Here is a 47,223-nt window from a genome sequence, read left to right as displayed (position 1 = left end):
TGCTGGCGAGGGTCGTCAATTGATTCGAAATATTTAAATAGTTGAATATCAGGCATGGGGGCTCCTTAAAAAGGAGTATAAGATCATACTTTTAAGTCAAGGTAAAGTTCGTGATCTTGCCCTGGTATTTTCCCTACTTTCAACTCAAGTGACAAGTATCAAGTGTTAAAAGCTCAGGATCTTAAATCAACTGTTCAGTCTTTATATGAGATTGAACCCGCAATATTTAAGGAACTAAATAAAACTCAAAAGAAAACTTTTGTAGGATTCCTTAATTTAATATTAGACGGTGGTGAACTTGAGAATCTCTTTAAGATTCTGGAGAGTGTTATTGATATAGACTCTGCTCAAAGAGAGCAATTTGCTAAACAATTAAATGTTACTAAATTAGGCAACATTATTGAGTCAATAGATTTAATTGTTGATAGAAAAAGATCTGTTGAAGATTTAAATAAACTTGTTTTTGATAATTCGTTATATGCTAAAGAAGTTCCTCATTTACAAAATAAAATGGAAAAGTGTTATTGGCTACTTGGAGAACACTTGAGATTAGTCACAGCAGCTGAACCAAAGTTTCAAGAAGCACTAGATAGATACTCTTATTTATTAAGAGGTGAGAAGCCTGAAGAAACTTCTAAAGAGCTAGTCGAAGGTGAGCATAAATTAAAAGAAATGGATTTATTCTTAACTACTAGAACTATTTATAATGACAAAATAGAAAATATAGTGGTTGAATTAAAGCACCCTACTAATGTAAAGCTTGGAAAAAAAGAAATAGACCAAGTTTTTAATTATTACCACCAAATTAAATCTACAGATGGGTTTAATACTAATCAAGAGAGCTGGAAATTCTATTTAATAGGAAATAGATATGATGGTAGTGAATTCATTGAAGAGCAAATAGATAATTTAAAACATTTTGGAGAAAAGTACCTAGCATATAGAGGTAAGTACGATGTTTATGTTGTTCTTTGGGAGGAGTTATTTACAGACTTTGAGATTAAGCACAACTTCCTTTTAGATAAGCTATCCATCCAACGTGATAACTTAATTGAAGATGAAGAATTATTATTAGCTGACGATTTTGCCAATGTAGAAAGAAGTTCTGACCAAGCTTCTGAGGTTACGCTAGATAAAATGACGTAATTAGAATACCAGTAGGCTCACCGATTAGGACTAAAGGGGTTCAGACATCAAAGGTCTAGATTTATAGTTTACTACTCATTGAGTGAATTACTATGTCTAGGCCGCTGCGAATAGAGCATGAAAATGCGTTTTATCATGTAATGAATCGTGGAAGAGAACCAAAGGGGTCAAATCTTGACTTCAGACATCAAAGGTCTAGATTTATAGTTTACTACTCATTGAGTAAATTACTATGTCTAGGCCGCTGCGAATAGAGTATGAAAATGCGTTTTATCATGTAATGAATCGTGGAAGAGGGCGCGAAAATATCTTTTTAAGTGATAACGACTTTAAGTATTTTTTACATTGCATTGAGCAAGCAAGCCTTCGCTTTAATATTGAAGTGCATTCATATTGTTTAATGACCAATCATTACCACTTGCTAATCAAAACCCCCGATGCAAATTTAGGCCGAGCCATGAAGCATATTAATGGCCTTTATACCCAATACTTTAATCGAACACATAACACAGATGGTGCGTTGTTTAGAGGGCGCTACAAAGCGGCGCTTGTGGATGCAGATAACTATTTATTACATGTTAGTCGATACATTCACCGTAACCCAATTGAAACGAACACACCGTTGGTAAAAGACCTTGTTAAATATAAGTGGTCTAGCTATTCAGCTTTTATTAAAAGAGGAGCGAGACCTAAATGGCTCGTCCGAGACTTTATATTTTCGCTGCAAGGCAAAAAGCGTAAATATGCTGCTTATAAACAGTTTGTTGAATTTGAAAACAATAAAGAAATAAGCGCTTTTTATAGTGCTAAAAAGTTATTGTCGGTTTTGGGTTGTGAGGACTTTATTGAAAACATAAAAGACTATATTGCCAAGTCAGATAGCGAAAGAAAGCTTGTAGCAAAAAAGCACTCAGCAGATGATGTAATTGCTTACTTAGTTCAACACTTTAATGTTGAAGTTGATGAGATTATAACGGTTAAAAAGGGGCGAAAAGAGAAAAACTTACCACGTTGGTTTGCTATTAAATTATGCCAAGACTTATCGGGGTTAAATTTGCAGGTATTAGCAGATATTTATAATGTTCAGCATTATTCTGCAATATCTAAAACGGTGGGTAGGTTGAATACATTAATGGTTGAAGATAAAAAGATTAAATTACAATATGAAAAACTTCGAAATGGTTTGATGTCTGAAGTCAAGATTTGACCCCTTTGGGTTAGAATATTCTGGTTATACGTATGGTAGACGCAGAGTGAACGTTGAATTGAATGCGTTAAATCATACGATTGGAATATATAAAACAGCGGCACTGATGAAAAAGTTGAATATAAAAGCCATCAGACCGAAGAAAAAACATTACTACCCTAATTCAGGTAATGAACATAAGTACGCACAGAACCTCTTAAAACGAGAGTTTAACCCTGATTCACATAACACGCATTGGGTCGGTGGTTTTACCTACATTAGGAACCGCCAAGAGTGGAGCTACTTGGCCTGTGTGTTAGATTTATCAACGAGGGAAGTTATAGGGTATGCCTTATCAACAAGCCCAAATGCTGAATTGGCTATAGCAGCATTAAATAATGCTATTAAGCGTCAACAGCCGGTTCTAATCAACTGATGTTTCATTCCGATCAAGGATGTCAGTATTCTGCGGCCTCGTTTAGAGCTCGGTTATCACAACTAACTATAACGCAAAGTATGAGTCGTCGAGGTAATTGTTGGGATAATGCAGTAATGGAGCGATTTTTTAGAAGTTTAAAAACAGAGCGACTGAATCGCCTGTCATTTATAAATCATCATTCAGTTATAAGTGAGGTGGACAATTATATTCAGTTTTACAATTACAAACGTAGGCATTCTACGCTTAATTATATGACGCCACATCAGAAATATAATGAATTAAAAAATGCCGCTTAGAATCTCTACAGAATTTGTTGACCATTACAGTCTTTGAGGCCCTTTGAATTCAGATGATTTTGGGTGGTAATAAGGTTGAATTTTTATAAAGTGCGGTTACACTTTATCTTGTGTGCGAAATTTAAACAATTTCAGAGCGCCTAATAAATAATAAACCGTGCTGACATTTCATATGGATATGAAGTTTGATTCCTTTGATTGCACACTATTAAGGGAATACAAACTATGGCAAATAAACCTGTCGTTTTGCTCATCCATGGCATGGGAACTCATACAGACGATTCAGTCAAAGAAGAATTCAAAGTTGGATTAAAACAATGTATGGAATTCTTTGGGCAAAGTAACTTTGACGTTAATGATGCATTTACGCTAAAAACTTTTAATTATTCTGAATATTGGGATAACAAGCGAAATGAATTTGCATCTCATCTCAAAGGGGATATTAAAGATTCGCTCTCATTAACACCTAGCCTGATCCAAAAAATACTTGATATAACGGCTGAATTTGATGGTGATGATTTCTTGTATACACATGTACTAGATGTTCTCTTTTATTTAACGGGAGCTTTACGTGGTCATCAATTAATCAAGCTTCACAAAGCAATTGGAGATGAAATTGAAGCGTCTATCAATGACCTCAATGGGCAACGTTTTATAATTGTTGCCCATTCATTGGGTACTGCTTTTATTCATGATTGCTTGACGCAACTCTATACGCATCGGCTAGACCCAATCAATTTTGGGTTAGATCAATTGTGGTCAGTAGCGACCGTTTCTAGACTCACTCAGATGGTTACACGGATGGATGATCCTATGTCATCTATTGTTACTGACCATAGCTCAAGTGAACCGGGAGTCTGTAAGGAGTTCTATCCTGTATATAATGATTTTGACCCGTTTTGCTGGTTCAAACGCTACACTCGAATACCGAATGAAGGTCTACTAATAAACACGAAGCACGTTAGAGATCTTCATAAAGTATACCAAGACAACAATTCCATGAGAGTTAACCCTCACGACTTACGTGAGTACTTTGCGGATCCTGAAGTAGGGGGAAGGTTTTTATCGACCAATGGAGTGGTAAGCATTGATCTAAATGATTTCAGAGCCGCTCAAGCTGAATATCGAAAAACTACAGCTACTGGATTAATCACTGACTCGTACAAATCGATTAAATCGAAGTTGGAAGAGTTGGATGATATCTCTGGAGGTGTGAGTGGCATGAAGAAAAAAGTCGAGATCCTCACTGAAGTCTACAAAGTAGTAGATGAAATGCGAGACGAGTTCAAAATATAAAAAGGATAGAACGTGATGAAAACTTACCTAACCGGGATAATTATTGCGCTTTCTTTTTCCTGCGCATGTTTTGCTCAGCAGTCTGAGCCAAATAATATCGACTTAGCCACTACATACATAGAAAATCAATGCGATTTTGAGAAGCTTCTTTCCAAAGGACTAGTCCTGAACAAATGGTTTGTCGAATACGACAAATATGTGACTGAAAAAGCGCTTGTAGCATGCAGAGCAATTTTTGATGATAAGTCAATTTCGCCAGTGGTAACTGACTACTGGTCTGCTAATGACCTTAGTGAGATTTTAGAAAATAACTTAAGCGAGTTAGATAGGGCATTTTCATTGGGTGATGTACGTGAGTTTGATGTTTTAAAAGCCAGCTTTAATGATTGGCAATCTGAGACAACTCTTCCAATTCGTCGCGGGGTCCCTATGCCTGCCAGTTTTGATTCTAGGCCGCGTGACTTTGATACTGTGTATTTCTTAACAACCCCTACAGGTCTTCCAAGGCAAGCTAGTGAGCGATTTGAGCTGAAAACAGAACAGAACACGTACTGCACTAATCGTTTTTCTGATGCAAAAGACTGCGTGCAAGTTTTCGATGCATTCAATAAAATCAATAGAAAGCTTTCTGTATTCCAACGGCTAAATGCTGCCCAAGAGCATAATGCATATGTCGCTATTCAAGAGGCTAAATGGGACAAATTCTCCGATAACTCTCGTTTCCAAACTTATATAGATGTTGCATTTACGTCTTGGGTTTATCGTGACCATTTTTCTAGATCTGATGATTTGATAACGCCTCCACCATTACAGTTATATGCCTTGAGACCTTCGCTAGTATATGAGCATCTGTCTGACGCTCCCAATGGTGACAGAGATGAGGTAGCGATAGCATTAGAGTGGTTAGGTTTCAATGCTTGGGATTTAAAAATTCCATTCGGTGTTTCTGTGACTAGTGTCTATTCTGATAGAGCCGAAGGAAAGTCAGTTGGGCATGGTTTAACATTTCACGTGAACAACTCATTTAGCTTTGGTTTTGCAAATCGTGGGAGTGGAGGTAACAGTTTCTACGTCAACTTTGAGTTGATGGATTGGTTTGGTGAAAATCAAGATATGCTCAAAAGATACAGAGGGATTAGGTGATTTCACATAGTCCAATTAAATAAAGGACGAGACAGTAAAGTTATCAATTTGTTTGCAACGAGAATTTCATAGGATGGATATTCTTGGAACTGCTTCGTCTTTTGAAGGGGAATGTAAATTTGATAATGTGATACCAAAGGAGGAAGCTCAGGAAGCCCAATATTTGATAACAATATGAAAATGATTGCGCTTCATCATTACGGTTTCAAACGAACAGAAAGGGTTAAAAATAATCGTGCTGTTGCAATATTTAAGATTCTTGAGCACATCGAGCTATATACTGAATTAAATTTAGAAATGGCTGAGCATCAGTAACTGTGAACATCTCTTGTTGTAGTGAAAAAGTTGGAGCCTGTTGTAAGTTTAAAAATTTCTTAATTTATAAGTTGCTAATACACTCACAATTTTAATTGTATTTACTGGTTAGGCATGAGAATTTAGGTTTATAACAATTCACAATTTTAATTGTTGAAATCGGTTTCGTAACATATTGAATTTTAAGAGCCGCCATTCACAAACTTAATTGTAGGTAACCATTTATTGATCAAAGTCATTATAGTTTGGGAATGAAATTATAGATTGGGAATCCAATCTCTATTCCCAAACCATAATTATTAAAAAGGGTGAGCTATCGTGGCTCACCCTTTTTTATTTCTAGTCCAATGTTTAGTTATTTTTCAACTTTTGCAACTGGTTCAAGTGACGTCATTTTTAGATAAGTCATACTTTCAATATCTAACTTGTCAAAAGGGTATTGGCCTCGAATATTGTCATTAAAAAACTTCCCCATTGATGTTGAGTAATACAATTCATCCCATACTAAAATTGGGATATTGTAATAACGGTAAACGCTTCCTGATTCAAATTTCAGATCAAGGACTTTATTGATTGTTGAGTAGCCTATGTGTGAAAAAGCATCAGATTTTACTGGATGTTGTTCAAATAACGGAAAGGGGGTTTGGTTTTGTATAGAAAACTCAATTTTTTCACTAATTTTACTCGCAACAGGATTACTTCTAAGGTATGAATCTATTAAACCATGATGTGAGTCGTCAAAGTATGATTTAGCAGAAAAATTAGGTGGTAGACTTCCAAATAATATTCTTACTATATCAATGACACTGTCATCATCTAAAGTGAGATATGAAACTAGAGCTTTATACTCATCTTTGGGTAATGAACTTGTTGGGGGAGCGATTGCAGAAAGGCTGATCATTGGATAATCTGCAGTAGAATAACCGTCACTGTAAATGTAGTTATCAATTATTTCTTCGAATAAAACATTAGTATAAAAATTACCTTGGGAGTGACCCAGTAAAATAATTCTATTGCATGAATTCATATGAAAATTTAGTTTTTGGTAAGCATTGTTATAATCAGTTTCGTTTATGATACTGTAATTTGCATCAATTACAGACTCTAAGATAACTTCTTGTAAAATAATTAAATCTTTTTTATTTAAGACAGAAACAGTACCATTGAGTATGGCGGTAATGATTCTATATTTCGGTGAAAATATAGATAGGTCGCTATATTTTTGTTGAGCAACTTCATAAATTTGCTCATATATAACCTCATTATTATTATAGTTACCATCTGCTTTAGCTCCTCGGTAGTACTTACCTAACCAAACAGCATGAAAATTATCGATCCAAGCAAGATTTGATTCAAATTCATCATAACTTGTGAGCATTCCATTTACATGGAAAAAGCGTATATAATCAACTTGCTTACTACAGTGTCTATCAAGAGTTTGTAAGTTAGCAAATGCAGAGTATGAAAAAATTAAGGCCATAATTAAAATGTATATTTTCATTTTTTAGCCCCTATTAATGCTTCACAATGTTGATCAGCCATCCAGTGGTAGCTAGGTTCAAAACGTAGAATATCTGCTATTTTATTTTGACTTTTCCGGTTCGTATAAGCTCGATCAATTGTATTGAAATACAATGATTTAGGATTACGAAAATCAGAGAATTCATTTTGTAATTGCCTTGTGCAGTAATTGATATTCATAATATCTAAAATGATTTGCCTACCTATATCAGCATCTAAATTTGGTATACGACCTTGTTCAATATCAATAACGAGCTGCAATGTTGAAGCTGCGCCTAAACTAAAGGTGATGAGCTGCGGAGAATCAAACTTTTCATACACATAGCGCTCATAATCGTCGCGGATACCGTTGTCATTTTGATCAACACCGTCCAACGTTTTATAGTCGTCAGGGTGTTCCGGTGGTAAATCTGGGGTTTGGTAAAATAAATCTTTAATTTTTTGCCAACTACTGTGAGGGGCGGGTTCGTTACTCTCATTCCAGTAGCGGGCAAGGTAGTAGTCGACTCCGTGTTTTACAAGGCTGCCACCTTGATACACTTTGTTTGCTTGCCATTTTTCTATCACAGTATTTTGCAGCCAAATCCAACCATCCCAATGGGGTTGGTTTTCTATCGGTTCAATGCCTTTAACCCAAAAAGCGGCAATAAATAAGCTGTTGTTGTGAGTCACAACATCGCCGGCTACATAAATTGAGCTGGCATTCCATTGTGGTTGGTTTGGTTGAATAGAAGTTAAATCTACATTTTTAGATTCTGGGTTAAGCTGAAAAATATTTGTCGCGTAAGCATGCGAACAAAAAAGTAACCAAGCAATAATGATGAGTTTAGTCATTGCAAAATCCTTTTGATGAAGTTCCATTACTTTTTTAATTAAGTTCACTTATTAGGTAAATGCAAGTCTAAAGGGTTAAGTATTTTAAAATAATTACTGAATTTGTAGGTTGGGAATAGTTTAACGAACCCCAGTGGATTTTGATTTCACTTATAGATCTAGCTTTAGAGCGAGAAAATGAATGTCACCACGGAGAACACATAGGTGCATCGCGCCATGGCCTCTCGTTTAAAGCTGTACTTTTTACTTCTGGTAAAGTCATTACCTTCATGGGTTTAGGTATTTAGAGTTTGTCGCGAACAGAACCCTTCTTGAAAAGAATTACTCATCTATTGCTTATTTCAGGACGAGATAACGGGATAATAGTGTTAAATGTATGACTGTAGTTTTGTCATGGCACAACACAACACCTTCCGTATTTTTACATGCGAATGGGTAATAATGTACTAATCATTCAGTAAACAGCGACCAACTAATTAGCTGAAATAACCATATATAAGTAATGATTAATAAAGGTGCCGTTGAGGTAAATGGTTATTCGAAGGACTGGTTGATTAAATTTGTTATTTCAATCTGTTATCAAATTCAATTTAGTGCAATAATCGTTTGGATTTTAATGGCGATAACAAAAATAATAAATATCGCGCTGTGGACTAAGGGATTGTAGAGTATGTACAGGATGTTGTTACTTTTTTTCTTTTCAACCAGTCTTTTTGCCAGTGATGTAAAAAACAGTATCGATCGCGTTTATCAAGGGTATACCACCACGCCTGAATCTATGGCTTTATTAGCTTCCCTTGAAGCTGGTATGCCATACAGTGATAACTTAGACGATGCTAGGGTTATGGCGTTTAAGTGCCTTTTTCTTGATACCGATACGCTAGATAAGCGCCAAGCATTTAAAGTGTTTTTAGCTGAGGCTAAGCAGGTTATAAGCTCTTCAGGGGATGCAGTGCTTTCGCAAGATCTTAGTGTCTGTGAGGCCTTCCACCTTTATAGCCAAGGTTTATATGAACGCGCAAAAATGATTTTGCAGCCAATCGCTGAAGTTGCTTTAAATCCCGAGCTTGATGATAAATCACAAACCTCTGCTATTGGTTTTGCTAATTTTGTCTTGAACCGCGTTTATTTAGCGAAAGGCCAATATAAGTTGGCTTTCGATACTGCACAAAAATCTTACCAAGCTTACGAACTGGCTGAAAACTATTACGAACGAGCTTTAACTCTTAGAGAAATAGCAGCTATACATTTAGCTCTTTTTAACTATGATTTAGCGATTGAACAGTTACTTCGTGCAAAGTCTGAGTTAGCAACATTTAATGTGCAAGAACATTATAAAGTGACTGACGAAATTGCTTACGTGTATGAACTAAAGGGTGAAGTTAGCAAAGCTCTTGAGCTATATTTATCGATCTTTGCTGCGGTGCGTCAATATGAAAATGATGATGGTTTTGGGTACTTGGTAATAAAAGTTGCCCAGCTTTATACTCAGTTGAATGAGTTTGAAAAAGCACAGCAATATTTTAGTCAAGTACAAACGCTTGATATTACGAGTGATTGGATAAAGCAATTGCATACAATGGCACTTGCTCAGTGGTTTTTAGCAACAGATCAGATATCCAATGCAGTACGTGAAAATAATGTGCTAGCTCAATTAGACCAACAAAATTGGCCTGCAAGTTTTACAGAGCGATATTTGCAGTTTTATGCTGCTTTAGCTATGCGACAAGGTGATTACCAAACACAAGCAGCTGTACAAAAGCAGTTGCTAACAATTGCAAATACCCAAGTGAATAATGTGGCTGATAGGGCGTTACTTTCTGAACGGTTAATGTTTAATTTAAATCAGCAAAACCGAGAAATAGCTCGGCTCGAAGAAGTTGCTGATATTAAAGAAAAGTTACTGGCTGTAGCTGTAGATAAGGCGTTTTGGCAGCGACTGACTTTAGCCTTTGCTTGTGTGATGCTTTTAATGTTGGCTGTGTATGCCTATAAGCAAGTTCAACATAAGCAACATTATAAAGTATTGGCATTAAAAGATGAGTTAACCGGTGTTGCCAATCGCCGGGCTATTTTAGACATGAAGAAAAGGGCAATTAGTAAGAGCAAAAGTACAGGCACTGCTAACTCACTTATATCGATTGATATTGATCACTTTAAAGCGGTTAATGATCAGTACGGACACGATATTGGTGACGAACTGATAAAGTCAGTGGTTAATACACTTTCACAAGGAGTACGCTCGTCAGATAACGTTGGTCGGGTTGGCGGAGAAGAGTTTTTAATTGTACTTGAGCAACAATCACTGCAACATGCTTTAGAAGTCGCAGAAAGAATTAGAAGCTCTATTGAGCAACAAACTCATACAGCAAAAAACATTAAGGCTACGGTGAGTATGGGAGTTGTGGAAGTTGCACCAGATGAAACGCCTGAACAAGCTGCAAAACGTGCTGATATTAATTTATATGCAGCAAAAAGAAGTGGTAGAAATACTATTACTGCCTAAGGCTTTATTTAGGGCAATAACCGTATTAATTTTTAACGTTAGGCAACATCCAATCAGCTAAACCCTAAGGACGCCCATATTTCAAAACAGCATGGTCATTGAGCTTTTCCCCTCGATGTAGCGCAGTGACTCTTACCCTTTCTGTGCAAATTAAAACACTCACAAACGACACAACTACCATACTGCAAATCACTCCAGCACCTAAAACCTAGGTCCTTTATTCAGCTTACGCTGCTGTCCCAAGTAAAGCATCAATGTAGGAGAGTTCTTCGCTAAAAATACCACTAAAAAATGCACTTTGTTCTAGTATTACGCTTTCATTAGGCTGGGTTTTGTAGTCTTGTTGGCATCTGGCAAGTTCGCTCGATAACCATTGGCATTCATTACTTGCTATGCTGATTGCTGTTTTGAAAAAAGATGACCATTTTATTTTTTGTAAATTAAAGCGGTAAAGTGTGACGGCGATATGGCTATATATTTGCTGCTCAGCAGAGGGCGTGTTATCACTATTTATTGTGTAACCATTTAGCAGCTTGCTCTTGATAAGCGCTTGTTGCAGTGCGACTTGTTGTGGTTTACTTAGAAAATTCGTGGTCATAATGTGATGGGGGCCTCTATAAGCTAGTTACAATTAAATTGAGCAATAGGTTAAGCAAAACGTTTTATGGTTCATGCAGTACCGAAAAAACATGCTAATAGTGATAACAAAATAGGGCTGACTGGTTACTGAATTAACAAAATACAATTGTAATTGAACAGGTAAACTTGGCTTGTTGTTAAGTTGCTGGTTTAGCTTTGCTAATTTTTTAAGTTAAATACTTATAGCGATCGACTGTCGTGATAAGGCCGTATCATATGGTCACTACTTACATAGTTATAAAGGGGGTTTCATTGGATTCACTGACACAAGTTGTACTTGGTAGCGCAGTTGCTTATTCAGTCTTAGGCAATAAGCTTGGCCGAAAATCGCTATTGGTCGGCGCGGGGTTTGGCACGTTACCTGATTTAGATGTGCTAATTAATTTTGGTGGCGATGTCGAAAACTTTGTCTATCACCGCAGTTTTAGTCATTCTTTGCTTATACAGCTGCTAGTGAGCCCTTTGTTTGCGTGGCTTTTACTTAAAATGAATTGGGCTAAGGGTGTATCGCTGAGGCGTTGGTCGGTTGCCATGTTTTTAATTTTGAGTACCCATTCATTGCTCGATAGTTTTACCGTCTATGGTACACAGTTGCTGTGGCCACTGACGACTTACCCCTTTGGTATATCGAGCATATTTATTATTGATCCTGCGTATACTTTGCCATTGTTGCTCTCTTGTATAGTGCTTTTATTTGTAAGCATGCGCCCTTATGCACAGCGTATTATTACTAGTGCATTAATTATCAGTTCGCTATATTTAACGTGGGGTTTAGCGGCTAAATGGCACATTAATGATAAGGTTTATAAGGCGTTGAATACGCAAAATATCACATTTACAGACTTTGAAAGTACGCCAACTCCTTTTAATACTTTGCTGTGGCGGGCGGTAGTCGTTACTGAGCAGGGCCATTATGAGGTTTATACGTCGGTGTTTGATGATGTTGAAAACGTTGATATGCAATTTTACCCAACCGAAAATGCGCTGCTAACACAGCTTAAAGATGCCAAACAGATCAAGCTACTGCAAGCATTTACTAAAGGCCTTTATGGTGTTTATCAACAAGATGAGCAAGTAATTATGAGTGATTTAAGAATGGGTCTTGAAGGTTATTATGTATTTTCATTTGTGGTTGCACAGCAAAAAGATCAGCAGTTGATCCCTGGCCCTTATCAACAACTCAGCAATCGATTTCCACTAGAGAAGCTTGGACTCATTTTTGCCCGCATTACTAACCCAAATGTTAATTTAGAAACTACCGAAAAATAGCCTACATCTCCCTGAAATAGAGGGTTGCTTAGGCCTTAAATTTTTAAAGGCAAGATGAGGAAAACCGTTTTAGCAAAGCGCCATTCAGCAATACACGATAACTAAGTAAGAGCACTCTGTTCTACTTGAGCAATAAAAAGTTACCAAGGCGAAGCTCACTTCATTGATATAAATAAAGCTGGGTTGTTAACCGACCCAGCTGCGTTATATTTCACTCTGCAGGTATTACTGCTAACTAATTATGTGGCTATTAGCCAACTATCGCCGGGTACCAATTTGCTAACACTACACCAAATAAGCCTACTAAAAATACAAAGGATATCAACACCATTAAGCCTGCTGTGACGGTTGTTATCACTTTATTCGTTGTTCTACCTGCGTACCTTACTAGCTCAGCTATGAGCAGCGGCATCACATAAGAACATATGCTAATAGTTAATACCGTTGGGCCTGTGAACGTTGCGGTATCAATTCCAAGTGAGCCGAATGTTAAAAACCAAGCAAAAATCATCAGCCTAAAAAATAACACACCATTTGCTGCAAGGTATAAACGGATCGCCCATATTTGATGAGTATTGATATTACGCCCTCTGGCGGCTTGTACTGCTAATATACTCGATAAAATGACCACGCAACCAGCAAATATAGTAAGGCTATGCATTAATGTGTTACCCACTGTTCCTCTAACAATAATGAGATACATGCCAGCCATTGAGATAGTACATGCTAACAAAACGAATACGCGTCCGTTGTAGCGGTGGAATTTGTTATACTTCGTTCTTAATGCGGGTATTAGCTGTAAACTACCGCCAATTATCATCACTATGGCCAGTAACACATGCGTCGCATACAGTATATTACCGGTGGGGTCACTCGCAGCATATGCTGTATTGTTAAGACGACTCCACCCTGACAAACCTGTGGTGACACTGGTCAGGCCATATCCCAATATAAGGTAAGTTACAAAGCAGCCTTGTGCCATGAGCAAGCAAATAAACCACAATTTTTTACTGTTATCGAGGAGCTTTTTGGGGGTTATTTTCATTTTTTGCATCAACATATATTTTTCCATCAAACCTTTCAATAACCCAAATATAAAGACTTACATGGCAAATGCTTATCAAATTCGAAACTTGAGCAACGATATATTGATAATTTTTGCGCTTTAGCTAATTAGTTATAGACACATTCTCTAACAAAGTCTTTTTGCTAATATGAGCGTTACTTTGTACTATGTGATTTAGACAACGTTGTTGGTTTAAACGTCACTTTAAGAGCACGCTATTATGCAAAATTATTCCCCTTATTATCTTCTTCTTTTTGTTTGTTTGGGGTTAATGTTTTTAAATGCGTTGAAAAAAGATAAGCAGCTGGTTCATTATTTATTTGTGATATTTTGTGGCTCGCTTTGTATGGTGGCAGCACAAAAGCTCAGTGCGCAAAGTGTTGGCGCGTATCAATATCTAATTGGGTTGTTTACTTGCGCAACATGTAATGTTTCATGGCTGATTGCAAGAACGTTATTTCGTGAGCACTCGCCAATTTCCCGCAGGCATGTGGCTTTTGCAGTAACCATTGCTGGCTTGATCATGTTTAATCAAACATGGCATTACTTAGTGAGCCTTGATCCTCAGCCTTTACCTACTAGCGATATAATGTGGCGCTTAAAGCAAGGGGTGAATGAGGTCACCATATTGCTTTCATCAAGTATCCTTGCGCTGTCTTTTTGGGAAGCGATAAGGGGCTACAGCGGTAAAACACAATCACAACAACTGCAATCAATACTCTTTGCTAGTGCATTCTTTTTAGCTGTGTTTAATGCCAGCATTCTGCCAAAGTTCATATTTAGTGCGGCTGAAATTGAGCTTTACAATCCCATAATTATTACTTCATCTGCGCTTTTAATTGTATTAGCGATGCAAGCAGTCATGGCCCTTCAAGCAAGAGTGAAAAATGACCAAGCGCTAAAGCAAGAAGATGATATTGGCACTATTAACAATGACACGAGTCATCTAAATGAAAGCGGCAATCAAGATGTAGAGCCTGAATTGATAGTTGGCATTACAAAGCTTATCAATGAGCAGCAGCTTTACTTACAAGCCAGCCTCAAAATTTCAGATTTTGCACAAGCGCTAATGGTGCCTGAGTACAAAGTTAGCCGAGCCATTCGCTATCACTATAAAGTAGCTAACTTTAATTTATTTATTAACCAATACCGCGTTAAGTATGCAAAAAAGTTATTGATATGCGATCAGGCCAAAGAGTGGAGTATTTTAAGCATAGCACTTGAGAGTGGCTTTTCTTCTCTTGCGACTTTTAACCGGGTGTTTAAAAGTATTGTGGGTGACATTCCTAATGAATATCGAAAACAAAACGGTGACTACTATAATGAAGGTATACGGGAGCTTGTTGATTAGCGAGTTATAGGTTTGTTTTTATAGTTAATCAAGAATATTAGATAGCTATAGTGAATGAGTAATTTAGTCAAGCTTAGAGTATTATCTGCATTGTATTAACAATAACCGAGAACAGTGTGAACTACTTAGCTCATCTTTATTTGGCGCAGCCTACAGCAGATTCACACTTTGGCAACTTGCTTGGTGATTTTGGCGGTAATAGGCATGTAGAGCAATTGCCAATCACGGTAAAAAATGCACTAGAGAACCACTATTTAGTCGACAAATTTACAGATGCTCACCCTCTAGTAAAGGAAGCTAAACAATATTTTTCGTCTCAGCGTAAGCGCTTTGCGGCTGTAGCTATTGATGTAGTGTTCGATCATTTTTTAATTCAGCATTGGCAACGATTTAACGACCAACCTCTAAGTGACTTTAAGCAAGCCAGCTATCAGCTTTTGAATAACCGTATTGCAGTTATGCCGCCAAGAATGCAAAGTGTTGTAAAACATATGACGCAGAATGATTGGTTTAAAGAATACGAAACCGTCGAAGGGGTCGGGGTTGCACTTGATAATATTGCCAAGCGCATTCGCTTTACTAATTCTTTTTCTGACGCTGCTGCGGATATAGCCCTTCATTACACTGAATTAGATGCCATATTCTTAGCGTTTTTCCCGGAATTGATTAAGTATGTAAATCAACGAGATATTGAAGGAGCTCACGATGCTAGTGTGGAAACTTTTAAATGTAGGTCAGGCTTTAGCTTAAAATGATGCGATATTGATAATTAGCTTTTGATGGAATAAATTCTGACCCAAAAAGGCCGCATCATAATAAAAACGGCTTGATTGATGGCTAATATCTGACTTAATCATCAGGCCCTTTCAGGGTGAAAACTAAATGCTTGCGCATATCTTTTAAAATAACGCCTTTTTTAAGCATTGCACCACTTAAACGTTTCTGCCACTTCAATAAATCAGGCTCTGCTGCTGTTAACGCCTGCTGATTCTCAAACTGAAAACACATTAGTAAAGAGCCCGGAAATAAGTGATATTCCACGTCAAACCAGCATTGCAGCATGCCAGAGAGTTCATTACGGCCTTGCTCTTCAATTGCATCAGCAACTTTAAGTACCAGTGCTTGTTGTTTTATTTGCACCGCAGAGAGTTTTTTCATCGTTTTAATCCAATTAGAGGCTAAAAATGTAGCCATAAAAACCGATTATAACCGAGCTTGTAGATGGGTAACAACTTTGGCAGTGACTTAAATTAAATATCAGATTAAATTGCATTTTAAATGTTTCTTGGTCACTTTACTTACTCTGCTGGTGGGATGAAATTGAGAGACCAGATCGTATGAAGCAGCATCCTGCTTTCATACTTGAGTTGTTCTACTAAACAATCACATTACTTATTAAAAAATCCCCCGCATACATTTACATGCTGGGGGATTTTGTGTTGTTAATTTAATTTGTGGCTAGGCGTCTTTTTTAAAAACGCGCTCTTACGCCAAGGCTAACTGAGCGGCCAGGAAGTGGTGCTTCGTCTTTTAAGTAAGATGAGTGCACGCGCGCTTCTTGATCGGTTAGATTGTCGGCTTTTAAATACAATGTCATGTCAACGTTACCTAAATCAAGGTAGTAGTTAGCAGCGGCTGATAGCATGGTATAGCCGTCGGTGGTGGTTTCGTTTGCAGCAATTTTATCTTGCTTACTGTTGCGAGTGACTTCTACTTCAGTGTGCCAATTACCGTATTCATAATGTATTGAAGAACCAACACGTAATGGTGGGATCCTTGGAACGTTACCGCCTTTATCTAGTTTAGCGCGGGTATAATCCGAAAACACATCCAGACGCCATTGTTCGTTTAAGTGCCAGTCAACTTGTGCTTCAAAACCATACAGCTGTGCATCTTGCTGGGCAAAGAGTACAACAGGTAAACCATCGGTTTCTTCCTCTGATCCTGCGCCGCTACTTTGTAGTTGTTGGTAATCTTGCGCCGTAATAAACTCACCATCACTGAGAACAAGGTTACTAACGTCTTCGTATATGTAATCATTCACTTGGTTTTGGAACAGGCTTAAGCTTGCATTCCAGTTGTCAGTATTATAACGATAGGTTGCATCTATATTATTAGACACTTCTTTATTCATGCTTTGGCCGTTTTGCACCACCGAATAATTACCGTTATCGTTAGTAAGATTAAAACCACCACCTACTTCGTAAGTGCCAGAGCCAATGTGTGGGCCGTATGCAAAAATTTCAGATGAAGAGGGGGCGCGTTCTGAATATGCATAATTAAATGCTAATGAGTGCTTGTCGTTAATGCTCCAAACTACTCCTGCAGAGCCTGAAACCGCCGTGTAATCTTCATCTGCAAATGAGATACTATTATCGGTTGATAGCTCATCAAAAAATTGGTTATTCACTTTATGGGTTAGTTGCTCCACGCGTGTACCAAGCTGCCACAATAAAGCACCTGTTTGTTTTTCTTCCATTAAAAATGCGGCTAAACTATCGGTTTTTGTTGGTGGTGTGAATGCTTCTTCGCCAATCGCTTCAAAATCACTTTTGTTATAATGTAAGCCCATTATGCCGTGCCAACCATAAACCGCGCTGTGCTCTGCCCATAGTCTAGACTCGATACTTTCATTTTTAAAAGTAGTGCCTATTTCAGTCCCTTCAATTTCTGAGTGTAGGTAATCAGTATATGCATTTTGCCAATGCACCGATTTTATAAAACCGTCAAGATTATTCCAATCAACAACACCTTGATAGCGGTCTTGTTTTAACTTAATAAATACACCATCTTCACCCGGTAAACCATATTCTGAGTCCATTGAGCCATAGGCAAAAGCAACCCGAGTATCGTCAGTGATCCAGCCAGCTCCTAAGTTATAACCGTGTGCATCGATTGCTGAGTTTGAGAGTTTAGTACTGCCACCATGTTCATTAATATCAGCGGGAACAGGTATTTTATAGTCACCGGTATTACGGTTGTAAGCATCAATATGAACAGCAAAGTCGCCCGTTCCGGCATTTAAATCAGTAGATGTTGTTTTTGAATCTGCTACGTTATCGTACTGAGCAAATACTTCTCCAGTAATACCTTGTTGTCTTTCAATGGGAAGGCGGTTATCAACCACATTAACAACGCCGCCAATTGCACCACTACCATAAAGCAAAGTAGCAGGGCCGCGTAATACTTCAATTTGTGTGGCCGTAGAGGTTTCGGTTGATACTTGGTGATCGGGGCCAACGCGTGATGCATCAGATGCGCCTAATCCGTTTTGTACAACTTTGATTCGAGGTCCATCTAATCCTCGGATAATTGGACTACTGGCAACGGGTCCAAAATAAGAGCTGTGTACACCCGGCACATTTTTTAAGGTTTCGCCAAGGGTTGCTGCTTGGTGCTGATCAAGCTCTTCGCCACTCAAAATAGATACAGGTGTACTTGATTCAAGTACGGTACGTTTAAGTGGTGAAGCTGTAATAACAATTTTTTCTAAATCGCTTTCATCTTTTTGTATTTGTTTCTCTGCTGCCATTGCGTGTGTACTGATAGCAGTTAATACCGCCAAAACTAATGGTGAATACTTAATTTTCATTGTTTAATCTCTAAAATTTGCACTAAAACTGGCTGCTTACCCAATGGTAAACAGTCTTTATAAAACGGTTTTTTAGCAGTGAACTTTAAAGAGTATTCGGTGGATCACGGTTACCTGAAAACGCAACGGTTGCGCTAAATTGCGGGGAGTGTAAAGCTAAAACAGCGCCGTAGCGGTTACTTTCAGGTTCAAATATGCTGGTGGTAGGGGATATTAAATCGTCAAAATCAAACGAACTTATGCAGAGTTGGCACTCTGTGCTGTTTTGTACTGCGTGAACAGTTGAGTGCCACTGTGAAAAAACACTGATCAGCAGTAAAAGCACCATTAAATATTTTAATAGTGTTTTATTGTGTCTGAATGAGTGTAAATTCATGTGTTTCATTAGGTGATAGTATAACGTTGTTTTTTTTGCAATGTCGAGAGCTGAATAAGTAAAATAATCTGTTTAATTATAAGTTTTTACTTTGTTATTTATAATCAGTGGTTTATGTTTTATTTTGATAAATAAAACCTCTAGATCAGACATCAATCAGGGAATAGGCTTTGCTTAGTTAGTTTGCCATTTTTTTATCAGTTCAACGCTTTTTACCCAAAAACGATAATTTATAGGCTGTCGTTATGAGTGACAAAGTCAACAGTGACATAGACTGAGCTGCTATGTTTGATGATTTGATTGCTTGTTAAAGTAAGCTTGATTTTTAGGTAATTGTAAAGCGCGAGGTTTGATAGTGTGAAAGGGTTAAATATGAGTTTTTTTGCATCTTATAGGGCTTTATTAAATGGTGTTAAAAAGCCCTAAATTCACATGATTAATAATTACTTATCAACTTTTAGCGACCATCTTCAAATGATGCAATTGCAGAAACTTTGCTCCAGCTGCCATTTGTATAAAGGATTGTTGCTTCCGCTTTATAAGGTTTAAAAGACCTTATTTCAAATGAGCAAGAAGTACCTGAGGTGCCACAAGATTGGGCTGCATTGGACCAAATTACACTATCGATAGCAGACCCATTGCCGATAACACGAAATACTGCTGTTGCCTTATTTTGACCATAGATGAGTGCCATACATCTATTTGGTGTGTATTGATCATATGCTTGAGTGTCTACATAGCATTCCATTGAACTTGCACTTGCTTGAACAGAAAATACGCTAGCGGCTAGTAAAGTTGCTATTGTTAATACCTTTTTCATTTTTTCGTCCTTATGTTTGTTTGTTTTTCAGATACAACAATATATCAATTAATACACAAAATAAACGCCTCATTAACATTTTTATTCATTAATAATAATTCAATCAAGTATTGCAGCCATGGTTATTAAATTCGCGTTTTGATAAGGTTCTTCATTTTTGCCAATAATAGGTTTATCAAGATTGAAATTAGCTAATCCCAAGCGATATGTTTACGGAAAATTACTTTGCTTTTTGATAAGTGCTAGCCGGTAATATACACAGTAGAATAACTAAATAACAAACTATAAAGGCAAGGCTTAGCTGGTTACTCGCTAGGACGTGTTTATACTATTTAGAAAATTATTTACTCTAACAGCCCATTACACTTACTTTTATCAGTTTGAGCTTTGGTTAAGATGTTTACAGGGATCACAAGGCGAGTTGAGGTGTTAATATCGAGTTTATTGTCAGTAAATTTAACATGGTTAGCGTTGAAAATACCCGCTGGAGATAGATTTATTCCCGAAGAACAGGTTAATTAGGTGCAATAAACATATTTATTTAGCATCGTCACTTCATCGATCGCCAAGCAAATGTTGATGCTGCAATGACGATAGCAATTGCAATACCTAAGTAAAGCGTTTCTATAGTTCCGCCAAATTCCACAGCATGTTCTAAAAATAAAATCACTAATACAACTGAGGTAACTTGTACTAAAGTTATTTTTAAATCATGAAAATCTTCTATGTTAAATGCAGCTAAGAACTGGCTCTCATTAGGTTTTGTGGTCGAGATAAATAGACGATATAAACTAATAGCAATTACTTGTAGCGTGATGCCAATTAGCAGTAAGTCAAGAATTTTTAAAAGTTCCACTATTAATTCTTTGCCATCCTTTGCTGAATCAGGGAGGCTCATAATAGTGCTTTTTACTATATGAATAACGATGTTGATACATGAAACGTAAACAAGTAATGATGATATGGCTGCGGTGATGACGGCGATTATAACTAAAAACCGACTGTTTTGAAAAATACGTTCCATGCTACTCAACTTTTGATGATTGTATTATCTATACGAAGGATAGTTTAAATCAGTTTGTTTTTATAGGTATTTTCGCCTTTATAGGGAACAAACGAACATGGGGTGATATCATTGATTTGTTTAATTCAATGTGTAAAAGTGCTGCGGCTAAATGAAATAAGTAATTAGTTTAGAGTATTACCACTTGTAACAGGCGTGACATAGTCCACCCACTTCAGACTTCCCTCTTTAGAGGAGGAAGCCTGAAGTCATATCTTCTTATAAATTGGTTTATAAAGCCACTAAGCTTTGCTCTAACATTGCTTGAATTTGTTTGACTATTTTAGCTTCTGTTTCTGGTTCAAACTGCGCTATGCGCGGTGTATGGATATGCCCAGTAGGAATATCTGAATTGAGTTGATCACGCAGGCGAATACTGCGGTACGAAATTTCGTTAGACAGGTAACCGCCACCGCCGCCTTTTACTGCAATCGCACCTTTTAGTTCAGCTAAAATTTTAGGCTCAAAGGCTTTTTCCAGTGTAACAACTTTGTGATTGTCATTTATCGGAAAGGGCCCTTTGGCTTGCTGCATTTGCGTAATGGGCAAACTAAACTGCACAAATTCGCTGCCAGGCAATGGACGATCGTTTAGGTTTGGAATAAGTGGCGCTTTTGCTGTGCCGCCATAGACAATATTTGCGTTGTCGGGGGCGGTTACGCTGCGCCGCTTACCTGGAAAGCGTTCAAAGTCAAAGTCTTTACTACCCATGCTAACGGTAACTATCATATCTACGTTGTTCAGTGCGTAATAGGGGGCGAGTAATTCTTCAATAATACCTTGATCAAAGTCTTCATAGCGAACAGGCACCATTACAGTATTTATTTCAGCGCTGATGCCTTGATAAGTAATTACTTGGCCGTCGAGTAATAATGCGGCCACACCGGATGGATTACTTTGATTGATGTTACTATCCAACAAAAATGGGTCAAAGCCTGTTAGTAAAATCTTTTTGGTGGTGTTTTTAGAGTAGGCAAGGTCGGTGCGACCGCGACTGCCATTTTCTAGCATTGTTAACAATGTGCTTTGCTCGGCAGTTGTTAATGCAAATTCAGGTTTTGTTGTACGGATTATTTTACTTGAAAGTAGGCGAGCCCAGTAAAGTGCTCTGTCATCGTAGCTTTTAGTGACGGTAATGTGTTGTTTGGCGTTGAGCCAGAGTTGGGTTGAGTAATCATGTAGTAAGTCAGTTGCCTGTTTAAAGTTTCTTAGGCTTTTCCAGCTTTGTTCAAATAGCGCTATATCCTCAGAAAAGATATCTAAAACTTGTGGCATAGCGGTTGTGGCTTGCTTAATACGTAGCTCTTCAACTGTTGGGTTAGCACTAAAAACAGAGCCGGAAGAGAAGATTAAGCTCGCGGCTAAAAGTCGTTTGATCATGGTTTTCCTATATAAGCTGTTTTAATAGTTTGAATGCAAAGGCTACTATCTGATTTAGAGCGAGTAAGCGCAAATAAATACGTTGATTAGGGCTTTAACTCTCATCTTTAACTTTTAATCAGCCTCTAGAGCCTATTTTCATAAACTGCTATCCTTCACTTATTAAGTTGTAATTGAGTAAACAGCATGATTAATGATAACGATGTAATTGACACCCTCGCAGAGCTAGAGGCTTTTTTGTTATTGATTGATAACGGTGGATTGGGCTTAAAAAATGTAGCCGGTGTGGCACTGGCGACCAATAATACCAATGGTCGCCCGTTTGTAGCAGTACTTGATGATAACCACAAGTTGTTGTTAGGTCGCTGGGTAACACAAGATGTGTTTGAAAACGGTAAAGAGCTTGTTCGTAGTGGGCCTAAAAAGTTACATTAATCTTGCAAAGGCAATTGAAAATCAGCCGTAACCTTTTGTGGTAAAAGTTATTAATAGACTTACTCTTTAATGACAACAACACAATTTCGGCCTTGTTTTTTTGCTTTATAAAGAGCTTGATCGGCCAATGATATACTTTCTTTTATATTGTTAGCCGTTTGCGATACCTGATTGATACCAATACTGACAGTAAAGCGAACTTCTTGGTTATTTTCTGTTTTCACAATACACTTTTCAGCGGTACTGCGAATACGTTGTGCGATAATCTTGGCATTGTCAGCATCACAGTTCAGTAATAATATAAATTCTTCGCCACCAAATCGACATGCAATATCATCTACTTTTTGTTGCTTTGTTAAAATATTTGCAAACTCGATAATAACGCGATCGCCAATATCGTGGCCGTAAGTGTCATTTATGCCTTTAAAAAAGTCGAGATCGGCAATAACTATCGACAGCTCTTTTTTTGCAGTTTTGCTTTTTGCTAGCAATTGCGAACAGGCTTTGTCAAAGTAGCGGCGGTTATATAGTTTGGTTAAAGGGTCGGTATCTGCGAGGCGCTTTAATTCAGATTGTGCTGATTTTATTTTTTCTAATGTTCTGATCCGGTATGACAAAATAAATGCCATCATTAGCGCTTCAAGTACAATACCTATACCCACGCCATGACTATTAATTTGATTTGATTCGGTTATGCCTTTGTAATAAAGCACCGCCAACATATTAAAAATAATAAACATTGCATGACCCAAAAAGAAGTACTTAGCGAGGGGGTCTCGCTTTCGCCATAAAGATATCGATACTCCTAAAGTCACAGTCATCATTAGTGCAGCTAAACTGCTCGCAGGTTTTAATGCGCTAACCAAGTCGAATAGACTATAAAAAAATTCGGCTACTAATATAGTTAAAATAATACACAGTGCAATATGCTCTTTGGGGTAGCGCTTTTTGGTTTCAAATATAAGCATCATAAATAGGATTAAAAAACTAGGCATGCTATACAAAGTCGAGTTAAATTGCAGAAGGTCGGCACTAAAAATCCCAAAAAAGTTAGCGCCTAAACCATAGGAAAGTGATACCCAAATGATGCCGGAAATTAAATAAAAGGCATAAACAATGTTTTCAATTTTTCTTGCCGATAAATATAAGAAAAAGTTATAAAGCATTAATGCCAGCATCATTCCCACAAGCAAAGCAATGTAGCTACTACTGCCAACTAATGCGCGTTTTGAGTACTCCTCATCGAAAAGAGCGAGGGCATACCACTGGTGAGAAAAAGTGACGCTTCTAACAAAAATTGTCTTATTTTCACCTGCTGCAAGATGAAATGAAAATATGGCACTACCGCCAAATATATTGGGATGTGGTCCTGGCTTATCTAATTGAATGTTGATTTGTTTTAATAGCTCTCCATTTTTTGTCTCATAAAAATCAACGTCTTGTAGGTGATACGCATCTGAGTTATGCAAAAATAGCCGCAGTTGTTGTGGAGACTCATTGTTAATGATTATTTTAGACCAGGTTATTTTTGCGTTTGGCCCTAAGGTTACTTCACTTTTACTTGGGATGAATTGTTGCTGTTGTATTTGTTCGAAAGGCATTTCTAGACTTGTATCAATAAAGTAACCCATAGGAAATTGAGTTAAATTAACATTAGCGGTCTTGATATTAACATTAGGTGATTGAAGGCTCTCAGTCTTTGCGTATACACCGCATGAGATAAAAATAAGCAAAAAAAGGTATAAAACACGGTTTACCATACATAAAGTCCCTCTTATGAAAGACTTATTTTTAACTTTAATTGTTTGTTTGTCGAGCAATAAAATAAGCAGCTAGTATATATTTAAAGGGAAGGCTTTAGGCTCTTCAAATACATTGATTATTATTCGCTGGGTTTTAATCTTATTTTAATGTTCCAGTTAAGTCTTTTTTAGATATTTTCAATAACATGGCCTTATTAACTTTATAAAGGGCATAAATAAAAGTGAAAATGATTAAAACAGCAGTTTTTGTAAAATGTGCATGTGTCATTGGTTTGTCTACATTAGCAGTTACTAGTGCGGTTGTGAGCGCAAAGAATGTTAGTGATAGTATTGTGGCCGAGCAACGTGAAGCACTTGATAAAAACACTCAGGGTAAAGGTTTTGGGCCACAATCACCTCGCGATATAGACCAAAATTATGGTACTAACTTACGTAGCTTTGGGATGGCGCCAAGCCGTAGTGAGCTTAATTTATGCAACATTCATTTTCATAAAAATGCGGAGCATAAAGGCGGGGAGTTTACCACTTATGCTGGCAATGGAGATGGCAAAGGTCATCATACAGGTTACCTTTCTGAGCGCAAATTATCAGCTGCTCAATTACAGCCTGTAAAAAGTAAAATTTGTGCGGCAAAAGGTGAGTCGTTAAAGGTGGGTGATACTCTAGAAGTACACTTTGTTTATTCATCAGCACAAGTTACACCTGGCCCGACATTGGGGGCTTGTTTAGCTCAAAGCACAATGAATCCAGCTCTTAGAGTTGAAGGACAAGTAATCGTGCTAGCCAATGACAAAGATGCTATTAATTTTGCACAGCTTGCAAATGTTGAGCAAGTTAATGGTTATTACCAAGCACCTAATATTCCTACTAATACCGGCATCCCTATTGAGTATTTAGGTTCAACAACGGGCCCTGCATATAATGAAAAAGCATCGCCATTACAAGTTAGTTGGAGTGTTAGACCACACGTTGCCGTAGTCGATATCAACAGTGTTGGTAAGTGGTGTGATGAGAATGTATTTAACGAAGATCATGCCCATGGGGTGCGTAATTTAGTGCAAAACCCTAAGTTGTTATCACCTATTTCTCAGTGATTTAATCCTGTATTTAAAGTGCGAGTAGTCAACTCGCACTATTTTAGATTCATCCTATAACCATTTCCGCGCAACGTTTGAATAGTTAAATTAGGCTCTGTTTCTATTTTTTTTCTTAATCGGCTGACATACACGTCAATAATATTAGTATTGGGTTCGCTGTAAGTTTGCCATACACGACTAAGTATCCGCTCACGAGACAGCACCTTGTCTTGATTTTCTACAAAGTACAGCAGTAACTCAAATTCAATTTTTGTCAGTGCTAATTCTTCACCATTTAGTAATGCAATACGTTGCTGAATGAGTAATGCTAATGAGCCAATATTAAGCGTTGTTTGGTCTTGCTGTTGCGGTGCCGTCATACGGCGTTTTAATGCTAATACACGGGCTAATAGTTCGTCAAAATCAAAAGGTTTGCATAGATAATCATCCGCTCCCATTTCCAATCCTTTGACGCGTTCAGGGACTTCGTCTAAGGCAGTTAGCATTAGCACCATAGGTGGGTTGGGAAGGGCTTTGACCGCTTCCAATATTGATAAACTATCTTGTGAACCAAATAATCTATCGAGTATCACTATTTGCGGTGAGTTTTTTTTAATAAACGGCAGGACTTCATGTAATTCATTGATGCTTGTACATTCATAGCCTTCACTGCGTAATCCCCGTGATAGAAAGTTTAACAGTGGTAGTTCGTCATCTGCGAGAAGAATATTCATCATTTGTGTCCTACCGGTAAAGAGATTGAAAATATAGATCCTTGCCCTTGGGTTGAGGTAACGCTAATACTGCCGTCATGAGCTTCGATAATGGCTTTTGCAATTGGCAACCCAAGCCCAAGCCCTTCACTGTGTTTACTAAAGCGCACAAAGCGCTCAAAAATATTATCGACTTCAGCTGCAGAGATCCCTTCGCCATAATCTTTTATAGCAATAGTGATCAATAAATCTGTTCTATGTAGGCTAATATCAATAGGTTGATCTGACTTTGAATATTTGATCGCGTTATCGCATAAAATAGCCAGTACTTGCTGGATCCGTCGTATATCTATGGTGACCAGTTGCTCATTTAGTTCTGTGCTGGCTTCGAAGGTTATAGCACGACTTGGATTGAGCTTTTGCCATTTAGCAACTTCTGATGCGATCAACGGCATGATTTTGGTCGGTATAACTTCGAGATTTATTTGATTCATCTCTGCCCGTGTTAATAGTAATAAATCATCAACTAAGCGGCTTAGGCTTACAGCTTGCTCAAGTATTGATGTGAGGGTTTGATTAAAGTCATCAACCGATACCGATTGCATTCTTAGTGTAACTTGCGCTTCACCTCTGATAATCGTCAGTGGTGTGCGCAGTTCATGTGATACATCAGCGATAAACTGGCGGCGCCGAGAGTCAGTTTTTGTGAGCAGCAGGTTGGCTTCAGTGAGCTCACTGGTGCGCTGTTTTACTTCAAGTTCTAATTGTTTTCTTGATTTTATTGCGTTTTTTTCGTGTTCTTGCAGGCGCAGTGCAAGCTGGTTTATCGATGTTGCAAGCTCTTCAAACTCATCATCTAGTTTTACTGAGATTGGCTTTTGATAGTGTCCTAACGCAATCGAGTTAGTTGCATTAGCGATTAATATCAGTGGTTGATAAAGTTGATTAAACAGCCAATAGCAGCCATATAATATTAGCGGAATTGAGAGGGCACCTAGGCCAATCGCAAACCATAAAATAGTGGTATTAAGCATCTCAATTTTTGCATTGATCGCCGCCACAACACGTGCCTGACGCGCTACTGCCGAGTTGATTGCCTCTCTAAATTGATCGTCTATGGTTACTTCAAGTAATCGTTTTAGCTGTGCTTGCTGATTTAAAGGCGCTTTGTTATCACTGCTTACTACGGCTCTAAATTCAACAGTTATTTCATCAATGAGCCTTACAAGTTCATCGGTGTCTTCAACGCTGCCTTTAGTGAAGGATAGGCCTAATGCATTGCGTTGCTCAATCTCCAGTTTTTTGATTTGGTTAATTGATTGCTGGATCAGGTTTTGTTTTTTTCGTACATAGGCTTGGTTGGCATTTTGACCAAAAATGATTTCATCGGTTAGCTGTTTAAAAAGTCGGTAAGAGATACTCGATAGCTTTTCATGCTCAACTAATAATGACTGAGCAATATTACTTTGTAGCAGGTTTTCGCGAGTTAAATGAGCGGAAATTGCGGTGCTCAGTAGTGCCAAAAATAAAATAAAAGCAGTTGTCAGGCCAAAATAAAAAAGTTTGCGCTTATACATAGTGGTTTACTGATTTGGGACGTTTGATAAGGGTACATGGAAGGTTTTTGCTACGCAATAGACTCGTAACTAAGTACCGAGTCTAAAGCTTACGTAGATGACGATAGCTGCTAAATAAAGCTAAATAAAAGCAGGTAAATAGAGGCTGTTACCTGCTTTTATTATATCGAAAATGAATCGCTATTTTTTTAGTTCTGCGGTTTCGTCTTGCGTTTGAAAGTCTTTAAACAGGTCACCCTGCGGATCATCGGTATCAAAGACTGCATTGTTTTCTTCATATTCATCATCAATTTCATCGACCACCAACATTTGCTCGTGGGCAGTCGTTTCTTCTATTCGTGGATCCATGGTCGCAGCCAGAGGCGAGTTGGTAACGTCTGATGTGCCTACAACGTAATCACTCGACTCCGGTTGTTCTACTTTTTGTTTCGAATTAATGTAAGTGAGTAATAAGTACATTATCACCGTTAATAATGCGATGGAGGCATAAAGGGCTTGGTGACCAAAATAGGTCATAACTTGTGCATTGGCAGTTGAACCAAGTGCTGCACCGGCTCCAAAAACAACTAATAACGCAGATGACACGCCAACGCGCTCTTCATCTTCAACGCGTGAATTAGCTAAGGCTGAGGATAATGGATATAAAGTAAAGGCGAACAACCCAAACATAAAAGTGAGTGCAAAGGCGAGTGTTTGCGTAATAGGTAGCAAAAATAAAGCCAAGCTAACTACACCAATCGCAACCGCATTGGTGCGGATCAACACGCTACGACGTATTTTATCCGACAATATCCCCATTGGCCATTGCGCGATCAGACCTGCAAAAATAGTGGCAGACATAAAAATGGCAATTTCTGACGAATTAAACCCAGATGACTTGGCAAATGTTGGTGCAAGGCCGTAAAAGCTGCCATTTATAATACCCGCAAAGTGAACAGCTGTAAGTGATTGCGGTACTTTTTTAAAGTAGTCAAACAGACTGACTTGAATTGGTTTTAATGGCTTGGGGTGAATCCTACGAGTGATTGAAATAGGAATAATGCCAATTGCCAGCGCCATGCACACTAAAAATAGTGGTGCATAGCCAAGCTCTGGGAATTCGGCTAATGCAAATTGACCTAAAATCATACCCAGATAAGAGGTGATCATATAAAACGAAAACACTCGCCCGCGAGACTCTGGTGCAGCTTGTTCGTTGAGCCAGCTTTCGAGCACCATGTAATTACACATCATACCAAGGCCTACAAATAGCCGCAGGGCTAACCATAAATAAATATTATCGCTAACGCCATGTGCTGCAACGCACGCTAAAACAGCGGCGGTACTGGCTGCAAAGGTTCTAATATGGCCGACCGATTTAATAAGGTGATAACCAAGCTTTGAGCCAAGCAACAAACCCATGTAATAACACGAGGTCATTAACCCAATCCAAAAGGTCGAGATGCCATTTTTCCCTAAATAGAGGGCTAAATAGGTGGTGAGTAAACCGGTGCCAATAATTAAAAATAGATTAGCAAAATATAGTGACGGAAATGATTTCATTTAAATGCAAATAATAAGCTTTGACCAATAGATACTAGAATAACTAGGGATGTTTTCCAAGTAGTTTAAAGTCTTCATTGGTATGCTTTAGCAATGCATTTATTAACTTTATATCGTAATAACTCCACAAATAGACAAAATCATTATTAGCCATTACCATTGTTATAAATTTACTTACGCACGCTAATTTATGTCTTTACCTTCCTGTCCTAAATGCCAATCTGACTTTGTATACCAAGATCAAACCTTGTTGATCTGCCCTGAGTGCGCTTATGAGTGGGATCCAGATGCGATACTGTTAAATGATGTGATTAGCGTAAAAGATGCCAATGGCACGCTTTTGTGCGAAGGCGATAAAGTGACTGTAGTAAAAGATTTAAAAATCAAAGGTAGCTCACAAGTGATAAAAATTGGCAGTAAAGCGGTTATACGCTGGATAAAAGATGCTAAAGATCATCAGCTCGATTGTAAGGTCGATGGCGTAGGCGAAATGATAGTGACTGCTAAATTTGTTAAAAAAGCCTGAACAGGTTTTGCACTGAGTGATTTACGAAAAAACGTGGTTTGTATAAAGTCCTTACTAAATTAGGGGAAGCAAGGACTATCGCCTTAGTTGCTTGCAACAATCATAATTACATACGCATGTTTATAACTGTTCTGCAGTACCCTCATTTGGATGTGTTGTAAATAAATTCACTTGTGCACTTGGTTGGCTGACGCTGTTTTTTTGTAAGGCAATATAGAGATCTGAATGCACGTAGATGCCGTCTTTACCGGATGTCATACCAGCAATTTCAAACCATGATAGTAATTGCCGCTTTCTGCCAGCTAGTTCTAATCGAATACCACGTTTTTTAAATATCACGTCTAAATCGGCGAGCATGGCCATGACACTTAAATCTAAATGGGTGAAGCAGGGGACTGCGTCGATAATAACGCATTGCGTGTCGTCTTTTTGCCGCGCATATTGTTCTAGCAAACGCCGTTTAAAGTAACCGGCATTAAAGTAAGTTAAAGGAGAATTAAAACGATAAATAAAGACTCCTTGTACTGACTTTGCTTTATCTGTGGCATCGAGGCTCCTAACAACGCCCTTAATATCAACACCTAATATATTGTCGGTAGGGCGCATTACGGTGCGAATAAACTGGAATAACCCCAATAGTACAGCGAGAGTGATGCCTGGTATTACGCCAATAAATAACACTGCGAATAAGGTGGCTAGCGCAAGGTAAAATGCTTGTTTGTCTTTACGCTTTAATAGCCAAATGGCTTTTAAGTCTAATAAATGGATTGAAGCAATAATAAGCACAACACCTAATGCTGCACTGGGAATAAATTCTAGGGGAGCGGTTAAAAATAGGGCGATAACAGCAATAATTCCCGCTGCGATAATCGACACTAATTGCGTTTTACCACCGGAATCATCGTTAACAGCTGTACGAGAGTCTGCACCACTGACAGCAAAACCTTGTGATAAAGCAGATCCAATGTTCGCAATACCTAACGCTCTAAACTCTTTGTCAGCATCTATGTCGTAACCATTTTTAGCTGCAAAACTGCGAGCGGTTAGCATCATACTGACAAAGCTAACTATTGCTAAGTTAAGTGCAGGCACGACAAGTTCACGAATAATACCAATATCATAAATAGGGGTGTTAAACACTGGAAGGCCACCGGTTACAGTGCCAATTGTGTTGATATCAAACTGCTTTAAATTAAAAACCCACACTAATAGGGCACCAAATGCGATAGCAAACATAGATGCTGGCCAAGTCGGTTTTAGTCGCTTCATGGCAAAAAAAACACCGAGGGTAAACAGGGCCATTAATAGAGTAGGGATGTGGGTTTGTGATAAATAAGTAGGCACACCTCCTAATCGTTCAAGTAAATATCTGTCATCGAAGGTAAAACCGAATACTTTAGAAAATTGGCTGACAATAATCGTAATTGCAACACCGTTTAATAAGCCCATTAAAATAGGCTTAGATAAGAAGTCTGCTAATACCCCTAATTTAAATCGGCTAGCAATAAAGCACCAAAAGCCGGTCATCGCGGTCATAGTTACAACGAGTTGCCAGTGTTTAACACTGTCTCCAGCTGCAAGTGGTGTCACCACCGCAGCAATAACCGCACATGTTGCAGCATCGGGTCCGACAATCAATTGTTTGGAAGTACCAAACAAGGCATATAAAATCATGGGTAATATGCATGAATATAGCCCAACAGCGGCGTTAACCCCGGTAAGTTGTGCATACGCGATAGCAACAGGTAGAGCAACGGCGGCAACGGATAATGCAGCCCTCACATCATCAGCAAACCACTTTCGTTCATAATGAAGTAAAGTGTTTAAACCCGGCATAAAATCATACAAACGCGACAGCACTAAAGTTTCCTTATTTAATCGTAAGCACACTTGGATAGTAAATTTAATATATTAACAAGTATAGCTCAGGGGTGAGGATTTTTTTAATAAATAGCAGATACTTAGGCTTAGGACTGCTTTTGATTGAGTGTTAAGTCTGATGAAAAAGTTTAAGGTTGAGCGATATTAGCTGGTTGGTGTTATCACATTGCTAATATCATACTAGATGGTGAATAAGATAAAACCAGCGCAATGGCTTTATCTTAGAGTGTGTAAATGCCTATTGGAAACTTTTAACGTGCAGAGTATTGGTGAGCCTTTAATACTTCAAGAGAGACTACTTGTAACGATTTTTCATGGGTGGCCTCAAGTATAACCGGCGGAGCTACGTTTTCAGCAACCGCATGGTGCCAGCGCACGGCACATAAACACCATTTATCACCAGCCTTTAGGCCTGCAAAATCGTACATTGGATTAGGCGTTATCAAGTCATTGCCTTGTGCTTTTGAAAACTGTAAGAATTCTTCAGTCATGATGGCACATACACTGTGGTTACCAAAATCAGATGCAGGGACATAGCAAAACCCTTCTCGAGTGTAGCCTGTATTCCCGCAGCACAAATGCAAGCGCGTACCTAATACATTTAATTGATTGCTCATAAAACTACCTTGTTATAATTTGTATTGTTTTACATTCAGTCTGCTTCAGACTATGTGAAAACGTGGTGGATGAAAAGCTTATATTGATAGATAGCATGGAGATCACAAATAACATAGCCATTAAAAATATTAAACGTCAGTTCATCAAACTAATGGCGAGGCCAAAATCAGTTCAATATTCATTTATAGTTGCTTGCTGTGTAATTATTGTGCAATTGTGTTTTAGTTGGCTTGCAATTTTTACGTTTACTGTACTAGTGAAAATTTATTATGGTAACTTGCAGCTATTATACGTTTGTCTTATATCCAGAATCTATATATATGTGAATATGGTATTTGAATAGCTTCTGATTTCAAATAAACACTTAATTGTAATTGGCAGTATAATTACAGTTTTTATAAGCTCTCGATGTATCAATACCATGGAGCTTTACATTGTTACACGTGAGGAAAAATGAGTAATCTAAGTCTGAAAAACAAGCTGTTGCTATTAGCTATTTTGCCGCTCACGCTGCTTTTAATTAGTTTAATGGCCAGCTCATATTATTTAGAGTATCAAAATCAGCAGCAAAATTTTGTATCGTTTAAAACAAAATTAATTGCTGACAAAGAAAGTTTATTAGCAACTGAGGTTGAGATAGGCCGCCAAATAATTAATTACGAACTAGCCAAGGGGACTAAAGAAGATGCAAAAAATGCATTGCGAGATCTCACTTTTGGCAAAGATGGTTACTTTTTTATCTATGATACAAAAGGCGTTAGTATTTTCCATGCTCTATTGGGTGATGCAATTGAAGGGCAAAATAAAATAGCCATGACCGATCCCAATGGTAAAAAAATAATTGTTGGATTACTTGAGCAAGCAAGACAAGGTGGCGGTGCTTTTTATTATGATTTTCAAAAGCCTAATACAACGGGGTTAGTTGAAAAAATGGGTTATGCAGCGATGGTTCCTGGTACAGATTGGATGCTAGGAACGGGCGCTTATATGGATGATATTGAAGCTGAGCTAACAAAGTACCAAGCAACAATACAAGCTCATATGAATGAAAAAGTAACGACCCTGTTATTAATTGCATTATTTTGGGTGATGTTGACGGTGTTTTTTGCCTTAATTGCGGCAAACAATATGGTAAAGCCTATCCAAAATATGGTGCAAAACTTAGATGATATAGCAAAAGGCGAAGGTGATCTGACTAAGCGCTTAGAAGTGCATAGTAATGATGAAATTGGTCAATTGGGTAATTCATTTAATGTGTTTGTTAGTAAACTACATAGCATTATCACCAATGTGGCAGATGTAACTCGTGATGTAAAAGATTCATCAAATGATATCAATACACAAACACAGTTAATTGAAAATCAGTTAGTAAACCATAATCATGAAACTGAGCTGGTAGCAACGGCGATCACCGAAATGTCAGCAACATCTCAGGAAGTCGCGCAAAATACCACACAAGTGGCGGTATCAACTCAGTCAGCCACGCAAGATGTTGCCAATGCTCAAAAATGTGTAGATGTTTCTTTAGAAGAAGTTTCAAATTTAATGAGTGAGATTAATCAAGCTGCTGAACAGGTTAATTCATTAAGTGAACAATCTAAAAAAATTAACAGTGTATTAAGTGTTATCGGTGGCATTGCTGAGCAAACTAACTTATTGGCCCTTAATGCGGCTATTGAAGCTGCAAGGGCTGGCGAGCAAGGCCGTGGTTTTGCGGTTGTCGCTGATGAAGTGAGAAGTTTAGCCAGTCGTACACAAGAGAGCACGTTAGAGATTAATGAAATGCTTAATGAGTTACATACGCTAGTCACAGCAGCGGTAAAAGCAATGTTGGCAAGCCAGCAAAGCTGTAATCGCTCAGTTGAGTCATCTCGCGCAATTTCTGAAAGTTTAGGAGCGGTAACCAGCTCGGTTACCACAATTAACGATATGAGCACGCAAATAGCTACAGCTGCCACAGAGCAAAGTAGTGTAACTGAGGAAATTAACCGTAACGTTTTTGCGATTCAAGAAATCGTTAATGAGCTAACACGTTCAATTAAAACAACCTCATCAGTTAGTCATCACTTAGCTGGTCGAGGGGAGAGTTTAGGCAATTTAGTAGGTCAGTTTAAGATCTAATATAAACAAAAAGTGGCGATATTATTGTTGATCAGTAATAAATAAAGATCAGGCTTTAAATAGCCCGATCTTTGACTTTAAATATAAATTAGTCAGTTTAAACTGAACACAAAACCGCTAGATTAGCTGCTGAGTTTGCCCGTTGACGACTCTAAGTGTGCACGCACAAACCATTGAAACTGTTCTAAATCGGCAAGTTGGCTAATTAGCATATCCTCAGATACCGGATCGAGCTCTGATAGCTTGCCAATCGCACTTCGGTGATCGCCATTAATCCCATTATATACTTTATCAAGCGCAACTAAGTGATCTTTTACCAAGCCCTTACCAATTGAGTAATCTTGCCATGAACGACGATCAACTATCGATTTTGGAGTACCAACTGGAACTCCGCCCAACGTAGCGATTCGCTCGGCGATGGTGTCGGTCATTGCTCTGATCACTTCAACCTGAGGGTCGAGCATTTCATGCACGCCAATAAAATTTGGGCCAACTACATTCCAATGAATATGTTTTAGAGTCAATTGTAAATCGATCAGTGCGACCATGCGGTTATCAAGTGTAGCAATGGTATTTTTTGCAGATTCTTCATTCATACCTGGGGCAGTAAATTCAGCGATTTTGTTTGTTTCGTTATTGTTACTCATTATTCCTCCTGATTTATAAGGAATGTTCACAGCGTCTAATAAAGTCTATGAACATGCGTTAGTTTATATAAAGCAATGGTTGTGCCGATAAAAATTGTTTTTTAAGTTGCTGATATTTAATGTTTTGTATTTTTTTCAAAGGAGGGGGATGAAAGCTTTCTTTGATATGCCATGAAAAATATGCACTTTTTTGTAAAATCTGCAAAACAAAAGGTGCTGTTACGTGTTAGCGAATTGCTTACTATTAATAATAACTGAGATGCAGGAGTGTATTGTCATTGTTGATTAATCATCACTTACATATACTCAACTCATCTTGTTATTAAAGGAGAAGTGCATGTTGAGATTTTTTTCTATCGAGCAGGGGGTGATCAAAGAGTTAGAGCCTTCATCCGATACCTCTCTTGAAGTATCAATCAGAAATGCACACTGGATTGACACAATCAACCCAACGGAAGATGAGCGAAATACGCTCGCAAAAACGCTCAATATAACTTTTCCTGAGTCAGGGGATGTGCAAGAGATTGAAGCTTCATCGCGATGTTTTATCGACAATGAAGGCTTGCATGTGCATGCATTGTTTATGTCGCCCAATGAAGGACGTTTTAATACGGTAACAGTTGCCTGTTTACTACAGGATAACTGTTTGCTGACCATTCGCGATGACGAGCTGGCTGACTTTCGATTGTTACGCTTAAGAGCACGTAAAGGTCAAGTAATGTGTGATACGCCAAAACAGTTATTGGTTACATTATTCGATCAAAAAGTCGAAAACCATGCTGATATGCTCGAGGATATGCATCATCAGTTAGAGAAGCTCAGTGCATATGTACTAGAAGAAGATGACTCTGATCTAGAAGAAGCGGTTAGTCGTATCGCGCGTTTAGAGGATGCGAATGGGAAAGTGCGTTTGTGTTTAATGGATACGCGGCGCAATATTTCGTTTTTAATACGTCGTTTAGGTGTACAAAATGAGGATCGTGAATCACTACGAGAAATTGTACTTGATATAGATACGCTAATGTCTCACTGTACCTTTTTGTTTGATAAGGTGAACTTTTTGATGGATTCAACACAAGGTTTTATTAACATTGAACAAAATCAAATTATCAAAACCTTCTCTATTGCTTCGGTGGTTTTTTTACCACCTACCGTAGTAGCCAGTGTATATGGGATGAACTTTAATATAATGCCTGAGCTGCAATGGGAATGGGGTTACCCATTTGCAATTGGCATTATGTTGCTATCGGGCTTTGCCCCTTATTTATTTTTTAAACACAAAGGCTGGCTGTAGTGTGTGCCAATGACTACTTGGCATACACTATTATACGAGTTTATATTCATTTTATACGGATAGCGGTCTTATTATCACCTTGCATTAAGATAATAAAGCGGCCGCTAGGCGCACAAAGTCGGACGAGGTAAGTATACCCACGAGTTTATTTTTTTCAGTGGTCACAGGCATGCAACCATGGCGGTTATCAACAAAAAACCGAGCAACATCTTGCAGTGGTTGGGTTGCTAGTACAGTGGCAAAATCGGTTGCCATAATAGTGTGTATTTTCGTTTGTTTTTCCTTTCGTTCAAGTGCGCTAGGACTGTAATTAGCCATAATATTCATCACTTGGGCAATCATGATTTTTTGTGTCAACATACCCACTAGTTCGCCATTGTTATCAATTACCGGAATATGGCGGATATTTTTTTCCTTCATTAGATTATGTGCGTCGTGTAGGGTGTTTTCTGCACTTACGGCAAATGGATCTGATGTCATTAAATCTGCAACTGTTTGGCTCATTTTGGCTCCCGTGAAATCACTAACTAGAACTTTGGTTAAAAGGTTTACTAAAATAGCTACTGGAGATAGATGGATTATCCAGAGCTCATATTATTAATCATTCTAGCCTTATTTTTTCTTATTGCACTTTATCAAGATTAAGGCTTTGGTTTTTTGTATAGGAATAGTTTTTAGCTTGGTCATCAGCTGGTTTAGATTTATAGCCACTGGAGATATATTTACTCTCCGAAGCTCAGATTATTTATCTTTATGCGAAAAATTATCCCTTAGTGTACCAACCCAGTTTGAAAATTTATGTATCGCCGAGTTGCCTTTGCCCAGTAGCTCATGCATTTCTGCTTCAAAATGGGTTTGTTCTTTACTACTTGGCTCTGGTAATGGCGGTAAAATATGAGCAAAGTAGGTTTTATCAAGCAGGCGGTGTAATAACCGCTCGCCAATAAAGGGCTTGCCGCTGTTGAGCGCTCTAGCTCCTTTAATTAGGTTACGAATATCATATTGGGTTGGGCTAATGTCGGGCACTTGTTTAGGGATATTAAGTAACTTATATACCCCAATACGTGCTGTACGAATAGAGGCTTCCATCGTGAATATAATATCGTTGTGGGTTTCAACAAATTGACCAATCAAACCTAAGTTTGTACAACCTTCAGGAACTGAGGTGGGTCTGTCACCAGCTGCACGAGTCATAAATTGAGCTGTGATATAAGGCATTAGCGCTGTACGTATCTTGGTATTGGCAATGATTTCATCAAGCTGCTGTTCAATGCCCAAATGGTAGCAAAGCTCCGTAATTATTTCTTCACCGCTACATTGTGGCATTGTTTTAACGATACGATTACCTTGTTTGTCCATTAATAAACCATAGACCCAAAGTACTAACGTATCATCGGGTTGATCTGGAAAATGAGGTTGGCGGTTACACGTTACACTCAATAGCCAGTTAGAGTCTGTAAAAGTAATAATGCCGCCAGTTACCGTGCGACCAGAGTAAGGATCGTTTACTGATAATGTCTTTAGCTTATCTATAAGTGGGGATGGCTTGCAAGTCAGTGTGGCTGACTCCCACATAGACTTATCAATATCGCCATAAAATTTTTCGGGTTTACCAAAAACAGCTGATTTCTTCGCGAGGTTTTTCCATAAATTCCACCCGCTATTTTCGCCGGGATCATGTTTTTCACAGTTCAGTTCGGGTACATTTTGCATGTCGCCATAAGCTGTATGCTCTGTCATTGAACCCGTTAGTGCATAAACTAAATCGTCTGAAGCAACGTTAATATGCTGTGCTTCACCTTTTACAGTGGCATGGATCCCCGTTACGGTTTTTTTATTACCAGTAAATGTTATATCCAGATCGTTTACACGGCTTGCAAATTGAAAATTTACGCCTTTGTCTCGTAATAAATTAGCAAGCGGTTTAATAAAGGTATCGTATTGATTATATTTAGGAAAAAGTAAAACAGACATGTCGGCAAAGCCATCAATAGAATCAAGAAAGCGATGCAAATACAGTTTAGTTTCTAACAAGCTATGACAATTTTTAAAGGCAAACATAGTACGAAATAAAAACCAAAAATTGCTTTGTAAAAAACCTTTGCTGAAATAGTCTTCAATGCTGAGATCGTCAAGCTCTTCTTTGCGCTTGAGCATTAAACGGATCAGCTCCCATTGCTGGGCTTTATTCAGGCCAAAGTCACTTGCATCGAGTATCTCACCGCATTTATTTATTAAACGGGCTTGTGAGTAATTAGCGTCGTTATCATTAATTAAACGGTACTCATCAAGCACAGAATAGCCTTCGGGCAGTTCAACAGCGGGAACGTCTTGAAACAGATCCCACAAGGTGTCGTAATTCCAGTTCATTTCACGGCCACCACGAATAATATAGCCGTCATCAGGGTTACCCGCGCCATCCATTGAACCGCCTTCAATATCCATTTCTTCCAAAATGGTAATATTTTCAGCGCTCATATGGCCATCACGAATAAGATAAAATGCCGCTGCTAGGCCACCAATACCTCCACCAATGATCCAAGCATTACGTTTTTCTATACCGGGTGTAGGCAGCGTTTTATGACGTGCATAAGGAGCAATAAAATCATGAGGGGGCAAGGTATTAAGTGGTTTATTGCTCCAAAAATCAGCCGTTGCGTCAGCTTCATGTTGGAAATTACTTGCTGCGGTTGCAGAAATATTAAACTTCGCTATTGCTTTATTCGTCATTAGCCATCCCTTTTCATGAATATAGATAAGTGTCAGTACTGTTTGCAAGTCTCTCCATAATTGCACGAGGCAAGCATAGTCATGTTGCAGTAGATCAAAGTTTTAGTTCGCGAGGGGTTTATAAGTTAGCTGCTGGAAATTGATTTGTTATCCGAAATTGAGGTTAACAATGGCAACTTAACCAAGTTGCCATTGTTAAGGCGTTTATTTGTTTTATTACTCACAGCATACTAAAAAGTACCGAGGCGACTAACAATACAGCCATAAAAATATTGAATGCTCGTAGGCGCTTGCGATCTTTTAGCCATACTTGTAGCCTTTGTCCGACTAACGTCCATGAGCAGACACAGGGTAAATTAACTATACCGAAAATAAGGCCTACAAGTACCACTGCGCCAATTCCTTTGGATGGGGCATAAACACTTACTGCACTTAATGCCATAGTCCAGGCTTTCGGGTTAACCCATTGAAATAAAGATGCTTGTACAAAAGAAAAAGGTCTAGTATCGCTATTTTTAGCACCGATAGGAGTTTTATTACTGACAATTTTATAAGCAAGATAAAGCAAATAAGCAATGCAAAGCACTTTTAATAGCTGGTAACTCCATGGCACAAAGTCAAATAATTGCATGACACCTAAACCAACCAATACGAGCATGATCACAAAGCCAATTGTTACGCCGAGTAAATGTGGCAATGAACGTTTAAAACCAAAGTTAGCGCCTGAGTTCATTAACATCAGGTTGTTAGGACCTGGGGTGATGGAAGATACAAGTGCAAATAATGCTAATGCTGATACCAATTCAATATTCATTTATAGTTGCTCAGTTGATAATTATTGTGCAATTATATTTTGTATGGCTCGCAATTTTTGCGCTTATTAATCTATTAAAAATTTACTTTAGCAACTTAATATGAAAAAAGATCGAATTAACGGCAGGATATTGCAAGAGTTAAAGCGCAGTGGTCGAATTGCCAACGCTGAACTTGCTGATTTGGTTGGTTTATCCCCATCAGCATGCTTGCGCCGTGTACAAGAGTTAGAAAAAGCAGGTGTGATCAAAGGCTACCGAGCAGTTATTAATAATCAAGCGTTTGGACTTGGTTTTGTCGCGTATGTGGGGGTGGGTTTAAATGAACACTCTACGAAATCACAACGAGCTTTTGAACAAGCACTTGAGTTTATTGATGAAGTTAAAGAGTGCCATAATGTCACAGGAGCATTTGAATATTTACTTAGAGTAGAAACCGCTGATATTAAGTCTTATAAAGCATTCCATGCTGATGTTTTAGGATCAATCCCACAGGTACGAACTATCACTTCGCATGTAGTGATGGACTCACCAAAAGATGAGCGGGCGTAAATGCTAGCGCTAACAGTGCGATGCCACTTTTAATTTTATGCTGAGTCCTTGCTTGGTGGTTTATGTCACTTTATATACCCAACAAGTAGCAGTAAGCAGGCTACTTGTTGGGTTTGATATGCGCTCAATATTGAGGTTAAAGCACGTTTAATTAAAAGTAACTATCATCGCTGATACGCAATGCCATACAATCGCTGTGGCCGTTTATAATCATGCTTTTATCAACGCGTACGCCAGCACCGGCGTATTTACCTGCTGCGGTAAAACTACATATTTGCACAAAGTAATCAGCTACTTTAGGAAGGGCAAATAACTGCTGGTATATTTGCTCTTGAGAGGCAAAATGACCCGTTGTTTTTTCTATTACGTGTTGTTGTTCATCAACGAGTTGAATATTTGCACCGCATCGACCAACAATCGGTTTAACGACATAGCCTGTTTGCAATAGTTCATCATTTAAATCAAATGCAGTATTGAGTAAAAACGGATGATTTGGAAATAAACTCCACAGTACTGGCAAAATTGCTTTATTACTGGGTATTAATGTCCACAGCGGCTCAAAAACCATCACATTTTTACGAAGTAATACATCGACCAAACGTGGGGTTTTACCAGATTGCCAGTGCGGCTCAAAATCATCGCTTTGGGATTGATCAGCCTCACACTCTAGTCTTATTTGATCAAGAGCGGTTTCCCATGACCATGTTTTCCAAACGTAACTGAGTTTTTCGCCATCAGCGTCAACAATATTACCCGCTGCGTCCCAGTGTAAATCAGTCAAACCAATGATTACTTTGCACTCAAAACCAGCGGCTTCAATAGCTTCTTTCATAAACAATGCATGGTAATGTTCTTCTGGCTCATCATCTTGCAATATATGGACAAGGCCGTTTACTTCACTTTTTCGCCATGCCCTTACTAAATCTTTAAATAAATCATGGCCGGCATCAATACCCGTTTTAACACCAAAGTGTTTGGCCCATTTACCTTGTACTTTGCCACTTTCCATATAGCACGATGCTGAATCGCAGTTGTATTCATAGACTTTCAAGCCTGCGGGAGTTAATGCAAAATCAAATCGACTGGTGATCAGTTGATTTAAGCGATTATCCCATGATTGGCGAATCTTATTGAGCACCGCATCGGGTAAATTAAACTTTTTTAATAGCTCAGGATGCTGCAGTACATAGTCTGTTGCATGCATAAACAAGCCATGTAATTCATTGGTAGCATGTTCAATAGTTTGTTGAGCGGTTTTTGAAATTGTAAAATAATGATGTTGATCAGCATTAACTGAAGTCAATTTATGCCCTTGCATCATTTCTACGTAGGCTGCTTCATCGTCATTGGCAATGTTAAGCCATGACTTAGTGGCTTGCCCATAATCAGTTGCATATTGGGCTTTTATGGCAAACAGATCAGTGTTTATTTCAGGCGTAGGTTCACTAAATTCGCTGTACTCAGTTTGTGTCATCCAGCCTAAAATAGTGGCGTCACTGTAAGAGCACTCAATCCAGTAGTCACCTTCTTTTGTGACTTTCGCTTTGAGTTCGCGACACCACTGTTGATCTTGCGGCCATAGCTGATGGGCCACGTTTTGTTCAGCAAGACGAATTTTATCCTGATGTACTTCAACCACCACCGCAACATGGCCAGTTTCTTCAAATTCACCGCCTTCTTCCCAAATGAGTAAACTTCCTACCACTGGGTGGTGTTTTGCACCATTACGAAATGCTTGTAAAGGCAACCTGGTTTGATTGTTTATGTCACGCACTGAGCGTAGCTCAAAAATATCGTAAGCCATTGCAACATCATCAAAAATATAGCCATGATTGAGATACATCCAGCGTCGCGCAAATTCAACACATTGCCATTTATAGCCCATGTAAATACCATCGAGGTAACTACGATAGGCGCTACGGTTAGGATAAATTGTTTCGTCAGCTGTATCGTAATCAGACGAATAAACAGCAACATTACCAGGCGCATAACCTAATAATTCACCAAACTGACTGACAGGAACGCGGGATTTAATAGACAAAGTAATTCAAAATTAAGGAGTGATAATTTGCAGACTATAGGAGTGAATAAGGCCGATAGCAAGATAATAAATATAATCTTTCAGGCATTTTATATGTTGCTGCTAGATGCGTTAACCAACCGTTATTGCGTATTACAAAGAGCTCATTAATCACTTAATTATCATTTAGTTGATTTACGTCTTTATTGTCCCCATATTAACTAAAAACAGTCATTAAAGGGAAGTTATGCGTCATTATCCATTATATAAAATTGATGAAAAATGTTTGCGTCGCTTAGGTCAGGGAGTTTTAAAAACTTATAATTTAAATAAAATTATAGGTTTAGATACTGAAAAAGCAATCGCTAAAGAGTGTGAAGACTTACTTGCGCTGAATGAAGATTGTAATGCAGAGCATTTTGCCGAGCTTCGTCAAAGGCGGGCAATTAGTGACAGCGTGCCAGATGATGATCTATACGCGCAAGTTGTAGAAGCTGATGATGGTAGCTTATTTATAGTCAGTGTTTGTCGTAATGATGATGACGAGACTATGTTTGAAGTGTTTAGTGAGCATCCGTTATCAGAACCATTACTTGCACAGCTGGTCCGCTATATTAGTAAGGTATTTTGCTGGTGTACGCCTAGATATATTTGTGTATGGCCAGCACCAGGATCAATACCAGCCAAACAACTGCTAAGTTTGGCCGGTAGCCGCGCTGTTGATTCATTGTTAGCAGCACAAGATCCTAAACTGACTGTTGATGAATTACTCTGTGCAGATATTGCATTGCAGCCGTTTGAACTTGATAAAGATTGGCCTTGGTATGAGCGTGACTATACTCAGTTTTTAATGCAGCATCCTGAAATGGCAACAATAGTACCAATTAGCGAAAAAGACGATATCAGCGAAGCTATTGCAGCCGGATTGTGCAGCGCGGCGTTTTATAGAGGCAAGCCACTGGGTATGATAATGGCTGAGTCGAGCGATGAGCTAGGGTTTAACGGTTTACTAATCAGTGATATTTTTATTACTGGGCAATTTAGAGGACAGGGCTTTGCATCCCCAATGCAGCGTTTATATTATCAACAGCATATGCAAGGTTTTGAATTTTTCTTTGGTTACATTCATGCTGATAATAAACCTTCGTATAACAATGCACTTAAACAAGGACGAGAGTTGCTGCGCCAAGAAGTGTACCTTCCTGCGCATTTATTCTTATAGTTGTTTTGCTATTAATTTCAAAAAAATTAATCAGCTAGAGTAAAAACTTGGTGTTGTCTTGTGGCAATATAGTGGTAATTAAGCTAGCCTTTTTATGGTTATTAGTTTTATTAAGTACGATATGAAGCCTAAACGTTTTACTCGTTATTTGCCGCTTAATTCATTAGTTATGTGCTTGGCAGCTTTGCCAAGTTTTTCATATAGTAATGAGCAAGATACCAACCTATTTGAGATCCCGCTTGAGAGCTTACTTAACATTGAAGTTGTGAGCCCGTCACAAACCGTAAAAAAGATAAGCCAAGCGCCGAATATTATTAGCTCAGTTAACGCCACTCAAATTGCAAGTATGGGCGCGCGAACGCTATCAGATATATTGAAAATGTTGCCTGGTGTACAAATACTGTCGCGGCGAAATGGCCGAGACATGGTGTGGATCCGAGGCATTCCATCAGGTCGAAACAGCAAAGTAATGTTAACTATTGATGGCGTACCTCAGCGGGAAGGCTTAGTTGGAGGCTGGTCTTCTGATGAACAGATACAAATAAATAATATTGAGCGAATAGAAGTTATTCGCGGTCCAGGGTCTGCGTTATATGGTGGTGATGCGTATTCAGGTTTGATTTCTATTTTTACGAAAGCAAAAGCGCCTGAACGAACTCGCATCTCAGCAGGGGTTGGCAGTTACGATCGTAAATCAGCTACTATCAATACGGGGAAAGAGTTTGTGGGCGGAACATTTGTTTTGTCAGGACGACTCTTAGATAGCAAAGGCTATCCTCAACAATATGACCGCAACGGTTTTGCATCAACGCATGATAATAATGTTGATGCTAAAAGTCTGGGAGTGTCTTTACGCAACGAGCAGTGGCAATTTGGTATAAATTATGATGATTACACGACAGAGTATCCTCATTACTCGTCAAATCAATATAAATCTCAACGCTATCAAACACTCAGTGCGCACATTCAAAATAAACTTAGCTTTGATAAATTATCGATAGAAAATCAATTGTATACCTATAAGGTGAAGCGCTACTTTGAACGTACGATTACCGATCTGCAGGGCAATATTGATTTTTATTCTGACTCAGACTTGGATTCCACATCAAATGGTGTGCGCAGTCAGTGGAGCTACGCGTTTAATCCAAATCACCATGCTATTGTGGGGCTGACCTTTCAACAACGTCAAGTCGGTGAATATCATGAGACGATAAAAAAACAAAACGCGGTAGAAGTTAATGAGTATGAATCAAGGGTGATTCGAGATGGTGACTTAACACCATCAAGCCATAATCGGGCTATTTACTTTCAACAAGAATCACTATTTTTTGAGCAACGCTTAGGATTGACGGTTGGTGTGCGGGTTGATGACTACCCTGAGTTCAGCTCAGAAACTTCTCCGCGGATTGCTGTGACTTATCAAGGTAATGAACAGTGGTCTGGTAAATTGATATGGGGAACGGCTTTTCGAGCGCCTACTTTTTTACAGCAATATGAAGTGCGCAGTGACAATAATATATCAGGAAATCCAAATCTAAATCCTGAACAAATAGAGACATTTGAAGGTGAGTGGGTTTATCATTTTTCAGCTAATAATAATATTACTCTGCGCGGGTTTAGCAGTTATTTGAGTGAGTTTATTCAGTCTGTAAATGGTAAGCCTTACGAAAATAGCAGTGAGCAATTACACGTTCCTGGATATGAAGTTGAGTGGAATAATCAATATTATGCAGATTGGTCTCACTTTAACCGCATTAGTACTTCATTTAATTATACCCGAGTTAATTCAGAGCAAGCGTCATTGGCAAAAGATACATTAAATTGGCTGCTGTTTATGGAGGATGAGCAATTTTCATTTTATGCGGGAATTAATTACCTTAGTCGGCGTAACCAAAGCCTAAGCTATCATACCAGTGTAAAAGTGCCAGAAATTGCACAACGAGATAATAAAGGTAGCTACTGGACTTTGGATGCTCACTTGAGTTATCGCCCTAGTAAGCAAAGTGCGTGGCAATGGACTATTGGTGTAAAAAATATGTTTGATAAACAGCATTATAACCCTACCTATGCGCCAGATAGCTACTATGACGTAAGGAAAGAGCCACAAAGTTATGAACTGAGTGTGGCATTGTCATTTTAATAGGATGACCTGCTAGGTTATTTAAAACAGTTAATGCAAAGCGGGTTATCAAGGTGCTTTTTAAATTCAATGTTTGCTGATAGCCATGTTGAAGGCTAACTTGCTTGTATGGTCCTGGGCAACACTTGTCCTGCGCATAGATATAAATATTGACTTCATCCAATATAGAATATTGCAATATCTCTCCTAAATATGCACAACTTTAGGTCTAAAAATAAATCCTAACAGAGGTAATAGTTAACTTTAGAGCGAAGTTTTTTAATTTGTTGAAATAGTTTTCCTCTTTCGTCGGTCTTTGCATGTGGGCACTAATAATCAATAATCATTTCAAGAGGTCGTGAGTAGGATGACTAAAGTTAAACGCAGTAGGTTGGGTATGCCAGCGATACTTTATCGAGGTAGCTTATTACTAGGGTCGATGGCTGTTTTTGCAACGGCGACACTTTATTTTGCAGGCGCATTTAATCGTGATGCAGTAACAGCACCAAAATTTGTTGATTTGCAGCAAGGTGACACATCACATGCCGGTTTTCGTCGTGCGCATGCTAAGGGTATATGTATAACGGGTAACTTTGAATCAACAGGGGCACTATCTTCTTACTCGGTCGCAGAGGTGTTTAAAAAGGGCAGTACGCCATTTTATGGGCGTTTCTCAATTGCAGGTAATAATCCAACCGCGCCAGATTTAAAAGCACCGGTGCGCAGTCTAGCATTTGCAGTAAACAGTGGCACAGTCGATGAATGGCGTGTTGCTATGAATACGCCTCCTGTAATGGCAGTTGCTACACCTGAGGCATTTTTTCAGCAATTGCAGGCATTATCACCGGATCCTATAACAAAACAACGAGACCCAGAAAAAATAACAGCGTTCTTTAAAGCACATCCAGAAAGTAAAGCATTTAATGATTGGAAAGCTGACTATGTGCCTGCCAATAGTTTTGCCGCTGAACGTTATCACAGTATCAATGCGTTTTATTTACATAATGAGCTAGGTGATAAACAAGCTGTGCGTTGGGTTGCGCGTCCGCACAAAGCGACAAATAATGCTGCGATGCTCGATACGTCATCGGACAACGCACTTCAACAAGAGTTGGCATCACGTTTAGATCAAAACGCTGTTAAATTTGATTTAATTTTTACCTTAGCGGCGTCTAATGATGATGAGAATAATCCAACCATACCGTGGCCCTCAGATAGACAGACGATAAATGCTGGCACATTATCAATCGTTTCTTGGCACAACCAAGAAAACGCAGCCTGTGGCGACGCAAACTTTGATCCGTTGGTGTTACCGCAGGGTATGAGTGCGACAGCCG

At 38.5% G+C, this 47,223-nt stretch carries 38 protein-coding genes and 1 pseudogene (1 of these 39 cut by a window edge); 18 read left to right on the top strand and 21 right to left on the bottom strand.

Translation table 11 applies throughout. The annotated features are described in order from the left end of the window. Positions 1–162 precede the first annotated feature (162 nt). From H5203_RS09355 to H5203_RS09330, 5 genes and pseudogenes are all read left to right on the top strand, one after another. On the top strand, positions 163–1,146 hold the full coding sequence (locus H5203_RS09355) for a hypothetical protein (RefSeq protein WP_182819636.1): 984 nt from the start codon (positions 163–165) through the stop codon (positions 1,144–1,146). A gap of 232 nt (positions 1,147–1,378) precedes the next feature. Further along, positions 1,379–2,353, top strand: a complete 975-nt coding sequence (locus H5203_RS09350; protein ID WP_182732632.1) for a transposase — start codon at positions 1,379–1,381, stop codon at positions 2,351–2,353. Positions 2,354–2,381: 28 nt separating this feature from the next. Continuing rightward, positions 2,382–3,067, top strand: a pseudogene (locus H5203_RS22885) (IS3 family transposase); the annotation flags it as partial. 225 nt (positions 3,068–3,292) lie between these two features. Then, positions 3,293–4,363 carry a hypothetical protein gene (locus tag H5203_RS09335; protein WP_145241844.1) on the top strand — a complete coding sequence of 357 codons (1,071 nt, stop codon included), beginning with the start codon at positions 3,293–3,295 and terminating at the stop codon, positions 4,361–4,363. Positions 4,364–4,378: 15 nt separating this feature from the next. Then, on the top strand, positions 4,379–5,506 hold the full coding sequence (locus H5203_RS09330) for a hypothetical protein (protein ID WP_182819635.1): 1,128 nt from the start codon (positions 4,379–4,381) through the stop codon (positions 5,504–5,506). A 670-nt stretch (positions 5,507–6,176) separates the two neighbouring features. Here H5203_RS09330 and H5203_RS09325 read toward each other — a convergent pair. Beyond that, positions 6,177–7,322, bottom strand: a complete 1,146-nt coding sequence (locus tag H5203_RS09325; protein WP_182819634.1) for a KTSC domain-containing protein — start codon at positions 7,320–7,322, stop codon at positions 6,177–6,179. Continuing rightward, complete coding sequence (locus tag H5203_RS09320; protein ID WP_182819633.1) at positions 7,319–8,176, bottom strand: chitodextrinase; 858 nt, start codon at positions 8,174–8,176, stop codon at positions 7,319–7,321. The genes H5203_RS09325 and H5203_RS09320 overlap by 4 nt, the downstream gene beginning before the upstream one ends. A 670-nt stretch (positions 8,177–8,846) precedes the next feature. Here H5203_RS09320 and H5203_RS09315 point away from each other — a divergent pair. Continuing rightward, positions 8,847–10,682 (top strand): GGDEF domain-containing protein, encoded by a 1,836-nt coding sequence (locus tag H5203_RS09315; protein WP_145241837.1) that lies wholly within the window; start codon positions 8,847–8,849, stop codon positions 10,680–10,682. 226 nt (positions 10,683–10,908) lie between these two features. Here the strand turns inward: H5203_RS09315 and H5203_RS09310 are convergent, their stop codons facing one another. Beyond that, positions 10,909–11,280, bottom strand: coding sequence for a hypothetical protein (locus H5203_RS09310; protein ID WP_182735729.1), 372 nt, complete (start codon positions 11,278–11,280; stop codon positions 10,909–10,911). Between the two features lie 293 nt (positions 11,281–11,573). On the opposite strand from H5203_RS09310, the gene H5203_RS09305 reads away from it, so the two are divergent. Next, positions 11,574–12,590 carry a metal-dependent hydrolase gene (locus H5203_RS09305; protein ID WP_182731118.1) on the top strand — a complete coding sequence of 339 codons (1,017 nt, stop codon included), beginning with the start codon at positions 11,574–11,576 and terminating at the stop codon, positions 12,588–12,590. A gap of 250 nt (positions 12,591–12,840) precedes the next feature. Here H5203_RS09305 and H5203_RS09300 read toward each other — a convergent pair whose 3' ends face one another. Beyond that, positions 12,841–13,650 carry a DUF2306 domain-containing protein gene (locus H5203_RS09300; RefSeq protein ID WP_145241831.1) on the bottom strand — a complete coding sequence of 270 codons (810 nt, stop codon included), beginning with the start codon at positions 13,648–13,650 and terminating at the stop codon, positions 12,841–12,843. Between the two features lie 226 nt (positions 13,651–13,876). Between H5203_RS09300 and H5203_RS09295 the strand changes: the two genes are divergently transcribed. Both H5203_RS09295 and H5203_RS09290 read left to right on the top strand, forming a co-directional pair. Continuing rightward, positions 13,877–15,007 (top strand): AraC family transcriptional regulator, encoded by a 1,131-nt coding sequence (locus H5203_RS09295; RefSeq protein WP_257323987.1) that lies wholly within the window; start codon positions 13,877–13,879, stop codon positions 15,005–15,007. 116 nt (positions 15,008–15,123) lie between these two features. After that, positions 15,124–15,762, top strand: a complete 639-nt coding sequence (locus H5203_RS09290; protein WP_182735726.1) for an ACP phosphodiesterase — start codon at positions 15,124–15,126, stop codon at positions 15,760–15,762. A 94-nt stretch (positions 15,763–15,856) separates the two neighbouring features. On the opposite strand, the gene H5203_RS09285 is transcribed toward H5203_RS09290, so the two are convergent. The 6 genes from H5203_RS09285 to H5203_RS09260 form a co-directional block, all read right to left on the bottom strand. Beyond that, positions 15,857–16,165 carry a hypothetical protein gene (locus tag H5203_RS09285; RefSeq protein ID WP_145241827.1) on the bottom strand — a complete coding sequence of 103 codons (309 nt, stop codon included), beginning with the start codon at positions 16,163–16,165 and terminating at the stop codon, positions 15,857–15,859. Positions 16,166–16,478: 313 nt separating this feature from the next. Then, positions 16,479–18,599: a TonB-dependent receptor gene (locus H5203_RS09280; RefSeq protein WP_182777917.1), complete on the bottom strand. Its 2,121-nt coding sequence runs from the start codon at positions 18,597–18,599 to the stop codon at positions 16,479–16,481. An 85-nt stretch (positions 18,600–18,684) separates the two neighbouring features. Continuing rightward, positions 18,685–18,975, bottom strand: a complete 291-nt coding sequence (locus H5203_RS09275; RefSeq protein ID WP_182819632.1) for a hypothetical protein — start codon at positions 18,973–18,975, stop codon at positions 18,685–18,687. A 457-nt stretch (positions 18,976–19,432) separates the two neighbouring features. Beyond that, complete coding sequence (locus tag H5203_RS09270) at positions 19,433–19,795, bottom strand: hypothetical protein (protein ID WP_145241822.1); 363 nt, start codon at positions 19,793–19,795, stop codon at positions 19,433–19,435. Positions 19,796–20,345: 550 nt separating this feature from the next. Then, positions 20,346–20,819, bottom strand: coding sequence for a YqhA family protein (locus tag H5203_RS09265; RefSeq protein WP_145241820.1), 474 nt, complete (start codon positions 20,817–20,819; stop codon positions 20,346–20,348). A 270-nt stretch (positions 20,820–21,089) separates the two neighbouring features. Continuing rightward, positions 21,090–22,238, bottom strand: coding sequence for a hypothetical protein (locus tag H5203_RS09260; RefSeq protein WP_182819631.1), 1,149 nt, complete (start codon positions 22,236–22,238; stop codon positions 21,090–21,092). A 186-nt stretch (positions 22,239–22,424) separates the two neighbouring features. On the opposite strand from H5203_RS09260, the gene H5203_RS09255 reads away from it, so the two are divergent. After that, positions 22,425–22,673 (top strand): hypothetical protein, encoded by a 249-nt coding sequence (locus H5203_RS09255; protein WP_145241816.1) that lies wholly within the window; start codon positions 22,425–22,427, stop codon positions 22,671–22,673. 59 nt (positions 22,674–22,732) lie between these two features. On the opposite strand, the gene H5203_RS09250 is transcribed toward H5203_RS09255, so the two are convergent. Next, the gene (locus tag H5203_RS09250; RefSeq protein ID WP_182819630.1) at positions 22,733–24,433 is read right to left on the bottom strand and encodes a diguanylate cyclase; all 1,701 of its coding nucleotides are present in this window, start codon (positions 24,431–24,433) and stop codon (positions 22,733–22,735) included. Positions 24,434–24,663: 230 nt separating this feature from the next. Here H5203_RS09250 and H5203_RS09245 point away from each other — a divergent pair, with 230 nt between their 5' ends. Next, entirely contained in the window at positions 24,664–25,530 is an 867-nt protein-coding gene (locus H5203_RS09245) for a delta-class carbonic anhydrase (protein WP_182731124.1), read from the top strand. A 38-nt stretch (positions 25,531–25,568) separates the two neighbouring features. Here H5203_RS09245 and H5203_RS09240 read toward each other — a convergent pair whose 3' ends face one another. The 3 genes from H5203_RS09240 to H5203_RS09230 all read right to left on the bottom strand — a co-directional run bounded on the left by H5203_RS09240 (position 25,569) and on the right by H5203_RS09230 (position 29,344). Further along, positions 25,569–26,246, bottom strand: a complete 678-nt coding sequence (locus tag H5203_RS09240) for a response regulator transcription factor (RefSeq protein WP_145241907.1) — start codon at positions 26,244–26,246, stop codon at positions 25,569–25,571. Beyond that, positions 26,246–27,802 (bottom strand): sensor histidine kinase, encoded by a 1,557-nt coding sequence (locus tag H5203_RS09235; protein WP_182731125.1) that lies wholly within the window; start codon positions 27,800–27,802, stop codon positions 26,246–26,248. The genes H5203_RS09240 and H5203_RS09235 overlap by 1 nt, the downstream gene beginning before the upstream one ends. A gap of 180 nt (positions 27,803–27,982) precedes the next feature. Beyond that, positions 27,983–29,344 carry an MFS transporter gene (locus tag H5203_RS09230; protein ID WP_145241808.1) on the bottom strand — a complete coding sequence of 454 codons (1,362 nt, stop codon included), beginning with the start codon at positions 29,342–29,344 and terminating at the stop codon, positions 27,983–27,985. Between the two features lie 190 nt (positions 29,345–29,534). Between H5203_RS09230 and H5203_RS09225 the strand changes: the two genes are divergently transcribed. Next, positions 29,535–29,870, top strand: a complete 336-nt coding sequence (locus H5203_RS09225) for a zinc ribbon domain-containing protein YjdM (RefSeq protein ID WP_145241806.1) — start codon at positions 29,535–29,537, stop codon at positions 29,868–29,870. A 120-nt stretch (positions 29,871–29,990) separates the two neighbouring features. Here the strand turns inward: H5203_RS09225 and H5203_RS09220 are convergent, their stop codons facing one another. After that, positions 29,991–31,730, bottom strand: coding sequence for a SulP family inorganic anion transporter (locus H5203_RS09220; protein WP_182757959.1), 1,740 nt, complete (start codon positions 31,728–31,730; stop codon positions 29,991–29,993). 272 nt (positions 31,731–32,002) lie between these two features. Next, positions 32,003–32,368 carry a DUF2237 family protein gene (locus H5203_RS09215; protein ID WP_145241802.1) on the bottom strand — a complete coding sequence of 122 codons (366 nt, stop codon included), beginning with the start codon at positions 32,366–32,368 and terminating at the stop codon, positions 32,003–32,005. A gap of 454 nt (positions 32,369–32,822) precedes the next feature. Between H5203_RS09215 and H5203_RS09210 the strand changes: the two genes are divergently transcribed. Then, complete coding sequence (locus tag H5203_RS09210) at positions 32,823–34,490, top strand: methyl-accepting chemotaxis protein (protein ID WP_182731128.1); 1,668 nt, start codon at positions 32,823–32,825, stop codon at positions 34,488–34,490. 122 nt (positions 34,491–34,612) lie between these two features. Here the strand turns inward: H5203_RS09210 and dps are convergent, their stop codons facing one another. Then, positions 34,613–35,137, bottom strand: a complete 525-nt coding sequence (dps, locus tag H5203_RS09205) for a DNA starvation/stationary phase protection protein Dps (protein WP_145241798.1) — start codon at positions 35,135–35,137, stop codon at positions 34,613–34,615. 337 nt (positions 35,138–35,474) lie between these two features. Between dps and corA the strand changes: the two genes are divergently transcribed. After that, a complete protein-coding gene (gene corA, locus H5203_RS09200; RefSeq protein WP_145241796.1) occupies positions 35,475–36,431 on the top strand; it encodes a magnesium/cobalt transporter CorA in 957 nt (318 codons plus the stop codon). 84 nt (positions 36,432–36,515) lie between these two features. Here the strand turns inward: corA and H5203_RS09195 are convergent, their stop codons facing one another. The 3 genes from H5203_RS09195 to H5203_RS09185 all read right to left on the bottom strand — a co-directional run bounded on the left by H5203_RS09195 (position 36,516) and on the right by H5203_RS09185 (position 39,975). Further along, positions 36,516–36,935: an HPP family protein gene (locus H5203_RS09195; RefSeq protein WP_182757960.1), complete on the bottom strand. Its 420-nt coding sequence runs from the start codon at positions 36,933–36,935 to the stop codon at positions 36,516–36,518. A gap of 237 nt (positions 36,936–37,172) precedes the next feature. Then, complete coding sequence (locus H5203_RS09190; RefSeq protein WP_182819629.1) at positions 37,173–39,161, bottom strand: oleate hydratase; 1,989 nt, start codon at positions 39,159–39,161, stop codon at positions 37,173–37,175. 220 nt (positions 39,162–39,381) lie between these two features. Beyond that, positions 39,382–39,975 (bottom strand): LysE family translocator, encoded by a 594-nt coding sequence (locus tag H5203_RS09185; RefSeq protein ID WP_182819628.1) that lies wholly within the window; start codon positions 39,973–39,975, stop codon positions 39,382–39,384. 100 nt (positions 39,976–40,075) lie between these two features. Here H5203_RS09185 and H5203_RS09180 point away from each other — a divergent pair, with 100 nt between their 5' ends. Next, a complete protein-coding gene (locus tag H5203_RS09180) occupies positions 40,076–40,525 on the top strand; it encodes an Lrp/AsnC family transcriptional regulator (RefSeq protein ID WP_182819627.1) in 450 nt (149 codons plus the stop codon). A gap of 151 nt (positions 40,526–40,676) precedes the next feature. Here the strand turns inward: H5203_RS09180 and gss are convergent, their stop codons facing one another. Then, the gene (gene gss / locus H5203_RS09175; protein ID WP_145240941.1) at positions 40,677–42,560 is read right to left on the bottom strand and encodes a bifunctional glutathionylspermidine amidase/synthase; all 1,884 of its coding nucleotides are present in this window, start codon (positions 42,558–42,560) and stop codon (positions 40,677–40,679) included. A 232-nt stretch (positions 42,561–42,792) separates the two neighbouring features. On the opposite strand from gss, the gene H5203_RS09170 reads away from it, so the two are divergent. The 3 genes from H5203_RS09170 to H5203_RS09160 all read left to right on the top strand — a co-directional run. After that, complete coding sequence (locus H5203_RS09170) at positions 42,793–43,767, top strand: hypothetical protein (protein ID WP_182735717.1); 975 nt, start codon at positions 42,793–42,795, stop codon at positions 43,765–43,767. 121 nt (positions 43,768–43,888) lie between these two features. After that, positions 43,889–45,907, top strand: a complete 2,019-nt coding sequence (locus H5203_RS09165) for a TonB-dependent siderophore receptor (RefSeq protein ID WP_182819626.1) — start codon at positions 43,889–43,891, stop codon at positions 45,905–45,907. A 346-nt stretch (positions 45,908–46,253) separates the two neighbouring features. Beyond that, a protein-coding gene (locus H5203_RS09160; protein WP_259401929.1) for a catalase family peroxidase crosses the window boundary here: on the top strand, positions 46,254–47,223 show its 5' portion. It continues 107 nt past the right edge of the window; the window shows 970 of its 1,077 coding nt (coding positions 1–970); the start codon lies at positions 46,254–46,256; the stop codon falls past the right edge of the window.

The sequence above is a fragment of the Pseudoalteromonas sp. SG41-1 genome, assembly GCF_014164575.1.
In the GTDB taxonomy this organism is placed as follows: Bacteria; Pseudomonadota; Gammaproteobacteria; order Enterobacterales; family Alteromonadaceae; genus Pseudoalteromonas; species Pseudoalteromonas rhizosphaerae.
The sequence above is the reverse complement of the archived record's forward strand: the minus strand, read 5'-3'. Positions and strand labels throughout refer to the sequence as shown.

What these genes read in the sequence shown, in the direction of transcription:
- H5203_RS09350 (WP_182732632.1), top strand. Translation starts at nt 1,379, where the DNA reads ATGTCTAGGCCGCTGCGAATAGAGTATGAAAATGCGTTTTATCATGTA.
- H5203_RS09335 (WP_145241844.1), top strand. Translation starts at nt 3,293, where the DNA reads ATGGCAAATAAACCTGTCGTTTTGCTCATCCATGGCATGGGAACTCAT.
- H5203_RS09330 (WP_182819635.1), top strand. Translation starts at nt 4,379, where the DNA reads ATGAAAACTTACCTAACCGGGATAATTATTGCGCTTTCTTTTTCCTGC.
- H5203_RS09325 (WP_182819634.1), bottom strand. Translation starts at nt 7,322, where the DNA reads ATGAAAATATACATTTTAATTATGGCCTTAATTTTTTCATACTCTGCA.
- H5203_RS09320 (WP_182819633.1), bottom strand. Translation starts at nt 8,176, where the DNA reads ATGACTAAACTCATCATTATTGCTTGGTTACTTTTTTGTTCGCATGCT.
- H5203_RS09315 (WP_145241837.1), top strand. Translation starts at nt 8,847, where the DNA reads ATGTACAGGATGTTGTTACTTTTTTTCTTTTCAACCAGTCTTTTTGCC.
- H5203_RS09310 (WP_182735729.1), bottom strand. Translation starts at nt 11,280, where the DNA reads ATGACCACGAATTTTCTAAGTAAACCACAACAAGTCGCACTGCAACAA.
- H5203_RS09300 (WP_145241831.1), bottom strand. Translation starts at nt 13,650, where the DNA reads ATGTTGATGCAAAAAATGAAAATAACCCCCAAAAAGCTCCTCGATAAC.
- H5203_RS09295 (WP_257323987.1), top strand. Translation starts at nt 13,877, where the DNA reads ATGCAAAATTATTCCCCTTATTATCTTCTTCTTTTTGTTTGTTTGGGG.
- H5203_RS09285 (WP_145241827.1), bottom strand. Translation starts at nt 16,165, where the DNA reads ATGAAAAAACTCTCTGCGGTGCAAATAAAACAACAAGCACTGGTACTT.
- H5203_RS09280 (WP_182777917.1), bottom strand. Translation starts at nt 18,599, where the DNA reads ATGAAAATTAAGTATTCACCATTAGTTTTGGCGGTATTAACTGCTATC.
- H5203_RS09275 (WP_182819632.1), bottom strand. Translation starts at nt 18,975, where the DNA reads ATGAATTTACACTCATTCAGACACAATAAAACACTATTAAAATATTTA.
- H5203_RS09270 (WP_145241822.1), bottom strand. Translation starts at nt 19,795, where the DNA reads ATGAAAAAGGTATTAACAATAGCAACTTTACTAGCCGCTAGCGTATTT.
- H5203_RS09265 (WP_145241820.1), bottom strand. Translation starts at nt 20,819, where the DNA reads ATGGAACGTATTTTTCAAAACAGTCGGTTTTTAGTTATAATCGCCGTC.
- H5203_RS09260 (WP_182819631.1), bottom strand. Translation starts at nt 22,238, where the DNA reads ATGATCAAACGACTTTTAGCCGCGAGCTTAATCTTCTCTTCCGGCTCT.
- H5203_RS09255 (WP_145241816.1), top strand. Translation starts at nt 22,425, where the DNA reads ATGATTAATGATAACGATGTAATTGACACCCTCGCAGAGCTAGAGGCT.
- H5203_RS09250 (WP_182819630.1), bottom strand. Translation starts at nt 24,433, where the DNA reads ATGGTAAACCGTGTTTTATACCTTTTTTTGCTTATTTTTATCTCATGC.
- H5203_RS09245 (WP_182731124.1), top strand. Translation starts at nt 24,664, where the DNA reads ATGATTAAAACAGCAGTTTTTGTAAAATGTGCATGTGTCATTGGTTTG.
- H5203_RS09240 (WP_145241907.1), bottom strand. Translation starts at nt 26,246, where the DNA reads ATGAATATTCTTCTCGCAGATGACGAACTACCACTGTTAAACTTTCTA.
- H5203_RS09235 (WP_182731125.1), bottom strand. Translation starts at nt 27,802, where the DNA reads ATGTATAAGCGCAAACTTTTTTATTTTGGCCTGACAACTGCTTTTATT.
- H5203_RS09230 (WP_145241808.1), bottom strand. Translation starts at nt 29,344, where the DNA reads ATGAAATCATTTCCGTCACTATATTTTGCTAATCTATTTTTAATTATT.
- H5203_RS09225 (WP_145241806.1), top strand. Translation starts at nt 29,535, where the DNA reads ATGTCTTTACCTTCCTGTCCTAAATGCCAATCTGACTTTGTATACCAA.
- H5203_RS09215 (WP_145241802.1), bottom strand. Translation starts at nt 32,368, where the DNA reads ATGAGCAATCAATTAAATGTATTAGGTACGCGCTTGCATTTGTGCTGC.
- H5203_RS09210 (WP_182731128.1), top strand. Translation starts at nt 32,823, where the DNA reads ATGAGTAATCTAAGTCTGAAAAACAAGCTGTTGCTATTAGCTATTTTG.
- dps (WP_145241798.1), bottom strand. Translation starts at nt 35,137, where the DNA reads ATGAGTAACAATAACGAAACAAACAAAATCGCTGAATTTACTGCCCCA.
- corA (WP_145241796.1), top strand. Translation starts at nt 35,475, where the DNA reads ATGTTGAGATTTTTTTCTATCGAGCAGGGGGTGATCAAAGAGTTAGAG.
- H5203_RS09195 (WP_182757960.1), bottom strand. Translation starts at nt 36,935, where the DNA reads ATGAGCCAAACAGTTGCAGATTTAATGACATCAGATCCATTTGCCGTA.
- H5203_RS09190 (WP_182819629.1), bottom strand. Translation starts at nt 39,161, where the DNA reads ATGACGAATAAAGCAATAGCGAAGTTTAATATTTCTGCAACCGCAGCA.
- H5203_RS09185 (WP_182819628.1), bottom strand. Translation starts at nt 39,975, where the DNA reads ATGAATATTGAATTGGTATCAGCATTAGCATTATTTGCACTTGTATCT.
- H5203_RS09180 (WP_182819627.1), top strand. Translation starts at nt 40,076, where the DNA reads ATGAAAAAAGATCGAATTAACGGCAGGATATTGCAAGAGTTAAAGCGC.
- H5203_RS09170 (WP_182735717.1), top strand. Translation starts at nt 42,793, where the DNA reads ATGCGTCATTATCCATTATATAAAATTGATGAAAAATGTTTGCGTCGC.
- H5203_RS09165 (WP_182819626.1), top strand. Translation starts at nt 43,889, where the DNA reads ATGAAGCCTAAACGTTTTACTCGTTATTTGCCGCTTAATTCATTAGTT.